The following is a 45,649-nucleotide window of genomic DNA, read 5'->3' as shown; positions in this document are numbered from 1 at the left end:
CCGACCCCGCCTGCAGCCCGTGATCCACGACGAGCGCGTCCACGACCCCGGCCTCGACCACGGCCGTGGCCGTCAACGCCAGCGAATCCGCACCGCCGGACACCCCGACAGCCACCGCGTCTCCCCGCGACACGTACCGACCCAGCCACTCCCGCACCGCGTGCCGCATCTGCAGCGCGGCACGCGTCTCGGGCAGCGTGGGACGGTCACTCACGCCTCCGATCGTTCCACGGGTGCCGCACCTCGCGTATCGCCGACGGGTCCGAGTGGCCGTCGAGGCAGGATCTGCGCGGACGACCTCGCCACAATCGATCAGCAGTGCGAGGTCGATTCCGGACGGACAGGTCCGAAGACACGACTAGCCCTGCTGACCGAACCGCCCTCGTGAATCATCCAGGCCACGAAGGGTTTCCGGCGGCATCGGCCGACCGTCGCCCTCAGCCCAGGACGCGGGTGACCCAGCGCTGCGGTTCGGAGATCTCGTCGGTGCGGGGCAGGGTTTCCGCGTCGGTCCACACCACGTTGAAGTGGTCCATGCCGACGGTGTTCACGACCTCGTCGACGAAGGCCTTGCCGCGCACGTACTGCGCGACCTTCGCGTCCATGCCCAGCAACGCGCGCAGCAGCCGCTGCACGGGGTTGGCGGGCCGCTTGCGGCGCTGATCGAAGGCCGAACGGATGCGGGCCACCGAGGGCACCACGGCGGGGCCGACGGCGTCCATGACGTGATCGGCATGCCCCTCGAGCAGGGTGCCGAGCATGAGCAGCCGGTCCAGCGCCTCGCGCTGCGGCTCGGCCTGGGTCGCGCGCAGCAGCCCGATCACCCCGCCGGCCGGATCCTCGACCCCGCGGCGACGTTCCTTCACCGCCTCCACCAGCCGCCCGAGCATGTCCGACATCGGCTCGTCGCCCGCGTCACCGAGGGTCTCGACATTGGTCTGCATGTACTCCGCGAGCCAGGGCGCCGAGGAGAACTGCACCCGGTGGGTGACCTCGTGCAGGCATACCCAGAGCCGAAAGTCGCTGGGCGACACCCCGAGTGCGCGTTCCACCGCCATGATGTTCGGCGCGACCAGCAGCAGTGTCCCGTCGGGTCCGGTGAACGGGTCGTACTGGCCGAGGATGGCCGTGGACAGGAAGGCCAGCATGGCCCCGGCCTGCAGCCCGGCGGGCTTCCCGGCGAAGCGGCCCTTGCCGTCCGGCGCCGCTCCGGTGCCGGTGAGTTCGGCCATGGAGTCGGCGGCGGCCCGGATCCAGCCTGGCCGGTCCACCACGCGCGCGGCGGGTACCACACCGTCGTCCAGCAGGCCGCTGACCTCGCGCACCGGCCCCTCGGCCTTGATCGAGGCGTGCGCGAGCTCGAGGACCGCCTGCTGGGCGGCGGCCCGCGAGGTCTTCGGCCCGGAGGGCACCAGGGCCGAACCGGTCCGGGCGGCGAGCTTCCAGTCGACGGATCCGGTGAGCCCACTCGCGGGTTTGCGGGTCAGCTCACCGGTCTCGGCGTTCACCAGTACCTGCTCTCGGCCATGGTGATCACCGGTTCCCTTGGTGTCCGAATGATTTTCGGGTCCGGTCATGTTCATCCACCCGTCAGGAGCATCCACAATTGCGCAGCGCGGCGGCGACGGCATCCAACGCGGGACGGCTCACCTCGGGTGGCCGTTCGTTCGACATGAGCGCGAAGGTCAGTACGCGCCCGTCCCGGTCCAGCACATATCCGACCAACGCACTCGCCACGGAAAGAGTTCCGGTCTTGGCCCGCACCCACCCGGCGCCGTCGTGGTCACGCACGGTGTATCGGGTGGCCAGCGAGCCGGTTCCGCCCGCCACCGGCAGGTAGTCGAGCATGGCGCCCAGCGGTGAGCCCGCGGCGTCGCTCGAGGTCGAGTTGCCCTGCGCAGCAGCCATATTCGGCAGGGCCGCGACGGTGAGAATGCGGTTCAGCAGGCGCGGCGGAATCCGGTCGTCGGTGGAGAGACCGCTGTTGTCGAGCATGGTCACCCCCGTCGTGTCGAAGCCCGCCGCCTTGAGAGTCGTCATCACCGCGGTGACCGCGCCGGTGAAGGAGGCATCGTTGCCGGTGGCCAGCGCGAGCTCGCGCCCGACCGCCTCGGCGAGCAGATTGTCCGAGTGCAGCATCATGTCCAGCAGCCTGGTGCGCAGCGGCGCGGACTGCACCGCGGCGACCTTGGTGGCCCCGGGGGCCGCGGTCCCGGCCTTCACCCGCGCGGGATCCAGGCCGAGCTCGGTGGCCAGCGCACGGCCGGTGTCCAGGGCGGGGGTGGCGGTGCGCGGCGAGTAGTCCCACAGCTGGCCCAGGCGGCCGCCGTCGATCATGACCGGCTCCATCGGCGCGATCGACCCGTCGCCGATGTCGACCGGATCCCACCCCGGCGCCATGGTCGGACCGGAGAAGGCCGAGGTGTCCACCACGACCGAATCGAACTTGCGGCCGGTGGCCTTGATCTGCGACACCAGATCCGAGAGCTTGGGGGCATCGGTGTAATAGCCCTTGCCGTCCGGCGCGGCGGTCAGCGTCGGATCGCCCGCGCCGACCAGCACCAGTTCGCTCGGCGTCGCACCGGAGACCACCTTGGTGGTGATCCGATGGTCGGCGGGCAGGCCGAGCAGCGCCGCCGAGGTGACGAGCACCTTCGCGGTCGAGGACGGGATCATCGGCTTGTCCGGATCGATGCCCCACAGGACGTTTCCGGAATCGCCGTCCGCCACCGACGCGGCGAACGCGCCCAGATCCGGGCTGCCCGCCACCGGCGTGAGCGAGGCGGTCAGACCGTTCGCGCTCGGCACGGGCGCGGTGACCGGAGCCGGAACGACCTGCGGCAGCGCCTTCACGGGTGCGGGCGGTGCGGCGATCGTCAAGCCTCCGTGCCGGAATTCCTCCGTCCACGGCTTCACCGTCAGCAGTACCGCGGCGCCCGCGACAACCACCACGACCAGTGCCGATGTCACCACGATCCAGGTTCTGCGCCGCCGCCGGGCCTCCAGGCCACCGATGTTCTGCTTGTTCCGACCTGCCACGTGCCGCTGTCTCCCTGATACCTGTGGTGGGGCTGGATCCCTGTGTGGGGTTGGCCCGGGCGTCCCTGCCCGACCCACTCCCCCGGCGTCCACACTATCCTCGTTGCGCAGTCGTTCCCCCGAACGAGCTGGCGAGTCGGCAGCCATACCGCCCACCCAAGAAGGAGATGACGTGGAGTTCGACGTCACCATCGAGATCCCCCGGGGTCAGCGCAACAAGTACGAGGTAGACCACGAGACCGGGCGAGTGCGGCTGGACCGCTACCTGTACACCCCGATGATGTACCCGGCCGACTACGGCTACATCGAGAACACCCTGGGCGGCGACGGCGATCCGCTGGACTGCATGGTGCTGCTGCCCGAGCCGGTGTTCCCGGGCGTGCTCGTCGAGGCCCGTCCGGTCGGCGTGCTCATCATGAGCGATGAGGCCGGCACCGACGAGAAGCTCGTCGCGGTCCCCAACAAGGACAAGCGCTGGGATCACATCCAGGATGTCGAGGACATTCCGGAGTTCCAGCGCAAGGAGATCGCGCACTTCTTCGAGCGCTACAAGGACCTGGAGCCGGGCAAGTGGGTCAAGGTCGACGGCTGGGAAGGCCGAGAGAAGGCCGAGACCCTGGTCGTCGAGGCGTACCAGCGCCTGAAGGATCAGGGCGGGCACTGAGTGAGTCGGTGACTCGACATCCGCACTGAGTCGGTGACTCGAGATCCGTACTGAGTCGGTGACTCGACATCCGCACTGAGTCGGTGACTCGACATCCGCACTGAGTCTGCACTGAGTCGGTGAAACGAAAGAGTGGGTGGCGCGGACATTTCCGCGCCACCCACTCTTTTCGTTATGGGGTCAGGACAGGTAGAGGTCCCAGTTGCCCGAGTAGTCCTGCTCGCACTGCCAGTAGTAGTACGGGGTGTACGCACTGTCCACGATGGCCTGGCCGGCCCCGGAACAGGCGGCCCGGCTGTAGTAGGTGCCCTCGTACACGTCGGCGGACGCGATCGCCTGGCCTCCGGCGACGACTCCCGCCGCGAGCAGTCCGGCGGCCACGATGGTCTTGATGCGCATGTGTTTCTCCTCGTCGGTGAGCGGCCCTCCCACAAGCCGCTCGGCGTTCTTCTGAAAACGACAGTAGGAGAGCGACACTCGCCGCACAGCCCACCCAGGGGTGAGGACCGGGACACCCTGTGAGGGACAAGATCACCCGCGAGGGGTGGGCTCCGGCTACCCCGAGGGGTGGCCCCCGGCTATTCCGCGGCACCGAGTCCGGCGGTGGTGCGCAGGGGCACCTCGCGCCAGAACAGCACCAGTACCAGCGCCACCAGCGTGACCGCGGAGGTGGTCAGGAACACCGTGGACAGCGACTCGGCGAAACCGGCCTGGAACGGTCGGGCCAGCACCGGATTCAGCTGCTGGATGACCGAACTGTCGCCGAGCACGCGCTGCGCGGCGGAGGTGTCGCCGCTCAGCAGGCCGTGCGCCAGCGCCTGGTCCGCCGGATTGCCGTCGGACGTCGCGTGCAGCAGCACGTTGCGGAACTCGGGGTCCTCGCCGGCCGCCACCAGCTCCGAGCGAATGTTCGGCGTGAGCCTGGTGAACAGGATCGACAGGAACACCGCCGCACCCAGCGTGCCGCCGATCTGGCGGAAGAAGGTCGCCGAGGCGGTCGAGACGCCCATGTCCTTGGGCGGCAACGCATTCTGCAGCGCCACGATGAGCGGCTGCATCAGATTGCCCAGCCCGAACCCGACGCACAGCATGAACAGCGCCACGATCGGGAACGCGGTGTCCGCGCGCAGGTAGTGCAGCAGGAACAACCCGAGTGTGATCATGGCCGCGCCGAGCACGGTGTAGACCTTGTAATGCCCGGTGCGCGAGATCAATTGGCCGGACACGATCGAGCCGATCATCATGCCCAGGACCATGGGCATCATCTGCAGACCGCCGAGCATCGGGCTCGCTCCGCGAACCGCCTGCAAATACTGCGGCAGCAGCAGGATTCCGCCGAACATACCCGCGCCCACCACGAACGAGATGATCACGCCCAGCGCGAAGGTGCGGTTCGCGAAGATCCGCAGTGGAATCAGCGCGGCATCCCCCAGGGCCGCCTCCGCCGCCACGAAACCGGCGATGCCGAGCACGGCGATGACGTAGCAGGTGATCGATCCGGCACTGCCCCAACCCCATTCGCGACCCTGCTCGGCAACGATCAACAGCGGGGTGATCCCGATAGCCAGCGCCAGCGCTCCCCAGTAATCCACGCGATCCCTGGACTTCTCCCGGGCCGGCAGATGCAGCACCCGGGTCACCACGGCCAGGGTGAACAGCCCGATCGGCACATTGACCAGGAACACCCAGCGCCAGCCGGAGATCCCGAGAATGCTGTCCTGGCCCGCGAAGAGCCCGCCGAGCACCGGCCCGACCACGCTGGAGGTGCCGAATACCGCCAGGAAGTAACCCTGATACCTGGCCCTCTCCCGCGGGCTCACGATATCGCCGACGATGGTGAGCGCCAGCGACATCAGCCCGCCCGCGCCCAACCCCTGCACGGCGCGGAAGGCCGCCAGCTCGTACATGGTCTGCGCGAAACTGCACAGCAGCGATCCGATCAGGAAGATCGAGATGGCGGCGAGGTAGAAGGGCTTGCGCCCGTACATATCCGAGAGTTTGCCGTACAGCGGCGTGGCCAGCGTGGCGGTGATCAGATACGCGGTCGTCGCCCACACCTGCAGCGCGTACCCGTCCAGATCATCGGCAATGGTGCGAATGGCCGTGGACACGATGGTCTGATCCAGCGCGGCGAGCAGAATCCCGAGCAGCAGCCCACTCAGGATCACCAGAATCTGCCGGTGCGTGAACCCGTCCTCGCCCGCCGACTCGGTCACCTCGGATGTAGCCATGGTCAACCTCCGGTCCCCCGGCCCACGATAGGCCGGTAACCGAAGCCACGCAGCCCTTTCCACGACCGATCCCGGCCACACCACCACCCGGCAACCCAACGAGACCGCCTGCACAACAGGCGGTCTCGGCCCCTGGGGAGTGGGAGTGGCTGCGGACAAGCCCCACTCCGCGCCACCTGGGGGCGAGGCCACCCCGGCTACACACCGACGGTGGCGTGACCAACCGACCGGCAATGGCAAAGCTGCCGGTCGGTCGGCATGCCAACGCGGCTGCTCGACCCCTCGTGGCAACGCGGCCCGGCGACCCAGTATGGCGACGCGGCCGGGCAACCCAGCGTGGCAACGCGGCCGGGCAACCCAGCGTGGCAACGCGGCCGGGCAACCCAGCGTGGCAACGCGGCCGGGCAACCCAGCGTGGTGTCGCGGCCGGGCAACCCAGCGTGGCGTCGCGGCCGAGCGACCCAGCACGGCAACGCAGCCGGGCAACCCAGCGTGGCAACGCAGCCGAGCGACCCAGCACGGCAACGCAGCCGAGCAACCGGCGGTAGTGACGCTGCCGGGCCACCGGCGGTGGCGACACCACTCGGCTACGGGCCGCTGACGCGAACCCCCTGCGCCCCTGGGGTTTCAGGGGCGAAGCCCCTGAGAGTGACGAGAGTTGTCATTTCCCTTCGAAGCGGGCGGCCCGCTTCTCGAATACCGCCTGGATCGCCTCGGTGAGATCGTGCGAGGGCAGGAACGCCGCGTTCCAGGTGGACACGTACCGCAGCCCGTCGGCGACCTTGCCCGCCTTCGGCTGATCCAGCACGTCCTTGATGCCCTGCACCACCAGCGGCGGGTTCTCGGCGATCTCGCGGGCCACCACGTGCGCCGCCTCGAGCACCGCGTCCTGATCGGCGTGCACGTCGTTGATCAGCCCGATCTTCTCCGCGCGGGCCGCGTCGATGTCCTTGCCGGTGTAGGCGAGTTCGCGCAGATGCCCCTCGCCGATGATGCCCGGCAGCCGGTGCAGCGAGCCGATGTCAGCGACGATGGCGACCTTCGCCTCACGCAGGCTGAACTTGGCGTCGGCGCTGGCCAGCCGGATGTCGGCGGCCGCGATCAGATCCAGCCCGCCGCCGATGCACCAGCCCGAGACGGCCGCGATGACCGGCTTGCGGCAGTCGGCCACGGCGGTGACCGAGGCCTGCATGCCGCGGATCTCGTGCAGGAAGTCGGTGCGCGGCGCGGCGAGCGCCTTGTCGGCCAGCAGCGGGCCGAAGGTGCCCGCCATGGCGGGCAGGTCCAGTCCGTAGGAGAAATGCTTGCCGGAGCCGGTGAGCACGATGGCCCGCACCTCGGGGTCGGCGTCGAGTTCGCCGAAGATGATCGGCAGCTCGCGCCAGAAGTCCGGGCCCATGGCATTGCCCTTGCCGGGGCCGGTCAGCGTCACCTGGGCGACGTGGTCCTTGCTCTCGACTGTGAAAGCCTTCCATTCAGTCATTCGTCCAGCGTATCGGTCCGCGAAACGGCCATCTCGGGCACTGTGGAACCTCGTTTCGCAGGGCTCGGCAATCGCCGAACCGACCGGTCGTGGGGCATTTCGGTCGCGGGTGTTAATCCTGTGCTAAATCTGCTGCGCCACACTGGTTTACCCAGGCCACGGCGGCGGACCATGGAGCTGTCCCGAAAAGCTCACACCAAGGTGAGGTCTGAGATGTTGATGCATCACGGAATCGGCCTCGATCGCTTCAATCACCTCTCCCGCAGGCGCGCGGTGCACGCGCTGTACGAATGCTGCTGCAATGTCAGCTGGGCGACGAAGATCGCGGACGGGCGGCCCTATCCCGGATACGCGGCGCTGTACACCGCGGCCGAGGCGGAACTGCACGCCCTATCGGCCACCGACCTGGACCGGGCCTTCGATTCCTGTGTGCACGAGCCGGTTTCGGGCCGCACCGTCGAGGAGCTGACGCGCGTCACGCGAACACGCCTGGGCGGCATGCTCGGTCCCGAAGAGGGCTATCCCGATTACTGATCCCCGGCACATCCACCGCAATCGCTCTACGCTGGTTTGCATGCGCAGGTCTCTGCCACCGGTTGCGTCCAAGGTTTCCGACACCCTCATCTCGCGCGGCCATCATGGCGTGATCATCACCCAGACCGTCCCCACCCATACCGCGATGGAAGCCGCCGAGGCGCTCGGTGTGAACGTCGGCGCGATCACGAAGTCGCTGATCTTCCTGCTCGACGACGATCCGGTCCTGCTGCTCGTGTCCGGCGCGCACCAGGTGAATCTGGACAGCACCGGCCGCCGGCTGGACGGCGTGCTCACCCGGGCTCCGGCCGATCTGGTGCGGCAGGTGACCGGACAGCCGATCGGCGGCGTCGCACCCCTCGGGCATCCCACCAATCTGCCGACCTTCATCGACAACGCGCTGGCCCGGCACCATGAACTGTGGGCGGCGGGCGGACATCCGGCCACGGTCTTTCGCACCACCTTCGGGGAACTGGTGCGCATCACCGCGGGGCTCGCCATCGATATGGATTGACTCTCCCGTCCCGGCGGATCGCGCAGGTCAGGCGAACGCGCCGGGACGTGCGGACCCCGATATCCCGCACACCCGGAATAATCGGGCGCTCGACCACGTAGGTTCGAAAGGTGAGCGATTCTCCGACGCCAGGCGCCGAGCTACACGTGCCCGACGCTGAGCTGTTTCCGAACGATGTGAGCGGCATCACCGCCCAGCAGTATCGCGGGGCCATGCGCCACTATCCGGCGGGCGTCACCGTGGTCACGCTCGACTCCGAGCACGGACCGGTGGGTTTCACCGCCACCTCGTTCGCCTCGCTCTCGGCGCAGCCGCCCCTGATCTCGTTCAATATCGCCGAGAACTCCTCCAGCATCGCGGCCGTCCTGAAGGCCGAGTCGGTGGTCGTGCACTTCCTGGGCGAGCATCAGAAGCACCTGGCGCAGCGCTTCAGCCGCACCGCCGAGGAGCGGTTCAGCGATCGATCGCTGTGGACCACCCTCGAAACCGGTGAACCCGTGCTGCACGGCACCCCGATCTGGGTACGCGCGTCCGTGCATCAGCTGATCCCGATCGGCGATCACACCCTGGTCGTCGGCCTGGTCACCCGCGTCTACGACAACACGAACGACGCGCCCGCGGCGGGCCCGCTGGTCTACTACAACGGCGTCTACCACCGCGCGGAGATCGCCGACTGATCCGGTCCGACCACCCGTCACCGTAACTTCGCCGGGTCGGGCGCGGCGGCGCTGTCCGACCTGGCGCCGCAGCGCGGATCAGCAGGCACGCCGCGTCCTTCGTACAGCAGCTTCTTGCAGAACACGGTGTCGAGCACGGCGTGGGCCCCGACAGGTGGTGATGTGAACCTGCCGTTCAGGCGGCGGACGCCGCGGTGCCGATCCCCAGTGCGGTCAGGATGGCCGCGCTCGCCTGCTCCAGCCGACCCCGCACCCGCGGATTGCGCAGCAGCTCCGCCGCACGCGAGGCGGCCAGCGCCAGCAGCACCATTTCGATTGCGGCGATGGAGGATTCGATGACACCGAGGGTGAGGGTATTGGCGAAACTCACGTGCGTGAGGAACTGCGGCAGCACCGCGAGGTAGAACAGTCCGACCTTGGGGTTGAAAACACAGGACAGCAATCCGGCAGCGAATGCCGCGCGAACCGTCGTCGACCGCTCCCGCTCCTGGATTCCGCTCGAGTCCCGCTGCCCGCCGTGCCCGCGCCGATGCGCGAGCAGCGCGCGAATTCCCAGATACACCAGGTAGATTCCGCCGATCACCTTCAGCGTGCGATACGCCGTGGCGGATTGCTCGAGCAGCGCCGCCACCCCCGCCGCGACCACCACCGCCCACACGATCCCGCCGACGGCCGAACCCATCGCGGCGGCGATGGCGGGTCGTCGTCCGGCCATCGAGAACCGCAGCACCAGAAACGAATCCGGACCAGGCGTGATCGACAGCAGGACACACAGCCCGACGAAGCTCAGCAGCAGGGAGATGCTCATCCCTACATGGCAGCGCACCGACGTCCCTCGGCGCAAGCGAAATCCCGTGTGCGCCACCGCCCCGCATAGACCCCGCGGACAGACAGGTCCACGTGCGCAATTGCGGGTTTCACCGGCAGCACGCTCGGCCCAGGTGCATCCGCTCACATCGAGCCCGCACCGAAACGACGAAGCCGCCGACCCCCCGACGAGCCGACGGCTTCACGAGCCGCGACACAGTGACCACAGCCGACCGCGATCGACACCGGCGGCCGCCCACGCACCCACCGATCCCGGCACGCGCCCAGCACCGGTAAGCCGACCACTCGACCTGAGTCGACGCGCGCTCGCCTCGAGAGCCGCGACGGGCGCTGTCGCTCGGATCCGACCGGCAGCGCCGAGAATCAGTTACTCGTAACGAATTCCGCGCCCAGCGCCTGGAACAGGTCGGTGTTGAGCGTGAACGCGCGACGCGCCTCGTCCAGCACACGCTCCAGCTCCGCGCCCTCGATCGGCAGCCGATCGAGGCTCTCGCGGTATTCGCGCTTGAACGCGGCGGGGTTGGAGATGGCCTCGAAGACGTAGAACCGCACGCCGTCGCCCTTCTTGGGCAGATCCCACAGCTTCTCGGCGGTGCCACGGATGACCTGGCCGCCGGACAGATCGCCGAGGTAGCGGGTGTAGTGGTGCACGACGTAGCCGGCGGGCCATTGCTGTGCGCATTCTTCGATGCGCTCGGCGTAGGCGGCGGTGGCGGGCAGCGGGACGAGATCCTCGCGCCAGTTCGCGCCGCCGAGGTACGCCAGATCGGCTTCGAGCGAGGCGAGGCGGTCCAGCTCGGGGCGCACGAAGGGCCCCGCGACCGGGTCCGAAGCCAGTGCGGCCGAATGCTTTTCGAGGGCCTCGTAGACGAACCAGAGCTGGCCGGTATAGCGGTAGAAGGCCTGCACGCCGAGCTGTCCGCCGAGCATGTCACGCATGAAGGTGGAGTGCTCGGCCTCGCTGTGCTGCTGCTCGGTCGCGGTGCGTACGAGCGTCGAGAACGGCGTGCCGGTGCTCGTCGATGACTCAGTCAGCATGGTGACCCTCGTTTCACTCCCGGGGCACCACTTTGGCTACCCTAACCTCACACAAACCCTACGCCCCAGCAACGATCTCGCGATTCGAACTTTGCGGCCCACCCGATCCAACTTTCGGATGATTTTCGTGGCGGGGTTGACAAGAATCCGGGCATCTGCCAATCTCGGCAATCAGGTCATGAGTACCAGCATCAAGCCCCGGCTCGCTGGTCGGCAACCCTCCTCCGCGGTGGGGTGCTCCGGGTGACGACCAGGCCGCATGCCCGAAAACGGGCGCGGCAAGCGCGGACTCTCGATCATCTGTAGTTGGTGATCGCGCGTCCCTGAAGCCGACGGGATTTCGTGATGACTGCTTTCGCCGACCAGACCTGTTCCCCCTTCGCCAAGGTCTCCGGATGTGATCTCCAGGTGCCCCTGGTCCAAGGCGGCGCCATCAGCTACGCCAACTTCGACTACGCCGCGAGCGCTCCCGCATTGCAGCAGGTCACCGACCGGATCGCGGATCTGCTGCCGTACTACGCCAGCGTGCATCGCGGCGCCGGGTACGCCTCGCGCATCTCCACCGACTGCTACGAATCGGCGCGCGGCACGGTCTCGCGCTTCGTGAACGCCGCGGACGACCAGGTCGTGGTCTTCACCCGCAACACCACCGATTCGCTGAACCTGCTCGCCGACTGCGTCCCGGGCGACACCGTCGTGCTGGACGTGGAGCACCACGCCAACTTCCTGCCGTGGGCCCGCAACGGCCGTCGCGTGGTGCCGATCGCCGACACCATCGAGGAGACCATCCAGCGGGTGGTCGCCGAGCTGTGCACCAAACCCGCTGCGCTGCTTGCGGTTACCGGAGCCTCCAATGTGACCGGTGAACTGCTGCCGCTCGAGCGCCTGGCCTGGATCGCGCACCAGTGCGGCACCCGCATCGCGGTGGACGCCGCCCAGCTGGCCCCGCATCGCCGAATCGACCTGCGCACCACCGGCATCGACTACCTGGCCTTCTCCGGGCACAAGGCGTACGCGCCGTTCGGCGCGGGCGTGCTCGTCGGCCGCCGCGACTGGCTCGACGCCGCCGAACCGCACCTGGCCGGCGGCGGTGCGGTCCGCTCGGTCACCACCGACGGCGTCGAATGGGCTCCGGCCCCGCAGCGCCACGAGGCGGGCTCACCGAACGTGCTCGGCGTCGCCGCACTCGCCGCCGCCTGCGACGCCCTGGCCGGATTCGACGAATCCACCGTGCTCGAGCACGAGCGCTACCTCACCCACCGACTGCGCTACGGCCTCAAAACCGTTCCGGGCGTGAACTTCCTGCGCATCTGGCGGGACAGCACCGACGCCGTCGGCATCGTCGCGTTCACCGTCGAGGGCTTCGAGCCCGGCCAGGTCGCGGCCTACCTCTCGGCCGAACACGGCATCGGCGTGCGCGACGGCCGCTTCTGCGCCCACCCCCTGCTCGCCCGCCTCGGCGTCGATTCCGCCCTGCGCGCCAGCATCGGCCTCGGCACCACCACCGCCGACGTCGACCGCCTGATCGACGCCGTCTCCACCCTGGTGGAAAAAGGCCCCACTTGGCAATACGCCCGTACCGAAGGCCACTGGAACCCCACCCCCGACCCCCGCCCCTTCGGTGACTCCGACCAGGGCGGAGCCCCCTGCGGGTTCTGACCCTGAGAGTTGGGCCTAAGCCACCAGGTAGCGGGTCGCCAGTTCCTCCACGAACGGGTCGTCATCCGCGACGGCGTCGAGCAGGTCGAGATCGTCCTGTACCGATACCTGTCGCGAATCGTCCTGGTCCGGATCCGGCGGCCCGTCCTCGGCCAATTGCCGCACCAGCTTCGCGCGCACCCTGTCCTTCAGTGAATCGCTCATGCCCAGAGCATGCCCCGCGCACCGGGTTTCATTCGGGCAGGCACGCCGCGACTCTCACACCGGCGCGAGCCACGTCCCCCACGGGGTATTGCGGAACACCGTGTAGACCACGAGGAACGCGAGCGTGATCCACAATGCCGAGCGCGGCAGCACCTTCGGCAGTCGCGGGATCGGCTGCCCGCGCCACCCGGTCAGAATCCAGTTGCCCCACCAGACAAGGAAACCCAGCAGCAGCGGCACCAGCAGGATATTGCTGTGGATCGCGTCGAGGATCCGGCCGTCGGTGAGATTGTGCAGGCCGCGCAGGCCACCACAGCCCGGGCACCAGTACCCGGTCAGCTCGTAGAACGGGCACAGCCCCCAGGAGCCCTCCCGATGCGGATCCCGCAGGTGCAGCAGCGCGAGCCCACCGGCCACCACCCCGCCCGTGAGCAACGGCAGACCCAGGCTCAGCCATCGAGGGCGAGCTTCGGGAGCCGTGACGGGCGCTGACCTGGTGTCCACGAGGATCAACGGTAGCGGGGCGGCAGGCAACCTGCCAGGTCGGCTCGGGGTGCTCTCCACCGCAGTGCCTTCCACCGCAGTATCTTCTACCGCAGTGTCTTCTACCGCACCGGAGCCCGCTCGACGACCGGCGCGGTGAGCACGCCCGCGAGCATGTCGATGATCTCGACCCAGGCCGAGACGTCCCCCGGGCTCACCCGGCCCGCCTCCACGGCACGTTCGTGATCGGCCAGCAGCGCGAAAAGCACTGTGGGCAGCGACCGCAACCGCCTGATCCGCAATCGAGGCGGCAGGCCGGTCAGTTCGCGTTCGAGCCGCTGCATGATCACCCGGACCGAGGTGCGCCGTTCACTGCTGAGGTTGGCGGCATCGGTGACCGAGGGATGCGTGTGGATCTGTTCGAGAAACCGGGCGTAGTGGTTGATCGCGTGCCGTTCGCCGAGTTCGAACATGGGGATCACCAGCGCTTCGAGCAGCCCGTGCACCTGTTCCTCGTCGTCCGAACCCGTCTGTTCCGCAAGCAGTTCCAGCCGCCGCACCTCGAGCGTCGCGAGGCGGTGCTCGACGACCGCCTCGATGAGCCCGTCCCGCGAGCCGAAGTGGTACTGGATGGCGGAATTGTTCCGCTGCCCAGCGGCCGCCGCGATGTCGCGCAGCGGCACCGCCTGGCCGCGCTCGGCGATCAGGCGTTCCGCGGCCAGGATGATCCGCTCCCGCGCGTCGTTCACTCCCACACCCTGCACTGTAGCCGCTCACCTGGGGTTAAAGAAGAAGTCCTTGACAGTTAAGCGTTAGTTCTTAAAGGTGGCTTGTGACTGTCGTCACGCAGAGAGAATCGATTGGCATGATCCTGGATACCTTCCGACTCGACGGCCGCGTCGCCGTCGTGACCGGAGCGGGCCGCGGCATCGGCGCCGCCACCGCGCTCGCGCTCGCCGAGGCCGGCGCGGATGTCGCCCTCGCCGCCCGCACCCCCGAACAATTGGAGGAGGTCGCCGGCAAGATCCGGGCCCTGGGCCGGCGGGCGATCACCGTGCCGTGTGATCTGTCGGACCTGTCCGCCGTGAGCGCCTTCGCGGAGACCGCGGCCGCCGAACTCGGCCGCATCGACATCGTGGTCAACAATGTCGGCGGCACCATGCCGAACACCTTCCTGACCACCACCCCCGAATTCCTCGAAGAGGCATTCCGTTTCAACGTCTCCACCGCGCACGCGCTGACCGTGGCCGCGGTCCCGCACATGCTCGAGACCGGCGGCGGCTCCGTCGTGAACATCTCCTCGATGATGGGCCGCTCCCCCGGCCGCGGCTTCCTGGCCTACGGCACCGCCAAGGCGGCGCTCGCGCACTGGACCCGCCTGGCCGCCGCCGACCTGTCCCCGAAGATCCGGGTGAACGCCATCGCCGTCGGTTCGGTACTGACCTCGGCGCTGGAAGTCGTTGCGCAGCAACCGGAAATCAAGAGCGCAATGGAGAGCGCGACTCCGCTGGGGCGGCTCGGCGAGCCCTGGGAGATCGCGGCCGCGATCGTCTACCTCAGCTCCCGCGCGGGCGGCTACGTCACCGGCAAGGTTCTGGAGGTCGACGGCGGTATCGCCGCCCCCAACCTCGATCTCCCCATTCCGGACCTGTAAACCGTTCCAGCACAGGAGTTCTCCCATGACCTATCGCGTAGTCCAGTGGAGCACCGGCAATGTCGGCCGCCGCACCCTTCGATCCATCATCGCCCGCCCCGAACTCGAACTCGTCGGCGTCTGGGTGTCCAGCGCCGAGAAGGACGGCCGGGACGCCGGTGAACTGGCCGGTCTCGACCGCGAAATCGGCGTCGCCGCGACGACGGACGCCCAGGCCCTCATCGCCCTGAAACCCGACTGCATCGTGCACACCGCCATGGCCGACGACCGGCTGATGGAGGCGGTGGAGGACCTGAAGACCTTCCTGCGCGCGGGCATCAATGTCGTCTCCAGCAGCCCCGTCTTCCTGCAGTATCCGTACGGCACCCTGCCCGAGGAGGCGATCACACCCATCGTCGAGGCCGCCGAGGCGGGCGGAGCCTCGCTGTGGGTCAACGGAATCGACCCCGGCTGGGCCAACGACTGGCTGCCGCTGCTGCTGTCCAGCGGCTCCGAGCGGATCGACGCCGTCGTCTGCTCGGAGATCATGGACTACTCCACCTACGACAATCCCAAGGTGCTGTTCGACATCATGGGCTTCGGCAGCAAGCTCGACGACCTGCCCATGCTCCTGCAGCCGGGCGTCCTCACCCTGGCGTGGGGCAGCGTCGTCCGCCAGCTCGCCGCGGCCCTGGACGTCGAACTCGACTCGGTGACAGAGCATTTCGAGCGCCTGCCCGCACTCGAGCCCCTGAAGGTCATCGACCGCACCGTGGAGACCGGCACCGCCGCGGCCCTGCGCTTCCAGGTGCAGGGCATGCGCGGCGGCCGGCCGGTCCTGAGCCTCGAACACGTCACCCGTCTGCACCCGGATCTGGCGCCCGACTGGCCGCAGCCCACCGGAAAGGGTTGCTACCGAGTGGAAATCAAGGGCGAGCCCGACTACCAGCTCGACCTGCAACTGCTCAGCAACGGCGACCACGCGCTAGCGGGGGTGATCGGAACCGCGGCCCGCCTGGTCAGCGCCGTCCCCGCCGTCGTCCAAGCCCGCACCGGCCTCCTCACCGCCACCGACCTGCCCCTCACCACCGGTCGCGGCCTGGTCTCCTGACCCCGCTCGACCCGCTGAAGCCCCTGTCCCGCACGGGGCTTCAGCAGGGTCGGACACGAGGGTGGATCCCCGGCGGAGAACGACTCCGTGGCTCACCGCCCGGTCGACCGCCACGTTCAGATCATGGCGGTCCCATATTCCTTCGATTCCGGGCAGCCCGGCCAGGTAACCCGCGATCCGATCGCTCGCCCAGCCGTGGGTCTCGTGCAGCCCGGTCGCGATCAGCCCCACGTAGCGCGGGGCCGGGGAGCGAAGTTCGACGGTGGCCGGGTCCCAGGGTGCGGTGCACGTCAGAATCGGGTGGCCGTCGAGATCGCCTGCCCGGACCAGCGTCTCGTATCGGCCGTCACCGAGCGTGTCCCGGCCGTCGCGGAGCACCCGGGACAGGTCCAGATCGGTGCCGACCGGACGATGCATCTCCTGCGCGACCAGATCCGCGAATTGTCCCGTGGTCAGCAGATATCCGCGCGCGGCCACCCCTTGCGGCCATCCCGCCCGGCCACCGGGTGCGTAGAAGGCCATTCCCCCGCCCCACACCCGTGACTCCCAGCTGAAATAGACGCATCCGGGGAGCGTCAGCGCGGCACTGCGCACCACCGGTCGCCGATCCCGAAAGCCCGGATAGGCGCGCGTGGTCCCGGTCGGCGTACCGCCCCGGGCGTAGAACCGGAAGCGCGCTTCGAGCAGGTTCGACCCGTACGCGGCGTACCAGACCAGTGACTCCGTCGAGTCCTGTCCTGCCTGGCCGGGCGGGCGATCCGTACTCACGTCGCCAATCCTCCGTGTTCGGGTGCCGGGTCGGTCACCAGTCTTCTCCGGCGAGCGGACCCTGTCAGATCAGCCCGAGTCGGCGTGTCCGGATCCGCCCGAGATGCCCGCGATCACCACACCCGGTACGGCAGAGTGGCGGCGTAGCCGTTGACGCGATCGGCCACCACGGTGAGCCGCAGATGCCAGTCACCGGCGAGGGGTACCCGGACCGGCTGGGAGACGAAGTAGTCCGGTCCCAGTTCGACGGGTTCGACTCGGCGGAAAGGTATTTCGATGGGACCGAGGGCGCCGTCGTCGCGCACCAGTCGCCCGGAGACCTCGAGCGCATCGACCGGTTCGCCCGCCGAATCACGCAGTCGCACGGTCAATTCCTGGGTGCCCGCATGGGCCCCGTCGACGGCGATCGTCGCCGCCAGCGGTCCCAGCTCGGCGGCCAGCGTCACGGCCGGATCGTACGAGTCCCGCGCCGGGGCGACACCGGTCAACAGCGCGCTGACCACCAGTACCGCCACCTGCGCCCCGAACTCCAGCCGCGCCGCGCCCACCCGCGCGGTCCTGCGGACCACCACCGCGATCCCCAGCGCCACACCCACCAGCGCAAGCTTGACCAGCAGCAGCAACCCCCACGACGTATGCCACAGCGCCGCAACCGGACTCACCGCCCGCCAGGTCTGCAACGCCCCCGACACCACCACTGCTCCGAGTGCGAGCACGGCCACCCGCCCGAACCGTGCCACCGCCTCCCCGCGTCCGTCCGTGCGCCACAACAGAATCACGACGGCCACCCCGCCGATCCACACCGCCATGGCGACGAGATGCAGCGCTACCGACACCAGCGCGATCCACCGGTACTCCCCCGCCACCGCATGCCCCGCCACCGCGGTGGACACCACGACCAGCACCGATGCGACCACCCGGAAGCTCCCCCGCCGGTCCGCACCCCATACCTGCCGCGCATCGGGAATCGTCCGCTCCGGCGCAGAACCCGGTGCGAGGACCGCGACCCGCCCCGCGGTCGTCCAACGCGATGGCTGGGCGATGGACCGCTTCGAGAGCCACAGGAGTGCCACTGCGGCAGCGGCTCGGACCAGCGCGGCGGCGCCGATCACGGAGGTGGCGGACTGCTTCCAGATCTGCGGATCGGTCCAGCCCGCGGTTCCCGCGAGGCGCGCGGGGGTGGCCGCGAAGATCAGCAGGGCGGTCACCGCGGTGAGAGCCGCACCGATTCGAGCCAGTTGAACGACCGCGCCGATGTCCGACGCCCGGCGCTGGATCGCATACACGGCCGGTGGAACTCCCACGGCCAGTGCGATTCCCAGATACCCGAGCCCGGTGAGCAGGCGGACCACCGTGTCCAAGGCCGCGATCAGCGGATCCGGCGGTGCGCCGGTGACCGAAAGATCCGGTGGCGCACCGATACCGAAGACGATGGACCCGGCCACCAGGTGACCGTCGGCCGAGAGCAGCGACCAGCCGAGCAGATACGTGCCGTCCGAGAGTCCGGCGCGCAGCGGGACCACCACGGTCCGGCCGCCGTCGATGCCGCGTACCTCACCGGTGTCGACTCGGACGCCGTCCCGATCGGCGACCGTCACCGAGTTCCGAGCGGCCGTCACCGGCTCGTCGAAGGTCATCGACACCTGTTCGGGCGCTTGTGACAGCGTCGCACCGTATCCGGGATCACTGGACACCAGCACCGCGTGCGCCGCGGCCGTTCCCGCACCACCCCACACCACGGCCAGCACGAACCCCGCCACCGCGACCACCCGGATCGCGGCCTTTCGCATGCCCCTCACAGCGACAACCCGCCCATTGCGGCCGTGAACGTCACCCGCGCGGGCAACCGACGCACCCCGGATCGATCAGCCACGATCCGCACCCCCGCCGACGACTCGGGTGCGAGCCGGGGCCGGACTCGCGGAGCCGGACCGGCGCCACCGGCCCCGACACGCTCCTGGCCACGGGACGGCACCGGAGCCGGCGCGCTCGTGTTCACTCGTTGCGGACTCGGCGCAGCCAGGGTGCACCGGCCAGCGCGAGGGCGGCGAGGGAGAGCACCAGGGCTGTTCCCGCCAGCCAGCCCGAGACAGCCGAATCATTCTTGCTTCCGGGAGTTTTCGTCTCAGCGGCGTCCTGGATGTGATCGTCCCCGTGGGAACCGCTCAATTTCAGAACCGGGGCGGGTTTGTCGGGAGTGGTGCCGTCGGCGGAGCGCTCGATCCAGGAGACGACCGTACCGTCGCTGTAGGTCTGGATGGCCGGGAAGACGAGTTCCGAGACATGGGGCAGCGGACCCACCTGGAGCTTGAACTCGCCGAATTCGCCAGGGGCGATGGCGGATCCGTCCCGGGCGGTGAAGACCACCGACGAGACGTACTCCGACACCGTGTGGCCGTGACCGTCGTCGACGGGCTTGGGCAGGGTGGAACGCTTCTGCTCGGCCTGCCAGCCCGGGACCGGTGCGGTGCGCACGGTGGCGAGCGGAGTGTCCTTCGGCAGTGTGATTTCCAGCTTCACGGTCCCGGCCGTCACCGATTCGGTCGGCACTCGCACCGTGAGCACCGTGAATCCGCCCGGCGCGGCGTCGGGAGCGCTCACGCCGACGTGCGCGGACGCGAGCCCCGAGCTCGCGGCCGACAGCACCGCCGCGGTGGCGAAGACTCCCGCCCAATGCCGGAACCCCATCACGAACCCGCCTCGATACGCGCCGAGTCCACCACCGCGACGATCCGGCCCTCGTGCGTGATCACCACGGGCCCTTCGTGTTCGGCGATCCGCGCGATGACCTCCCGCACCGGGGCGGTGGTCCCCGCCAACGGCAGCGCCGCACTCAGGTGCGCGCTCACCACGTCGTCGGCGGGCGCGCCGGCCAACCCCGCACCGGTGACGGCTCCGAGAATCTCCGAGGCCACGGTCGGCCCGGATGTGCTGCGCTGCAACACCACCGGCAGCGCGGCCGCGTCACCGAGCAGTTCCCTCGCCTCGGCGACGGTCGCGCGCGACGGCACCGTGAGCACCGCGTCGGAGGCGACGGGATCACCCAGGACGTCACCGACGGTGGGCCCCTCGACCGCACCGGTCAACGGGAATCCGAGTGATCCGAGCCATTCGTCGCTGTAGTACTTGGACAGGTAGGCGCGCCCGGAATCCGGCGCCACCACCACGACCACATCCTCGGGTCCCAGCCCACGCGCGGTCCGCAACGCCGCCGCGATCGCGGTGCCCGACGAACCGCCCAGCAGCAGCCCCTCCTCCTTGGCCAGCCGGTGCAGGACCCGGATCGACTCCACATCCGGAATCCGCTGGATCGAGTCCACCACCTCCCGGTGGTAGGAGTCCGGCCAGAGATCGGTCTCGGTCTCCGGATGCAGGATGTGCCCGACCGCCTCGATGTACCAGACCCGCCCGTCGCCGCCGCCGTACACGGAGGTCTCGGGATCGGCCCCGATGACGCGCACCGTGCCGCCGGACGCCTCCTTCAGATACTCGCCCGTCCCGGTGATGGTGCCGCCCGTGCCGACTCCGGCCACGAAATGCGTTATCCGCCCGCCGGTCTGGCTCCAGATCTCCGGTCCGGTCGTGGCGCGGTGCGCGGCCGGATTCGCGGGATTGTCGTACTGGCCCGCGAACCACGCGCCGGGAATCTCCTCGACCAGCCGCAACGCGACGCTGCGCAGATGTTCGGGATGATCCACCGGCCGCAGTCCCGGCGTCACGATGACTTCCGCGCCGTGCGCGCGCAGCAGCGCCTTCTTCTCCTGGCTCACCTTGTCCGGCACCACGACGATGGTGCGGTAACCGCGCGCGGCCGCCAGCGCGGCCAGCCCGAGTCCGGTATTGCCGGAGGTGGCCTCGACCACGGTCCCGCCGGGACGCAGTTCCCCCGACTCCTCGGCCGCGCGCAGCATGAACAGCGCGGCCCGATCCTTCACGCTGCCACCGGGATTCAGGTATTCCAGCTTCACGTACACGGTGGCGCGGATGTCGTCGACGACGCGATTGAGCCGAACCAGCGGTGTATTGCCGACGGCGTCGGCGAACGAATCGAAGACGCCGGCGGTGGACGGTGTCACGGTGGTCATGCGGCGGCCCTGCCTGTCTCGCCGAGTGCGGTGAACAACTCCCGGCGCAGTCGAAGGTATTCGGAATTGTCGTGATCACGCGGGCGCGGAAGCTTTATCGCCAAGTCCCGCACTATTTTTCCGGGGCGCGCGCTGAACACCACGACGCGATCGGCCAGACGCAGCGCCTCGTCTACATCATGGGTGACCAGCAGCGCGGTGAAGCGGTCGCGTTCCCACAGCCGCAGGATCTCGGTCTGCAGGGTGGCGCGGGTGAGCGCGTCCAGCTTGCCCAACGGCTCGTCGAGCAGGAACAGCCGGGGCCGGTTCACCAGCGCTCGCGCCAGCGCCGCGCGCTGCGCCATTCCACCGGACAGGTGCGCGGGATACGAATCCCGGAATCCGCCGAGTCCGACCAGTTCCAGAGCCTCGGTGACCTGCTCCGTCTCCGCGGCCAAGACCCCGCGCGCCTGCGAACCCAGCGCCACGTTCTGTTCGACGGTCCGCCACGGGAACAGCGTCGGATCCTGGAACATCAAGGCGCGGTGCGGATCCGGGCCGTCGATACTCGCTCCGTCAGCTCTCAGAGTGCCGCGCGAAGGCTTGTCCAGTCCGGCCAGCAGCCGCAGCAGGGTGGACTTGCCGCAGCCCGACGGTCCGAGCAGCGCGACGAACTCGCCCGGTTCCACCCGCAGCGACACGTCGGTCAGCACTCGCAGCCGGCCCAGTTCCTGCGCCCGGGTCGGCACCGGCGCGGGCCGCCCCAGTGCCCGGTCCAGCACCGTCCGCTTACGCGCACCGGCGACCGTGAACTGATGCGACACCCCGTCGATGTCGACCGCGATTCCCTGGTTCACCATCGCACCAGATCCTTCTGCCATACCAGCGCGCGATTGCGCAGCCGGAACAATCCGACGAAGAGGGCGCGGCAGATCAGGATCATGATTCCGATCGCCGCGTACATGCGCGGATACGCCGCCCAGCCCTTGGTCCACTGGATGTACCAGCCGAGCCCGTTCTTCACGCCGAGCAGTTCGGCCACCGCCAGCGCCGCCAGCGACGCACCAAGTCCCATGAACAACCCGGTGAAGATGCTGGGCAGCGCACCCGGCACCGCGACCCGCCAGATCAGGAATCGATTCGAGGCGCCCAGCGTCTGCGCCACGTCGAAGTAGTCACGCGCGACCCCCGAGATTCCGGCCCGCGTGAGCACCGCGACCGGGAACCACACCCCGAACGCCACCATGAACACGCTGCCCAGATACGTGGTCGGGAACAGGATGAACACCAGCGGCAGGATCGTCGCGGGCGGTACTGGGCCGAGGGTGAGCAGGATCGGATTCGCCCAGTACGTAACGTTTTTGGACCATCCCGTGGCGATTCCGGTGGCCAGCCCCGCCAGCGCGCCGATCACGAAACCCTGCACGAGCAGCAGCAGCGAGTGCCAGGTGCACGAGAGCAGCAGCCCGCCGTCCTCCCAGTACACCAGCAGCATCTGCTGCGGTGACGCGAAATGCGGCGGCACCAGCCAGCCGGTTTTCGCGGTGCTGAACTCCCAGAACAGCGTCCAGGCCGCGACGATGCCGAACCACGGCGTCCAGTACCGGAGCCGGATAGTCAGATTCCGGTTCCGGTAGGCGGCCGCGCTCCACGCCGTCAGCACCGAAGTCCATGCGGCGAAGAGGATTCCGACCGCGAGCGGCGAGGCCGCCTGCAGCGTGTCCGGAACCGCGAGCGTCAGCACCGCGGTCAGCGTCCACAGCGACCAGGCCAGTACGAACCCCAGTGTCGGCGGGTAGCGCGTTGCCGCACGGCCGGAAGCGCCACCGGTTTTCGCTGAAGTCTCTGCAGCCGTGGCGGATTCGACCTCCCGCACGGCGTCGTCCGATCCTGCATCGAGCGCCGCTCCTTCCGGTCCGGGTGCCGGACCGCCGGATCTTCCGTTCGTGGAGGTGGTGGTTACCATGTCAGCCCGAGATCCGCGTACACCTTGTCGGCGAGCACCCTGGCATCGGTCTTGCGATCCAGGTACCCGGTCTTCGCGAATTTCTCGATACCGGGCGTGATCTCGGGCTTGAACTTGATCGCGGACGGGTTGTAGCCGTACGTCTTCAGCGTCGACTCCACCAGCGGCAGCCCGGCCGCCACGTACTTGTTGTCGACCTCGAGCGCGGCGGTCGCCGACAGGTTCGCACCCACCCAGCGGCTGCCCTCCGCCCACGCCGTCACCAGCGCCCGCGCGGTCTCGGGATCCTCACGCAGCAGCCTGCCGTTCACCGCGGTCGCGCAGCAGAAAAGCTCGCGGTTGGCGCCCTGCTGATTGCTGGAGATCTCACGCGCCTTACCGCCGATCTGCGGAATCAGCGCGTTCGGGTCGCTGCCCGCGACGGCCACGATCTCACCGCGAGCGAGCGCGTCGCCGAGCTGATCGCCCGGGAACACCCGCCATTCGACGTCGTCACTGGGATGCAGCCCCGCGTCGAGCAGATCCAGCGAGAAGAACGACATCGCCGAATCACCGATGGCGGCAACGCCGATCGCCTTGCCCTTCAACTGCGCGACCGAATTGATCGGACTGTCCGTGGGCACGATCAACCGCAGGCAGCCCTCGTGCAGGCCCGCCGCCAGCTTGGCGTCGATCCCCTGCTCGATCGGCTTCAACCAGGAGAAGAAGATGCCCGGCGCGGCATCGAGCTTGCCCGCGCCTACCGCGTCCTTGATCTCGTCGGCGCCGGTCTTGACGACCTCCACCTTCAACCCGTGCTTGTCGAAGATCCCCTGATGCACCGCCGCGAACAGCGGCGCCTCGCACACGCCGCCACCGAACCCGATCTTCAACGCCCGGTTCACCGGTCCCGACCCGGGCGTGCGCCGAGTGGTGAGCCAGGCCGTCAGCCCGCCACCGGCCACCACCGCCGCCGCGATTCCCGCTCCCGCGAACAGCTTTCGCCGCGACAGCGTCGGAACCTCCAGGTCCGCAGGGGTTTCCAGGTCTACGAGCTCGTCATCGGCGGGATCGCTCGTTTCCTCGGCTGCGCTCGCGCCGTCGGTGGCAGCGGAGACAGGACCGGAAACCGCTTCCGGCGTGGCCTCACCGGCTGTGTTCCTCGCATCGCCCTGCCCGGTGACGTCCCCCGGCGTACCCGTGGTCTCGTTCTGATCCCGCACGTTCTCGTTGTCGCCAGCCATGCCCCGGGTCCTCTCGTGTCGGCGCACCCACACCGAAACCCGGTGCCCGGACGCCACTCTCCCCGGCCGATCCACCGGAGTGCAGGCCGTCAGAGTCGCAAAACCCGCCGCCCCCGAACAGAGTTCGATTCACAACGAACGCAAGTCGACCCGGAAAACACGAAAGCCCCCTGCGCACACGAACCATGCGCAGGGGGCGGATCGAATCAGATCATTCGCGATACACGCGGACATAGGCGTTGGTGACGGTACCGACACTCGACGGCCCGATACACGAGGACGACCCCTGCCCCGCCGGCCCGAACGATCCACCCCACGAACCCCGATACGGCCCGATCGCCATCAACGGCCAGGCATTGGGAACCCCAGCCAGCCCCCAGCACTCGACGACCACGGTGTACTCCCGTCCCGCGGGAGCATCCGTGTCGTAACAGGTAGCCGACGCGTCGATCAGCGTCCGATTGATCGTGCAATCCTGCGGCGCGGCCTCGGCCGTGCCCGCGCCGACCACGGCGGCGAAACTCAGCATCGGAAGCGCGGCGGCGACAGCTATCGTCCTCTTCATCTTCGAGATCCTCCCAAGGGTTATCCGACCGTCGATCCCGACAGTCGAGCCAGGTGAAACCTTCGAACAGAACCGCAGGCCGCCCGATCACCCGAGCCAACCCCACGATGGACCTTCACACCGAGGCCCCACAGAAACTGCGGCGCACGTATCCCACCCACCAAGTGTGATCGTCGGAACCCCGAGAATCGTTGCACAACGCAAGAAGCCCCCGTACTTGTATACGGGGGCTTCGGCTTTGGAGCCGCCTGCGAGAATCGAACTCGCGACCTTTTCATTACGAGTGAAGCGCTCTACCGACTGAGCTAAGGCGGCGTGCCTTGCGGCGTTGCCGAGTGTATCGTCTCGGGGCCCGATCGGGAAAATCGGTGGGCGGTGCGGGAGATCGGGGGGTCAGCGGGAGCGGGCGGCGATGAGGGTTGCGGCCATGGCGGCTACGGCGAAGCGGGGCTTGACGTTGGTTTCGAGGGCTTCGCGGCAGTTCAGGACGGCCTCGATGGAACGCAGCAGGCCTTCGGGGGGAACGTCGTCGACCAGTTCGCGGATCTGATCGGCCATATCGGGGTGGGTGAGGGTGACGCCGGACTTGGAGTCGGCGGTCGCCGCACCGAAGCGCACGGCCAGGGCATCGCGGTAGAGACCGGCCACATCGATGAGCGAGCGGTCGAGAGCATCGCGGCCGGTGCGGGTGGAGCGTGATTTCTGGCGCTTCTCGAGATCCTTGAGGGCTCCGGCCGAACCTCGGGTCGCTCCCGCGGCGCCCTTGCCGGTGCCACCGGCGCCCAGGGCGGTGGCCAGTTCCTCGCGTTCCTTGCCGTCGCGTTCGCCGCTGACCTGCTTGGCTTCGTCGTCGGCGGATTTCACCAGGGCGTCGGCGGCGGCGTATGCGGCGGCCGGGCGAGCGGTGGCGGCGACCAGGGACAGCGCGCGCTGGCGACGACTCCGGGCCTGCTCGTCGGTGGCCAGACGACGGGCGCGACCCACGTGTCCACCACTGACGGACGCGGCCCAGGCCGCGATCCGGGGTTCGAGACCATCGCGTTCACGCAACACCTGCGCGATGGAATCCACCGACGGCGTCGCCAGATGCACATGGCGGCAGCGAGACCGCAGGGTCACCGAGATGTCCTCGGGATCCACCGACGGCGCACACAGCAGGAAGACGGTACGAGCCGGCGGCTCTTCGACCACCTTGAGCAGGACGTTTCCGGCGGCCTCGGTGAGCCGGTCGGCGTCCTCGACCACCACGACCTGCCACCGGCCGGTGCTCGGCCGCCGCGAGGCGACCTGCACGATCTCGCGCATCTCCTTGGTGCCGATGCTCAACCCCTCGGGCACCACGCGGCGCACGTCACCGTGCGTCCCGGCCATGGTGGTGGTGCAGGCATGGCAGCGCCCGCAACCGGGCGAACCCGGGTCGGTGCACTGCAGCGCCGCCGCTAAGCACAGCGCGGCCACCGAACGTCCCGAGCCGGGAGGTCCGGTGAACAGCCAGGAATGCGTCATCGCCGAGGACGTCACCCCCGCATCGCCCCGCGCGGAGACCGCGGCAGCGGTCAGTGCCGACTCGACCACATCCTGGCCGACCAGTCGATCGAAGACACCCGCCACGTCGTACACCCTAGCGCCCGGCTCCGACAGACCCGCACGATCACCGCGCACCGGCTCGCACGGGTCACCACCGCCTCCCGGCTGACCGTGCGCCCACGTCACCTCGCACGAGTCGCCTCGCCGGATCATCTCGCGCCGTACTTCACCCGGGGACGGCCCCCGTCGATTCGGATACCAATCACGACCGCACTCGGTCAGGCCCGCTGATAGGTGGTGTTCGCCCCGTCCAGCGATTCGCGAATGATGTCGGCGTGCCCGGAATGGTGGGCGATCTCCCGCAGAATGTGCAGCAGGATGTAGCGGACCGTCATCCACTCCCGCTCCGGGCTCCACGGTGCGGTCGGCGTCGGCACCGAATCATCGAGCGTGCCGAGCTCGCGAATCAACGTCGCGGTCTGCTCGGCGACCACCTCCCAGTCGGCCAGCAAGCCCTCGATCGTCTCATCGGGGCCGAGCACGTACTCGGAATCCATTCCGGAGACATCGAATTCGGAGTTCGGGTCACGGTCGACGATGATCTGCGTCCAGTGCCGTTCGGTATTGATCACATGGTGCAGCAGCCCGCCCAGCGTGAGTTCACTGGCGGTGGTCCGCTGCCGCGCCTGCTCGTCCCCGAGTCCCCGCATGGTGATCCGGAAGATCTCCCGCTGACTGGCGAGAATCTTGATCAGCTCTTCGCGTTCGATATCGGCCATCGAAAGTCCTTCCCCAGGTGTGAGTTCGATGTCACGGTACGGCAGCGAACCGACGGGGAAACAAGATCAGGACTTGGTCGCGGAAGCCTTCTTCGCGGGAGCCTTCTTGGCAGCGGCCTTCTTGGTCGTGGCGCCGTCCGCGGTTTTGGCGGCCGCCTTCTTCGTGGCCGCCTTCTTGACGACCTTGGTGGCGGTGGCCTTCTTCGCGGCGGCCTTCTTGGCGGGAGCCTTCTTGGCGGCGGTCTTCTTCGCGACCTTCTTCACCGGACCGCGCGCCCGCCGATCGGCCAACAGCTCCGAAGCGCGCGCATCGGTGATCGACTCGACCTCGTCGCCCTTGCGCAGGCTGGCATTGGTCTCACCGTCGGTGACGTACGGACCGAAACGGCCGTCCTTGATCACCATCGGCTTCTCGGTCGCCGAATCCAGACCCAGCTCGCGCAGCGGCGGCGCGCTCGCGGACTGCCCACCGCGCCGCTTGGGCTCGGCGTAGATCTTCAGCGCGTCCTCGAGTGTGACCGTGAAGATCTGATCCTCACCGGTCAGCGACCGCGAATCGGTGCCCTTCTTCAGGTACGGGCCGTAGCGACCGTTCTGCGCGGTGATCTCGTCACCGGAGGTCGGATCCGCACCCACCACACGCGGCAGCGACAGCAGCTTGAGCGCGTCATCGAGCGTAATCGACTCCAAATCCATGGATTTGAAGAGCGAACCGGTGCGCGGCTTCGGCTTCTCCGCCTTCTTCGCGCCCTTCTTGGGCTCGGGCTCCTCGGCCGGCTCGGGCAGCACCTCGGTCACGTACGGACCGAAACGCCCTTCCTTGGCGACGATTTCGTGCCCGGACACCGGATCCACCCCGAGCGAGCGACCCTCCTGCGGTGTCGAGAAGAGCTTCTCGACCACCTCCAGGGTCAGCTCGTCCGGCGGCAGCTCGTCGGGCAGGTTCGCCCGCTGCGATACCGGATCCCCTTGCGGGTCATCGGGATTGACGATCATTCGCTCCAGATACGGCCCGAACTTGCCGACCCGGACGTTGACGTCGCGACCCTCGTCATCACTGAAAAGCTTGATGGAGTTGACTTCTCGCGCATCGATGCCGTCGAGGTTGTCACCCACCATGCGCTTGAGGCCGCCCGCGCGCGCCACCGAACCCTCGGCGGCGTTCTCACCACCGAAGTAGAAGCTGGACAACCAGTTTCCGCGCTGCTCGCGACCACCGGCGATGGCGTCGAGGTCGTCCTCCATAGCCGCGGTGAAGTCGAAGTCCACCAGGCGCCCGAAGTGCGCCTCCAGCAGGCCGATCACCGCGAACGCCACCCACGACGGCACCAGCGCGCTACCGCGCTTGTACACATAGCCGCGGTCGAGAATTGTCTTGATGATCGAGGCGTAGGTGGAAGGACGGCCGATGCCGAGCTCTTCCAGCGTCTTGATCAGCGATGCTTCGGTGAAACGCGGCGGCGGATTGGTGGTGTGCCCGTCCGGAGTCAGCTCGACCGCGGTCACGGCCTGACCTTCGGTCAGCACCGGCAGCCGCGATTCGGCGTCGTCGGACTGACCGCCCGCCTCCTCGTCGACACTCTCCACGTACGCCTTGAGGAACCCGGCGAAGGTGATGGTGCGGCCGGACGTCGAAAAGACGCACTCCTCACCGGAATTCGCGACGCCGGTGACCCGCACCGTCATCGTGGTGCCGCGCGCGTCCTGCATCTGGGATGCGACGGTGCGCTGCCAGATCAGTTCGTACAGACGGAATTCGTCGTTGTCGACCTTCGAATGCACCTGGCCCGGCGTCATGAACGTGTCACCCGAGGGACGGATCGCCTCGTGTGCTTCCTGCGCGTTCTTGACCTTGCGGGTGTACTGACGCGGCGTCGGGCTCACATACTCCGCGCCGTACAGCTGCGTGGCCTGCGCCCGAGCGGCCGTGATCGCGGTATCCGACAGCGTCGTGGAGTCGGTACGCATGTAGGTGATGTAGCCGTTTTCGTACAGTCGCTGCGCGACCCGCATCGTCCGCTCGGAGGTGAAGCGCAGCTTGCGCGCCGCCTCCTGCTGCAGAGTCGAGGTCATGAACGGCGCGTACGGCTTGCGGGTGTAGGGCTTGGACTCGACCGAGCTGACCGCGAAGTCGACCCCGTTCAGCGAATCAGCGAGCCGATGCGCGTACGCCGAATCGAGCACGGTGACGCCCGAGGCTGTCTTGAGCTGACCGTCGGACCCGAAGTCACGACCGCTGGCCACCCGCGATCCGTTGACCGCGACCAGGCGCGCACCGAAAACGCTCGGATTCGCCGATTCCTGACCGCCCGCGTCCAGTTTGGCGGCGATGTCCCAGTACTCGGCCGAGCGGAACGCCATGCGCTCGCGCTCACGCTGCACGATGACGCGGGTCGCCACGGACTGCACCCGGCCCGCCGACAGTCGCGGCATGACCTTCTTCCACAGCACCGGCGAGACTTCGTAGCCGTAGAGCCGATCGAGGATGCGCCGCGTCTCCTGCGCGTCGACCAGATCCTTGTCGAGCTCGCGCGTGTCGGCGGCCGCGGCCTGGATGGCCGCCTCGGTGATCTCGTGGAAGACCATGCGTCTGACCGGGACCTTGGGCTTCAAGGTCTCCAGCAGGTGCCACGCGATGGCTTCGCCCTCGCGGTCGGGGTCGGTGGCGAGATAGAGCTCGTCGGCGTCGGACAGCAAGCTTTTCAGCTCACCGACCTTGGCCTTCTTATCGGGGCTGACCACATAGATGGCCTCGAAATCGTTATCGACGTCGACGCCGAGACGAGCCCACTTCTCACCCTTGTATTTGGCCGGTACGTCCGCCGCGCCACGCGGTAGGTCCCGGATATGGCCCACCGACGCCTCCACCACGTAACCGCGGCCGAGGTAGGGAGCGATCTTCCGGGCCTTCGTCGGCGACTCGACGATGACGAGACGACGCACGAGGCCGCCCTGGTCGGACGCTCCCTGTGAGTTCGGCGCTGAACCGCGGTCTCGTGTTGCCACCGGCGAACACCTTTCCTCTCGATCCGCGCGGCGCCTGGTGCGCCCGATATGCGGCTGGGGCAAGCGGCTGCGATTACATATATCGCTGCCAGCAACGTTTATACCCTGTTCAATAGCCGCGGCTCGGTCACAGCGACGATGTTCCCCGGGACTGATCCTTACAAGTGACCTGCACGCAGTCACTATGGCTGACCCGAGTGTAGTGGGTCCAGATATGGGTCGTCCCCCACCGCCTGTGGCGATGGGGGACGGAACCTGTGGGTTGGCCCGCTCTAATCAGAGCGCGCGGACACCGGTGGCCTGTGGCCCCTTGGTACCCTGACCGACCTCGAACTCGACCTTCTGGTTCTCCTCGAGGGTGCGGAAACCCGAACCCTGGATCTCGGAGTAGTGGACGAAGACGTCAGCGGAGCCGTCCTCGGGCGCGATGAAGCCGAACCCCTTCTCCGCGTTGAACCACTTCACAGTTCCCTGTGCCATTCTGTTCCTTCTCTTTCCATACCGGAACGGTAGACAAGTAGGTTCATCCACCGGGTCCGTTGAGACCGCTGTACTCTGTTCCCCCTGCAGGAAAGCTATCAGTACACCGTTCGCAACATCGATCCTGCTGATGGTTTGGACTTTGGATCCGTTCCCTCGAACACAGAAGCTTGCGACCAGGAACCAGTGAACCATGTCTTCCCGCAATTCAACAGCTGAGTTACCGACAATTTGCAAAAAAGTTGATCTTGCGAATGCGCAGGTGAGGGGCATAATGCCCAAATCCGAACTTGAAGTAGGTTTGCTTCCCGATAACAGAGCGAGCATCCGGCAAACTGGCTTGGAGGCGGGTCGCTACTCTGTAGTGAAATGGCAGGTAGGGCAGCGGACATACACACATCTCGCACACCTGGCGCGTCCCGCAGCAACGGTTCGATGAATCCGGCAGACCCCTCGGCGCTCGTGCACCCCGCGGACGACAGCAGCTATGGGCGATCGTTGCTGAATCGTGTCCTACTCGGCACGGGAACTCAGGACCCCCGACTCACCCACCTCAGCGAGCTGCCGGCCCGGGTCGCCCAGGTCACGGAATGGCCCGAATGGACATCTCCCGATGTGATCGCCGCGGTCCGCGCGAACGGCGTGCACGCACCCTGGATTCATCAGAGTCAGGCCGCTGACCTGGCCGCGAGCGGTCAACACGTGGTCGTGTCCACGGGAACCGCGTCGGGCAAGTCCCTGGCCTATCAGTTGCCGATCCTCACCGCATTACAGAACGACCCTCGTGCGACAGCCCTATATATATCGCCCACCAAAGCGCTCGGAGCCGATCAGCTCCGCATGGTCAACGAGCTGACCAGCGACGATCCGCTACGCGGCATCCACCCCGCGCCCTATGACGGCGATACGCCCCCGGAGATCAGGCAGTGGGTGCGCGCGCACGGCCGCTGGGTCTTCACCAATCCGGACATGCTGCACATCGGAATGCTGAGGTCGCACGAGCGCTGGGGCCGATTGCTGCGACAGCTGCGCTACATCGTGATCGACGAATGCCACACCTACCGGGGCGTCTTCGGATCGCATGTGGCGCTGGTACTGCGGCGGCTGCGGCGAATCGCCGAGCGGTACGGGGCGAATCCCGTATTCGTACTGTGCTCGGCCACCACCGCGGACCCGGCGGCCACGGCGTCGCGACTGATCGGCGCGCCCTGCGTCGCGGTCACCGAGGACGGATCGCCGCAGGGGTCCAGAACGGTCGCACTGTGGGAGCCGCCGCTGCTCGGCGGGGGCGTGACCGGGGAAAACGGTGCGGCAGTGCGCAGATCGGCCGGGTCGGAGGCTGCCAAGGTGATGGCTGATCTGGTCTCGGAGGGCGCACGCACCCTCACCTTCGTACGGTCCCGGCGCGGCGCGGAGGCGATCGCCATGGATACGCGCAGGCTGCTGGCCGAGGTCGATACGACGCTGCCCGAACGGGTGGCCGCCTACCGGGCCGGATACCTCGCCGAGGATCGACGGGCGCTGGAGACGGCCCTGTCCGAGGGTTCCCTGGTCGGCGTGGCCACCACCAACGCGCTGGAGCTGGGCGTGGACATCGCCGGGCTCGATGCCGTCGTGGTCGCGGGATATCCGGGCACGGTGGCCTCGTTCTGGCAGCAGGCCGGGCGGGCCGGACGCCGCACGCAGGGGTCATTGGTGCTGCTCATCGCCCGTGACGACCCGCTGGACACCTACCTCGTGCATCACCCGGAAGCACTGCTCGGACGACCGCTCGAAGCCAGCATCACCGATCCGCACAATCCTTATGTATTGGGCCCGCATCTGCTCTGCGCGGCCATGGAACAGCCGCTCACCGACGCCGAGGTGCACGCGTTCGAGGCCTGGGATCTACTCTCCGACCTGGCCGGACAGGGTTTGATCCGACGGCGGCCGGGCGCCGGGCGCAACGGGACCGCCCGCTGGTTCGTCACCGCCGATACGCACCCGCACGACGCGGTGGACGTGCGCGGCGGGATCGGCACCGCGGTGGCGATCGTCGACGGCGAGACCGGGCGCATGCTGGGCACCACCGACGCCGGCCGGGCTCCGGCCACCCTGCACGAAGGTGCCGTTCACCTGCATCAAGGTGAATCCTTCGTGGTCGACGAGCTGGATCTCGAGGAGGGTGTGGCGCTGGTCCACGCCGAGACTCCGGGCTGGAACACCAGCGCCCGGGCGATCACCACGATCGAGATCGAGGAGATGACCGAGCATCGGGTGCACGGCTCGGTGACCACGGGTTTGGCGCAGGTACTGGTGACCAGGCAGGTCGTGGGCTATCTGCGGCGGCTGCCCAGCGGCGAGGTCCTGGACATGATCGCGCTGGATCTGCCCGCGCAAACACTGCCCACCCGGGCTGTCCTCTATACCGTCACACCGGGCCTGCTGGCCCGGGCCGGCATCGATCCGCGAGCGGCGGCGGGCGCGCTGCACGCGGCCGAACACGCCGCGATCGGCATGCTTCCCCTGGTCGCGACCTGCGATCGCTGGGATATCGGTGGAGTGTCGACGGCCGAGCATCCCGATACCGGACTGCCTACCGTGTTCGTCTACGACGGACACCCGGGTGGAGCGGGCTTCGCCGAGCGCGGCTTCGAGCGACTGCGCGGGTGGCTGTCGGCGACCTTGGCGGCCATCGCATCCTGCGGCTGCGCGAACGGCTGTCCGTCCTGTGTGCAGTCGCCGAAGTGCGGAAACGGCAACAACCCGCTGGACAAGGCGGGCGCGGCCCGGCTACTCACCGCGGTGCTCACAGAACTGGGCGATGGTGACGGGTGCCACACCCAACCGTGACGCGCCCGAGGCCCGAGCGACATCGGAGCTACACCCGACCAAGCGGTTGGCACCTGTGAGCTGGGAAGTACCGGGCGGCGTGTCGTACCGCCCGATCCCGGCGGTCCGACCGTGCGGCGCGAGTCGAATAAAGAGGGAAGTCATCCTGTTAACTGGAGGATTGCCCCGTTCGATAATGTCGTCAGCGCATTTACCTGTGCATTCTTTCGAATCCGACTTCCGTCGCGAATAGGAAAGCGCTCGGGATCCAAACAATTCCGCCGCTGGGATTCATCGAATATCGGTATTGATCGACCGAAGATGTGGCCTGCGCCATCGTCAATTCTAACCAACCGCTCGGTACGAGATAATGCCTCCTACCTATCCTCGACCGGTCCCGCCCGCGCCCGCGCGTGTAGCTCTCGACTACCCAGTGGACCCGGCGGCATTCGCACTCGCACAGTGACCGTCACATCCCAATCCACGGGTACGCATGTCAACACTTGCGCACCCATTCGAGATGCGATCTCTTCCGCCCGCGCGCATGCGAGTTGCGTGCCCGCGACGAGTCCGCCCGCGGCGGCGAGCGCGGCCAGGTCGGCCGCGGCCTGCGCCCGGTGACGACCCACCACGGCGACCCCGAGCTGTGCCATCAGCACCGTCACCGCGACCAGGGCCAGCAGCGCCAGACAGGCCGTCACCGTCACCCCGCCGGACTCGTCGCCACGGTGTTTCACTTCACACCTGACGCCATCGGTTCCCGCGCCGCCACCGCCGATGCGCGCAGGGTCAGCGGCAGCAGCGGGGCCCGGGCACTCACCTCGGCCAGTACCGATTCACCGTCGACCAGCAACGTCACCACGGCGTGTGGTGGCGCGACCTGCCGCGCCACCACGGTCGCCCTTTCTTCCTCGCCCCGCGCCGCCAGTCGGGCCGCCTCCCGCGCGGCATCCACACACCGCACCTGGGCCGTGGCCGCCAGCAGTGCGCCGGCACACAGCACCAACACCGCGGTGAGCGCCGCCAGCGCGATCGCCGCCTCGACGGTCGCCATGCCCCGATCCCCACCGTGGGCCGCGCCGGTCAGCGCGTCGAGGTCTGCAAGGCCTTGTCGATGATCTTGGTCAGCGCGTTGACGATGCTGTCGCCGGTGACCACCCCGTAGAGGACGGCCCCGAACGCGGCCGCCGCGATGGTCCCGATGGCGTACTCCGCGGTGCTCATCCCCGCCTCTCCCGTCGTGAGCAGCAGCCGAGTGCGCAACTCCCACCCCAGATTCCGCAGTGTCGATCCCATGGTCGCCCCTTCTCTCCTCCCGATACGGTCGCTCCGCACCGGTACGGTCCTCGGTCCTCACAGCAGTCCCTCCCCCAGCACCCGGCCCGCGAGCCCGATCACGACCGGCACTATCCCCAGGCACAGGAACGCGGGCAGGAAGCACAGTCCGAGCGGGCCGCCGATGAGCACTCCCGCCCGCTCGGCCCGGGCCGCCGCCGCATCCTCGATCTCGGTGCGCCGCTGCTGCGCCAATTCCGCCACCGCCGAGGCCAATCCGGCCCCGGATCGGGCCGACCGCCGAGCCATCCGCGCCAAAGCCCCCGCCGCCTCGTCCGTGCACCCCGCCGACGCCTGCTCCCACACCGATAACGAATCCGCCCCCAGCGCCAGCAGATCCGCCGCCCGCCGCAATACCGATCCCAACGGCTCCGGCGCCCCCGCCCCGACCGCTCCGGCCGCGGCTCCGGTCGGCAATCCCGCCCGCAGGCACGCCGCGAACAGATCGAGCGTCCCCGCGACCCCCAGCGGATCCGCCGTCTCCCGCCCGAACCGCTCCTGCCGCATCCCTTCTCGCCCCGATTCGGTCATTCGCCGCAACCGCCGCACCGCACCGACCCGCCCCGGCAAGATCAGCAGCGCCACCGCCGCCGGCACCGCCGCTCCCGAAAGTGCGCTCACCTCAGCCCCTTCTCCGAATTCCACAACCATCCACAACCCCTGCGATACCGATCACGCTCGGCTGATGCCCAGCGGTGCGAGAACGAGAGCGTCCCAGCGCATTCGGAGACGCGGAGGAGACCGCCTCAGCGCAGCACCTTCGCGGTGATCACATCTGTCCACAGCAATCCCGCACAGGTGAGCCCGGCTCCCAGCGGGAGTAGCAACCCGCCGAGCGGAGTCACGAACAGCACTCGCAGCGGCGCGGCCCCCATCATCTGACCGAGCCCGATCCCGAGCACCGGAAGCAGCGCCAGTACCGCCGCGGTGGCGTGTGCACCCGCCAGCGCCGCTCGTGTCCGATCTCGGAACCGTCTGCGCCCGAGCAGATCCGCTCGCGCCGCCGCGAGCAGTTCCGCCAGCGCCAGCCCGTGTCGCTCGGCCACCAGCCATGCCTCCGCGATCCGGGCCAGCTCCCCCGCCACCACCGCATCCGGCCGCCGCAACCCCTCGGCCCCCGACCCACCCAGTCGACTCCGAGCCGCGCTCACCGCGAACGCCCGCCCCACCTCGCCCCCGATCTCCGATGCCGCCACCTCCGCCGCCGCACTCGGATGCGCCCCCACCCGCAACTCCCCGATCACCGCCTCCAACCCCTCCGACAATCGCCCGCACTCCGCCACCCATCGCCGCTCCCGCACCACCCGGCGCCGCCGCACCCACACCGTCGCCGACACCATCGCCGCCGCCACCGCCGTTCCCACCCCCGAAACCATCGCCACGCCGACCAACGCGACTCCGCAGAGCACCCGAATCACGTTCACCCCCGGCACTTTCCGTCCCTGCCGCGCTCCGAACACCACCCTGAACCTTCGCCGCCCCGCACCCTCCGGCAACGCCACCAGCACACCCGCGACACAAACCCACACCACCCACGAATGCCCGCACGCACTCACCCGCAGCCTCCGTCCCACCCGCCGCTGTACAACTCCCCGCCCCGCGCTCCACTCCGGCAGGACGAGCATTCATCCCCAACTCTCCACAGCGCGAAGCAGTCTCGAAGACTTCCGAAGCCGGGCCGCCCTATCGGAGAATTCCGCCGCGCTCCACAGAGCCCCCCGGACCACACATCCCATACCGCGCGAACCGTAGGCCCGGAGGCTGCGCGCTCCGCCACCGAAATGGCTTGTCACACCGCTGATCCCTGTTCATGCACCACGCCTCGGAGCACCTTCGAGGACCGGGCGCCGCACTCTCCACCCGCCGCCGTGCCTGAACCTGCACCGCGCCAGGCGGGCTTCCGCGGAATTCATGCCCATCCACAGGGTCGACCGACGACCGCAGTGGCCGGCGACCCCGGTCGCCGCGTGATGCACAACCATCCACATCGACGACAGCGCAGACTCCGCCACTGCGGAAACAGCGTTCGGCGTCTGCCCGGCACGGTCGTGATGCTCGAGACCACTCCGATCCCGAACCAGCAGCCGATGCCGTACCCGGCCTTGCGCGTAGGCGAGCCTCGAAACCAACGACGGGGAATCGGTATACATCGTTGCCGGATGCGACCGCCGCACAGCAGGTTCGGAAGCGGCCGGGTGATGTGCGAGATGACCCAGGCGACGAGGCCCCGAAGTGGTGGAGTCGCGCCGGTAAAGCAGAGAGCCGCCACGTGCTGCGGCTTCCATGGACCCGAGAAGTGATCGGCAGCGCGAGATCGACGAAGCGACGGGTGACCGACGTGCTCATCGGGGACTCCTTTCATCGAGAAGGGCACGGAGGGAGTGAGCGGCCGGGGCCGCACGAGCGTCCGCGGTCCAGGCGGGGATGATGTCGACGTGGGTGGTGGATCGGGTGATCAGGCCGATTTCGCGGAGGGTTCGGTGGCCGTCGGGGTGGCGGTGGACATGGAGAATCACCTGGATGGCGGCGGCCAGCTGACTGTGGAGGGCGTCGCGGGTCATGCCGCCGAGGGCGGCCAGCGCCTCGAGGCGAGCGGGGACTTCCCGGGGAGAGTTGGCGTGGACGGTCCCGGCACCGCCGTCGTGGCCGGTGTTGAGGGCGGTGAGGAGATCGACCACCTCGGCGCCTCGAACCTCGCCCACGACTATTCGATCGGGGCGCATGCGGAGCGCTTGACGAACCAGGTCTCGCACGGTGATCTCGCCTGCGCCTTCGACATTCGGCGGACGGGCCACCAGGCGGACCACGTGCGGATGGGGCGGGGCCAGTTCGGCGGCGTCCTCCACGCAGATGATCCGCTCCGCGGGGTCGACCTTGGCGAGCAGCGCCGACAGCAGGGTAGTCTTTCCGGCGCCCGTACCTCCGACGACCAGGAAGGCGAGGCGGGCTCGGATTATGCGCTCCAGCAGGACTTTCGCGTCGGCGGAGATCGCACCCGACGCCGCGAGGACATCGAGCCCCTGGGAGGCGGGGCGCAGGATGCGCAGGGACAGACAGGTGCCGCCGTGCGCGACGGGCGACAGCACGGCGTGCAGGCGCACCCCGAACGAATTGCCCAGTGCGGCTTCGGAGCCCGAGAGCCGGCCGTCCACCCAGGGCTGAGCGTCGTCGAGGCGGCGACCCGCCGACAGCGCGAGCCGCTGCGCCAGCCTGCGAACGGCAGCTTCATCGGGGAAACACACAGGCGCACGGCACAATCCGTGACCTCGGTCCACCCACACCGCATCCGGTGCGGTGACCAATACATCGGCCACCTCCGGATCGTGCAGGAGCGGTTCGAGCAGTCCCGCACCGGTGAGTTCGGTCTGCAGCAGCCGCAGGGCTCGCAGCAGGTCCGTATCCGCCAGTACGCCACCCGCTTCCGCGCGCAGCGCCGCGGCAACCCGTCCCGGATCCGGATCCCCCGTCCCGTCCGCGAGCCGCTCACGGACCCGATTCAGCAGATCGTCGGACAGCAATCCGCTCATCGTCGGCCGCGACGCGCCCGATCGGGTAGACATGCGGCCCGAAATCTCCTCGGATACAGACTGATTCATGATTGCAGCCCAATCGGAGCCTCGCTGGCTGTGCGCCGCGTCGGGAGTGACGAGGCCGGTGCCGGTGCGCCCCGGGGATGAACAGCGTCTCGGCCGAGCGCATCCAGGACTGCCGTGGCCGCGGCATGTAGGGGGCTGCGGCGGCGGATGGTGAGTCCCCCGCGTTCGAGACGTTCGGCCAGGTAGGGCTGTGAGGTCATCGCCGCGAGCAGCGGAAGGCCGACGGCGGTGGCCAGGTCCGCCCCGCGCAGGCCACCAGGCGAGGGGCCGCGAACGATCAACTGGACGTTGGGATTTCGGGCGGTGAGATGCGCCGCCACCGATTCGGCGGCGGCCGCGGCGCGAAGCCGAGCGGGGACCACCAGCACGGCCAGGTCGGCCGATTCGAGAATGAGATCGGCGTGCGGGGAACGCTCGGTGGAGAGATCACACACGACGAGGTCACCGGCCGAACGGCCCGCCTCCACGATGGAGCGCACGGCGGAGGGCGCGAGTTCCGTTGCGGTGCATCGCCTTCCACAGGACAAGAGGCCGACACCCGCGACCGAGGGCAGCGCGTCGTGCAGTGCGGGCGCGGCCACTCGGCCGTCCTCGATGGTGAGGTCCGGCCACCGCAGGCCGGGAGTCGACTCGGCACCCAGCAGCAGATCGAGGCCACCGCCGTACGGTGCGGCATCCACCAGCAGTGTGCGGTCACGGGAGCGGGACGCGGCGGTCAGGGCGATCGCCGCGGCCATGGTCGACGCGCCCGCCCCACCGACCGCGCCGGCGACGGCGATCACCGCGCCGTGTTCCTGCCCGCGACGGTCGTGGGTGGCGAAGGCCATGATCAACGTGTCGGCCGCGGTGGGCAGCGACACCACCTGTTCCGCCCCGATCTCGGTGGCGCACTGCCAGTCGAGCAAACCCGGCTTCCCGTCGGTCACCAGGAGAATTCCGTCACGTCGGGGGTGTCCGGCGGATGCACAGCAACGAGCCGATTCGGCGTCGAGAACGACGACCGAAGCGGCGAGCCACGGGTGGCGGCCGAGCGGTGCGACGCGCTCGTCGAGGCGGCGGTCGGCCGCGGCGGCGATGCGGCGCACCTCCTCGCGCAGCCGCGAATCGGAAACCAGGGCGAGCGCCGGAGGCGAACTGATCGAGTCGGAGTTCATGCAGGTCAGCGTCCGCCGTTACGGACCGGCGAAAAAGAGCTCCTGCGGCGAGTGTGGACAACACGCGGCCTGTGGAGAACTTCGCGAATGACGATGGGTGCGTGAGCTGTCCGGAAATAGAGGACGACCCCAGCCGGGGGGGGAGGAGGCTGGGGCCGTCGGGGTTCAGCCCCGGGGGGTCGGGCTGAACACGCCTGGACTAGTCCAGGTACCGGCCATACTACACCCAAGCACCGCCAGCTTTGCAAGTCCGCCGAGCGAGTCTTTTTCCCGCCGACACGGCCCCGCTTCCGGCTGGCAAACCCGGATAAATCCACCGTGTCGCCCGCTATCGGCGAGCGAAACATATTCTTGACGCGTGACAGCCGACCGCGGACGAGTCGCCGCCTTCTTCGATCTCGACAAGACCGTGATCGCGAGGTCCAGCGCCTTCGTGTTCAGCAAGCCTTTTCTGGACCAGGGGCTGCTGAGCAGGCGCGCTGTGCTCGAAAGCAGCTACGCCCACTTTCTGTTCCTGCTTTCCGGCGCGGACCACGATCAGATGGAACGCATGCGCGAGCACCTCACCAAGATGTGCGCGGGCTGGGATGTGGGCCAGGTGCGCTCGATCGTGGCCGAGACCCTGCACGAGCTCGTCGACCCGCTCATCTATGCCGAAGCCGCGGATCTCATTGCGGACCACCGCATTCGGGGCCACGACGTGATCATCGTCTCGGCCTCCGGCGAGGAGGTGGTCGCGCCGATCGCGGCCGCGCTGGGCGCCGACCATTTCGCGGCCACCCGCATGGTCATCGAAAACAACAGGTACGCAGGCGAAGTCGAGTTCTACTGCTATGGCGACGGCAAGGTCGAAGCCATGAAAAAGATGGCCGCGCAATACGGTTACGACCTGTCGCGCTGTTACGCCTACTCCGATTCGGTCACCGATGTGCCCATGCTCAGCGCGGTCGGCCACGCGACCGCGGTGAATCCGGACCGCGCCCTGCGCCGTGAGGCGTCGGCCAAGGGCTGGCCGATCCTCACCTTCTCCAATCCGGTATCCCTGTGGGCCCGGCTGCCGGCACCCTCGACCACGACCGTCGCGGCGAGCGTGGCGGTGGGGCTGGGCGCGGTGGCGGCGGGAGCGCTCAGTTACCGGCTGCTGCGCCGCCGGCAGTAGCGCACGCCACTCCCCCGCAACGATCTCCGGCGACTTTCCGACACGCCCGAACGCGATACCTACGAAACACGCCGCATATCGAATGTTTCCCCAGCCCTTGATGTGAGGGCGGTCACAGGGTAACAATGGAGGCACGGAAGGACGGAAGGCCAAGATCGGATCGGAAGAGAAGATCCGGTTTCCCATCCCACCCTTCCCGGCACGGACACCAGGCACCCACGCGGAGCACGCCGCGACAGGGCACGAGTGTTGTGGGCCTGCGTTATCCGGGATTTCGACGGCGATAGCCTCGCAACCGATGCGGGGATGAACCTTCGAAGGCCGGAGAGTCGCCGAGGCTGAGAAACACAACCCGAACAGCACGCTTGGTAACCAGGCGATCCGTGCTCGCGGGCGGTGAAGTCGCAACAGCGGCTACGCCGCCCGCATTGATGTGCGGACCAGCCGACTCCCGGGGCTCCGCTCTCGAACCCTCGGGGGCTCCGCCCTCCCGGACTCACAGCCCCCCGAACCCGCGGCCCCCGAGCTCCGCCCGGAACCGCGCAGCGCGTCAGCCGGCAGCGGCGTCCGCGATCGAGCGGGCTTCGCGCGCACCGTCTTCCAGCGCGCCGCAGGTGTAGAGCACCCAACCGCCCACGCCGTCCACCGTGCCCATCCCGAAGGCGGCGGCCGCGTCGAGGTAGGCCTGGCGACGGCGAAGCCAGAAGACCTCGGGGACGCCGAGGCTGTGCGGATCAAGGCCGCTGGACACGGCTACCAGCCTTGACGCCGCCCGCGCGACGATTCCGTCGGCGGTGCCGAACGGCCGCAGGGCCAGGATCTCGCCGTGCACGATTGCGGCGATCACGGGCGCGGGAGCTTTGGTGGCCAGGACCGTCTGGGCGAGCAGATCGAGGCGTTCGGCGACGCCCGGGGCGCTGCGGGGGCGGCCCAGGTTTTCGGGCGCGTCGACCATATCGGCCGCGGCCAGCAGGTGCAGGCGAGCCAGCGCCTGCATCGGTGCGCGCTGCCAGACACCGACCAGGGTGGTGAGCGCGTCCCCGTCCAGGGCCTGACCGACGCGCAGGGCGCCGGCGAGGATCGGATCGCCGACATCGCCGTCGGCAGGAATATCGATGGTGCCGCCGTCGATGGCGGCGGAGGACCGGGCAGCGCGCACGGCCGCTTCGGCGGCGGTGGTGGGCCAGCCGCGCCGGTTCGTCTGGTGGCGATGCACGTCGGCGAGGGCGTCACGGGCCTTGTCGGCGGCTTCGCGGACGCCGGGCAGGTCGACGAGTGGCTGCAGCGGATCTGTCACGAAATACGAGGCTACTGCCGCGCCCACTGTGACCGAGCCCCGCCTCGAGGGTCGGTGCGCCGGACCGCACGGCCGCGAACCGACGAGCGCCGAGGCGGTGCGGTTCCGAAGGGGAATCGCACCGGCCATCGCGTCCGGTGGCCGCCCCCGCAAGCCCTGCGGCGGAGACGACGCCGGAGTCACCGGTCGCGCGGTCAGCCGACCAGCAGGTCCCGGCCGGGAATCGCCTCCAGCAGCCGCCGGGTGTACTCGGACCGCGGATTGTCGAAGACCTCGGTGGTGGTCGCGGCCTCGACGACCTTGCCCTGCTGCATGACCACGACATCGTCGGCGATCTGGCGGACCACCGCCAGGTCATGGGTGATGAACAGGTACGAGAGACCGAGATCCCCCTGGAGCTTGTTGAGCAGGCGCAGGATCTGGGCCTGGACCAGCACGTCCAGCGCCGACACCGCTTCGTCGCAGACCACCAGCTCGGGTGAGAGCGCCAGGGCCCGGGCGATGGCGACGCGCTGGCGCTGCCCGCCCGACAGCTCGTTGGGATAGCGCCGCATCATCGTGGCGGGAAGCGCGACCTTGTCGAGCAGGTCCCGCACGGCGGCCTCGCGTTCCTTCGGGGTACCGATGCCGTGCGTGCGCAGCGGTTCCTCGATGGTCCGGTAGATCGAGTACATCGGATCCAGCGACCCGTACGGATCCTGGAACACCGGCTGCACGCGCCGGCGGAAAGCGAACGCGGCCTTGCTGTTCAGCCCGGCCACCTCCCGCCCGTCGAAGGTGACCCGCCCGGAGGTGGGTGCGAGGAGTCCCAGAACCATCTGTGCCACAGTCGATTTCCCGGATCCCGACTCCCCGACTATGGCGGTGGTGGTGCCGCGCCGCAGCCGGAAGGAGACCTCGTCGACCGCGGTGAGTTCGGTCGACTTCCACGGCCTGCTGCCCCGGATGCGGAACACCTTGGTGAGATTCTCCACGACCAGCACATCGTCGGGCGCACTGCTGAATTCGGCGTCGGTCTCGGCGAGTTCGCCCGCCGCCCGCACCGCGTGCTCACGCACTTCGGCGCGGTCACGTACCGCCGAGAGCCGCCGCGAGGCCAGCGAGGGCGCGGAGTTCACCAGTTCCCGGGTGTACTCGTGTTGCGGTTCGCGCAGAATCTGCAGTGCCGGACCGGATTCCACGATCCGCCCGCGATACATCACCACCAGGTGCTCCGCGCGCTCGGCCGCCAGACCGAGGTCGTGGGTGATCAGCAGCACCGCCGCGCCGAGTTCGGTGGTGAGCCCGTCGAGGTGGTCCAGGATCTGCCGCTGCACGGTGACGTCCAGCGCGGAGGTCGGCTCGTCCGCGATCAGCAGTTTCGGCCGGCAGGACAGGCCGATGGCTATGAGCGCGCGCTGGCGCATGCCGCCGGAGAACTCGTGCGGATACTGGTTGATCCGCGGTTCGGCGTCCGGCATCCCCGCCTCGGTGAGCAGTTCCACGGCTCGATGCTTCGCGGCCTTGCCCTTGGCTACACCGTTGGCCTCCAAGGTTTCCCGGATCTGGAAGCCGATCTTCCAGACCGGGTTCAGATTCGACATCGGGTCCTGCGGAACGAAGCCGATGCCCTCGCCGCGCACCCGCACGATCTCCCGCTCCGAGGCCTTCGCGAGGTCCTGGCCGTCGAACATGATGGAGCCGGAGGTGATTCGGCCGGTGCCGGGCAGCAGTCCGATGATGGCGTGCGCCGTGGTGGATTTCCCCGATCCGGATTCACCCACGATGGCCACGGTCTGTCCCGGGTACACGGTCAGGTTCACCCCGCGTACCGCCGGGATCTGTTTCCCGTCCGCGGTGAACGCGACATTCAGATCGCGCACATCGAGCAGTGGTTCGTCCATGGTGGTCACCGCTTCCGGGCTTTGGGATCGAGGGCATCGCGCACCGCGTCGCCGAGCATGATGAAGCTGAGCACGGTGAGCGCCAGTGCCGTCGCGGGATAGAACAGGATCGCGGAGGTGCGAATCTCCTTCTGGTCCACCGAGATATCCGATCCCCACGACACGATCTCGCGGGACAGCCCGACGCCCAGATAGGACAGGGTGGCCTCGGTCACGATGAACACGCCCAGCGAGATGGTGCTGACCACGATGAGCGGCCCGGTCGAGTTGGGCAGCACATGCCGGATCAGGGTCCGAAATCTGGACACCCCCAATGCCTTTGCCGCCGTGACGTATTCACTGCTCTTGGACTGGATCACCGCACTGCGGGCGATCCGCGCGGCCTGCGGCCAGCTGAAGGACGCCAGGGTGAGCATGACCGTCCACACCGTGCGAGTGGTGAGCAGCTGCATCATCACGATGGCGGCGAGCATGAGCGGCAGCGCGTAGAACACCTCCGCGATCCGCGACACCACCGAGTCCAGCAGCCCGCCGTAGTACCCGGTGACGGCCCCGAGCGTGCCGCCGATCAGGACGAACAGCAGGGTCGCCCCGATACCGGTGACCACCGACGCCCGTGCGCCGTAGACGGTGCGCGCGTAGATGTCGCAGCCCTGTTTGTCGAAGCCGAAGATGTGGTCGCGGCTCGGCGGCTTCATGCTGAAATCGCCGCTGCAGTACCGCGGATCCTGGCTGGTGAACAGCTCCGGCCAGGCGGCGACGAGCAGCACGAACACGATCAGCAGCGCCGCGATGACGAAGATCGGGTTGCGGCGCAGTTGTTTTCCGGCATCACGCCAGACGCTGGTCGGCGGTGCGGAGTCGTCGAGGCCGGCCCCGCCGACCTCGATATCCTCCGGCGGAGCGACGAAATGATCCTGCCCGGAACGGGTTCGGGCGTCGATCTCGCCCTCGAGCAACGACGGCGGCGACGTCTCGGGTTCAGGCATAGCGAATCCTCGGGTCGAGTGCGGCGTACAGCAGATCGACGATCAGGTTGGAGATCAGCAGGATCACGATCAGGATGGTCACGAAGGCCACCACCGTGGGCGGTTCACCGCGCACGATCGCCTGATAGAGCGTCCCGCCGACGCCCGGGATATTGAAGATGCCCTCGGTGACCACGGCGCCGCCCATCAGGTAGCCCAGATCGGTGCCGAGGAAGGTGACCACGGGAATCATCGAGTTGCGCAGAATGTGCACCACGATCACCCGCCGCCGGCTCAGCCCCTTGGCGGTCGCGGTCCGCACGAAGTCGGCGGTCATGTTCTCCGCCACCGAGTTCCGGGTCAGCCGCAGGACGTAGGCGAACGACAGCGAGCCCAGGACGAAGGCGGGCACGAGCAGATCGGTGAAGCTCGCCTTGCCACCGACGGTCACCGGCGCGATTCCCCATTTGATGCCGAGCAGGAACTGCGCCAGGAAGCCGAGAACGAAGATCGGCACCGCGATGATGACCAGGCTCAGCACCAGCATCGTGGAGTCGAACAGTTTGCCTTTGCGCAGCCCGGCGATCAGCCCGAAGATCACGCCGAACACACCCTCGATGAACACGGCCATGATGGCGAGCCGGAAGGTGATCGGGAAGGCGCGCACGAGTTCGTCCCGGACCGGGCGTCCGGAGAACGAGCTCCCGAAGTCCAGGGTGACAACGCCTTTGAGGTACTGCAGGTATTGCACGAAGAACGGCTGATCCAGGTGATAGCGCGCCCGCAGGTTCGCTTCCACCGCCGGGGTCAGCTGGCGATCACCGGCGAGCGCCTGGATCGGATCACCCGGGATCAGGAAGACCATCGCGTAGATGAGCAGCGTCGCCCCGAGAAAGACGGGGATCATCTGGAGCAACCGCCGCACGACGTACCAAGCCATGTTCCACTCCATCGACCGAAGGAGGCGGTT

General features: G+C 68.4%; 41 protein-coding genes, 1 tRNA gene, 1 pseudogene and 1 riboswitch. Of the genes and pseudogenes, 9 read left to right on the top strand and 34 right to left on the bottom strand.

Features of this window, described 5'->3' with window-relative positions; all coding sequences use genetic code 11:
* The 3 genes and pseudogenes from NJ1_RS35515 to dacB form a co-directional block, all read right to left on the bottom strand.
* A pseudogene (locus NJ1_RS35515) lies at nucleotides 1-169 on the bottom strand (tRNA lysidine(34) synthetase TilS); the annotation flags it as partial.
* A gap of 268 nt (nucleotides 170-437) precedes the next feature.
* Nucleotides 438-1,577, bottom strand: coding sequence for a zinc-dependent metalloprotease (locus NJ1_RS35510; protein ID WP_084479196.1), 1,140 nt, complete (start codon nucleotides 1,575-1,577; stop codon nucleotides 438-440).
* Nucleotides 1,578-1,590: 13 nt separating this feature from the next.
* A complete protein-coding gene (dacB, locus tag NJ1_RS35505) occupies nucleotides 1,591-3,039 on the bottom strand; it encodes a D-alanyl-D-alanine carboxypeptidase/D-alanyl-D-alanine endopeptidase (RefSeq protein ID WP_245717725.1) in 1,449 nt (482 codons plus the stop codon).
* A gap of 172 nt (nucleotides 3,040-3,211) precedes the next feature.
* Here dacB and ppa point away from each other — a divergent pair, with 172 nt between their 5' ends.
* Entirely contained in the window at nucleotides 3,212-3,703 is a 492-nt protein-coding gene (gene ppa, locus NJ1_RS35500) for an inorganic diphosphatase (RefSeq protein ID WP_067703952.1), read from the top strand.
* A gap of 180 nt (nucleotides 3,704-3,883) precedes the next feature.
* On the opposite strand, the gene NJ1_RS35495 is transcribed toward ppa, so the two are convergent.
* From NJ1_RS35495 to NJ1_RS35485, 3 genes are all read right to left on the bottom strand, one after another.
* Nucleotides 3,884-4,102: a hypothetical protein gene (locus NJ1_RS35495; RefSeq protein WP_067703984.1), complete on the bottom strand. Its 219-nt coding sequence runs from the start codon at nucleotides 4,100-4,102 to the stop codon at nucleotides 3,884-3,886.
* 179 nt (nucleotides 4,103-4,281) lie between these two features.
* Nucleotides 4,282-5,934, bottom strand: coding sequence for an MDR family MFS transporter (locus NJ1_RS35490; RefSeq protein WP_067703981.1), 1,653 nt, complete (start codon nucleotides 5,932-5,934; stop codon nucleotides 4,282-4,284).
* Between the two features lie 661 nt (nucleotides 5,935-6,595).
* Nucleotides 6,596-7,417: a crotonase/enoyl-CoA hydratase family protein gene (locus NJ1_RS35485; RefSeq protein WP_067703949.1), complete on the bottom strand. Its 822-nt coding sequence runs from the start codon at nucleotides 7,415-7,417 to the stop codon at nucleotides 6,596-6,598.
* A 213-nt stretch (nucleotides 7,418-7,630) separates the two neighbouring features.
* Here NJ1_RS35485 and NJ1_RS35480 point away from each other — a divergent pair, with 213 nt between their 5' ends.
* The 3 genes from NJ1_RS35480 to NJ1_RS35470 all read left to right on the top strand — a co-directional run bounded on the left by NJ1_RS35480 (nucleotide 7,631) and on the right by NJ1_RS35470 (nucleotide 9,142).
* A complete protein-coding gene (locus NJ1_RS35480) occupies nucleotides 7,631-7,951 on the top strand; it encodes a 2-oxo-4-hydroxy-4-carboxy-5-ureidoimidazoline decarboxylase (protein WP_067703946.1) in 321 nt (106 codons plus the stop codon).
* A gap of 40 nt (nucleotides 7,952-7,991) precedes the next feature.
* Nucleotides 7,992-8,465 (top strand): YbaK/EbsC family protein, encoded by a 474-nt coding sequence (locus tag NJ1_RS35475; protein ID WP_067703943.1) that lies wholly within the window; start codon nucleotides 7,992-7,994, stop codon nucleotides 8,463-8,465.
* Between the two features lie 212 nt (nucleotides 8,466-8,677).
* On the top strand, nucleotides 8,678-9,142 hold the full coding sequence (locus NJ1_RS35470; protein ID WP_084479195.1) for a flavin reductase family protein: 465 nt from the start codon (nucleotides 8,678-8,680) through the stop codon (nucleotides 9,140-9,142).
* Nucleotides 9,143-9,317: 175 nt separating this feature from the next.
* Here NJ1_RS35470 and NJ1_RS35465 read toward each other — a convergent pair whose 3' ends face one another.
* Nucleotides 9,318-9,950: a LysE family translocator gene (locus NJ1_RS35465; RefSeq protein WP_067703937.1), complete on the bottom strand. Its 633-nt coding sequence runs from the start codon at nucleotides 9,948-9,950 to the stop codon at nucleotides 9,318-9,320.
* Between the two features lie 383 nt (nucleotides 9,951-10,333).
* Nucleotides 10,334-11,008, bottom strand: coding sequence for a biliverdin-producing heme oxygenase (locus NJ1_RS35460; protein WP_067703934.1), 675 nt, complete (start codon nucleotides 11,006-11,008; stop codon nucleotides 10,334-10,336).
* 174 nt (nucleotides 11,009-11,182) lie between these two features.
* Nucleotides 11,183-11,299, top strand: a riboswitch (SAM riboswitch).
* A 54-nt stretch (nucleotides 11,300-11,353) separates the two neighbouring features.
* Here NJ1_RS35460 and NJ1_RS35455 point away from each other — a divergent pair.
* Nucleotides 11,354-12,667: an aminotransferase class V-fold PLP-dependent enzyme gene (locus tag NJ1_RS35455; RefSeq protein WP_067703931.1), complete on the top strand. Its 1,314-nt coding sequence runs from the start codon at nucleotides 11,354-11,356 to the stop codon at nucleotides 12,665-12,667.
* Between the two features lie 15 nt (nucleotides 12,668-12,682).
* On the opposite strand, the gene NJ1_RS35450 is transcribed toward NJ1_RS35455, so the two are convergent.
* The 3 genes from NJ1_RS35450 to NJ1_RS35440 form a co-directional block, all read right to left on the bottom strand.
* Nucleotides 12,683-12,871 (bottom strand): hypothetical protein, encoded by a 189-nt coding sequence (locus NJ1_RS35450; protein WP_067703929.1) that lies wholly within the window; start codon nucleotides 12,869-12,871, stop codon nucleotides 12,683-12,685.
* Between the two features lie 54 nt (nucleotides 12,872-12,925).
* Nucleotides 12,926-13,375, bottom strand: coding sequence for a DUF2752 domain-containing protein (locus NJ1_RS35445; protein WP_067703978.1), 450 nt, complete (start codon nucleotides 13,373-13,375; stop codon nucleotides 12,926-12,928).
* 101 nt (nucleotides 13,376-13,476) lie between these two features.
* Nucleotides 13,477-14,109, bottom strand: coding sequence for a TetR/AcrR family transcriptional regulator (locus NJ1_RS35440; RefSeq protein ID WP_169813248.1), 633 nt, complete (start codon nucleotides 14,107-14,109; stop codon nucleotides 13,477-13,479).
* A 110-nt stretch (nucleotides 14,110-14,219) separates the two neighbouring features.
* Between NJ1_RS35440 and NJ1_RS35435 the strand changes: the two genes are divergently transcribed.
* Complete coding sequence (locus tag NJ1_RS35435) at nucleotides 14,220-15,008, top strand: SDR family oxidoreductase (protein ID WP_067703925.1); 789 nt, start codon at nucleotides 14,220-14,222, stop codon at nucleotides 15,006-15,008.
* Between the two features lie 25 nt (nucleotides 15,009-15,033).
* Nucleotides 15,034-16,098, top strand: coding sequence for an NAD(P)H-dependent amine dehydrogenase family protein (locus NJ1_RS35430; protein ID WP_067703921.1), 1,065 nt, complete (start codon nucleotides 15,034-15,036; stop codon nucleotides 16,096-16,098).
* Between the two features lie 881 nt (nucleotides 16,099-16,979).
* On the opposite strand, the gene NJ1_RS35425 is transcribed toward NJ1_RS35430, so the two are convergent.
* From NJ1_RS35425 to NJ1_RS35370, 12 genes are all read right to left on the bottom strand, one after another.
* Nucleotides 16,980-18,656 (bottom strand): copper resistance CopC/CopD family protein, encoded by a 1,677-nt coding sequence (locus tag NJ1_RS35425; protein ID WP_067703918.1) that lies wholly within the window; start codon nucleotides 18,654-18,656, stop codon nucleotides 16,980-16,982.
* Nucleotides 18,657-18,861: 205 nt separating this feature from the next.
* Entirely contained in the window at nucleotides 18,862-19,554 is a 693-nt protein-coding gene (locus tag NJ1_RS35420; RefSeq protein WP_067703915.1) for a YcnI family protein, read from the bottom strand.
* Entirely contained in the window at nucleotides 19,554-20,951 is a 1,398-nt protein-coding gene (locus tag NJ1_RS35415) for a pyridoxal-phosphate dependent enzyme (protein WP_067703912.1), read from the bottom strand. The genes NJ1_RS35420 and NJ1_RS35415 overlap by 1 nt, the downstream gene beginning before the upstream one ends.
* Nucleotides 20,948-21,790, bottom strand: coding sequence for an ABC transporter ATP-binding protein (locus NJ1_RS35410; RefSeq protein WP_084479192.1), 843 nt, complete (start codon nucleotides 21,788-21,790; stop codon nucleotides 20,948-20,950). The genes NJ1_RS35415 and NJ1_RS35410 overlap by 4 nt, the downstream gene beginning before the upstream one ends.
* Entirely contained in the window at nucleotides 21,784-22,806 is a 1,023-nt protein-coding gene (locus tag NJ1_RS35405; protein ID WP_169813247.1) for an ABC transporter permease, read from the bottom strand. Before NJ1_RS35405 ends, NJ1_RS35410 begins: the two co-directional genes overlap by 7 nt.
* 83 nt (nucleotides 22,807-22,889) lie before the next feature.
* Nucleotides 22,890-24,119, bottom strand: coding sequence for an ABC transporter substrate-binding protein (locus NJ1_RS35400; protein WP_084479190.1), 1,230 nt, complete (start codon nucleotides 24,117-24,119; stop codon nucleotides 22,890-22,892).
* A gap of 211 nt (nucleotides 24,120-24,330) precedes the next feature.
* Nucleotides 24,331-24,684 carry a hypothetical protein gene (locus tag NJ1_RS35395; RefSeq protein ID WP_245717724.1) on the bottom strand — a complete coding sequence of 118 codons (354 nt, stop codon included), beginning with the start codon at nucleotides 24,682-24,684 and terminating at the stop codon, nucleotides 24,331-24,333.
* A gap of 239 nt (nucleotides 24,685-24,923) precedes the next feature.
* A tRNA-Thr gene (locus NJ1_RS35390) sits at nucleotides 24,924-24,999 on the bottom strand.
* Nucleotides 25,000-25,077: 78 nt separating this feature from the next.
* Nucleotides 25,078-26,295, bottom strand: a complete 1,218-nt coding sequence (locus tag NJ1_RS35385) for a DNA polymerase III subunit delta' (protein ID WP_067703964.1) — start codon at nucleotides 26,293-26,295, stop codon at nucleotides 25,078-25,080.
* 194 nt (nucleotides 26,296-26,489) lie between these two features.
* Nucleotides 26,490-26,990 (bottom strand): DinB family protein, encoded by a 501-nt coding sequence (locus tag NJ1_RS35380; protein WP_067703907.1) that lies wholly within the window; start codon nucleotides 26,988-26,990, stop codon nucleotides 26,490-26,492.
* Between the two features lie 66 nt (nucleotides 26,991-27,056).
* On the bottom strand, nucleotides 27,057-29,996 hold the full coding sequence (topA, locus tag NJ1_RS35375; protein ID WP_067703904.1) for a type I DNA topoisomerase: 2,940 nt from the start codon (nucleotides 29,994-29,996) through the stop codon (nucleotides 27,057-27,059).
* Between the two features lie 276 nt (nucleotides 29,997-30,272).
* The gene (locus tag NJ1_RS35370; protein ID WP_029925108.1) at nucleotides 30,273-30,476 is read right to left on the bottom strand and encodes a cold-shock protein; all 204 of its coding nucleotides are present in this window, start codon (nucleotides 30,474-30,476) and stop codon (nucleotides 30,273-30,275) included.
* Between the two features lie 435 nt (nucleotides 30,477-30,911).
* On the opposite strand from NJ1_RS35370, the gene NJ1_RS35365 reads away from it, so the two are divergent.
* Complete coding sequence (locus NJ1_RS35365) at nucleotides 30,912-33,308, top strand: DEAD/DEAH box helicase (protein ID WP_067703901.1); 2,397 nt, start codon at nucleotides 30,912-30,914, stop codon at nucleotides 33,306-33,308.
* Between the two features lie 356 nt (nucleotides 33,309-33,664).
* Here NJ1_RS35365 and NJ1_RS35360 read toward each other — a convergent pair whose 3' ends face one another.
* The 7 genes from NJ1_RS35360 to ssd all read right to left on the bottom strand — a co-directional run bounded on the left by NJ1_RS35360 (nucleotide 33,665) and on the right by ssd (nucleotide 39,372).
* The gene (locus NJ1_RS35360) at nucleotides 33,665-34,024 is read right to left on the bottom strand and encodes an Rv3654c family TadE-like protein (protein ID WP_067703898.1); all 360 of its coding nucleotides are present in this window, start codon (nucleotides 34,022-34,024) and stop codon (nucleotides 33,665-33,667) included.
* Nucleotides 34,021-34,341, bottom strand: a complete 321-nt coding sequence (locus NJ1_RS35355) for a TadE family type IV pilus minor pilin (RefSeq protein ID WP_067703895.1) — start codon at nucleotides 34,339-34,341, stop codon at nucleotides 34,021-34,023. The genes NJ1_RS35360 and NJ1_RS35355 overlap by 4 nt, the downstream gene beginning before the upstream one ends.
* Before the next feature lie 29 nt (nucleotides 34,342-34,370).
* Nucleotides 34,371-34,583, bottom strand: a complete 213-nt coding sequence (locus NJ1_RS35350; RefSeq protein ID WP_067703893.1) for a DUF4244 domain-containing protein — start codon at nucleotides 34,581-34,583, stop codon at nucleotides 34,371-34,373.
* Between the two features lie 57 nt (nucleotides 34,584-34,640).
* A complete protein-coding gene (locus NJ1_RS35345) occupies nucleotides 34,641-35,243 on the bottom strand; it encodes a type II secretion system F family protein (RefSeq protein ID WP_245717723.1) in 603 nt (200 codons plus the stop codon).
* A 125-nt stretch (nucleotides 35,244-35,368) separates the two neighbouring features.
* The gene (locus NJ1_RS35340) at nucleotides 35,369-36,046 is read right to left on the bottom strand and encodes a type II secretion system F family protein (protein WP_422615806.1); all 678 of its coding nucleotides are present in this window, start codon (nucleotides 36,044-36,046) and stop codon (nucleotides 35,369-35,371) included.
* 918 nt (nucleotides 36,047-36,964) lie between these two features.
* On the bottom strand, nucleotides 36,965-38,149 hold the full coding sequence (locus NJ1_RS35335) for a TadA family conjugal transfer-associated ATPase (protein ID WP_067703885.1): 1,185 nt from the start codon (nucleotides 38,147-38,149) through the stop codon (nucleotides 36,965-36,967).
* Between the two features lie 65 nt (nucleotides 38,150-38,214).
* Entirely contained in the window at nucleotides 38,215-39,372 is a 1,158-nt protein-coding gene (gene ssd, locus NJ1_RS35330) for a septum site-determining protein Ssd (RefSeq protein WP_067703882.1), read from the bottom strand.
* A gap of 358 nt (nucleotides 39,373-39,730) precedes the next feature.
* Between ssd and NJ1_RS35325 the strand changes: the two genes are divergently transcribed.
* The gene (locus NJ1_RS35325) at nucleotides 39,731-40,531 is read left to right on the top strand and encodes an HAD family hydrolase (RefSeq protein ID WP_067703880.1); all 801 of its coding nucleotides are present in this window, start codon (nucleotides 39,731-39,733) and stop codon (nucleotides 40,529-40,531) included.
* A gap of 550 nt (nucleotides 40,532-41,081) precedes the next feature.
* Here NJ1_RS35325 and NJ1_RS35320 read toward each other — a convergent pair.
* From NJ1_RS35320 to NJ1_RS35305, 4 genes are all read right to left on the bottom strand, one after another.
* Entirely contained in the window at nucleotides 41,082-41,828 is a 747-nt protein-coding gene (locus NJ1_RS35320) for a Fic family protein (protein ID WP_067703961.1), read from the bottom strand.
* Between the two features lie 194 nt (nucleotides 41,829-42,022).
* Entirely contained in the window at nucleotides 42,023-43,711 is a 1,689-nt protein-coding gene (locus NJ1_RS35315; protein WP_067703958.1) for an ABC transporter ATP-binding protein, read from the bottom strand.
* A gap of 5 nt (nucleotides 43,712-43,716) precedes the next feature.
* Entirely contained in the window at nucleotides 43,717-44,700 is a 984-nt protein-coding gene (locus NJ1_RS35310; protein ID WP_067703877.1) for an ABC transporter permease, read from the bottom strand.
* Nucleotides 44,693-45,619, bottom strand: a complete 927-nt coding sequence (locus NJ1_RS35305; protein WP_067703955.1) for an ABC transporter permease — start codon at nucleotides 45,617-45,619, stop codon at nucleotides 44,693-44,695. The genes NJ1_RS35310 and NJ1_RS35305 overlap by 8 nt, the downstream gene beginning before the upstream one ends.
* Nucleotides 45,620-45,649 lie beyond the last annotated feature (30 nt).

Source organism: Nocardia jejuensis NBRC 103114, from assembly GCF_001613145.1.
Taxonomy (GTDB): Bacteria; Actinomycetota; Actinomycetes; order Mycobacteriales; family Mycobacteriaceae; genus Nocardia; species Nocardia jejuensis.
Note: the sequence above shows the minus strand (reverse complement) of the source record. Positions and strands in the feature narration are given on the sequence as shown.

What these genes read in the sequence shown, in the direction of transcription:
- NJ1_RS35355 (WP_067703895.1), bottom strand. Translation starts at nt 34,341, where the DNA reads ATGGCGACCGTCGAGGCGGCGATCGCGCTGGCGGCGCTCACCGCGGTG.
- NJ1_RS35510 (WP_084479196.1), bottom strand. Translation starts at nt 1,577, where the DNA reads ATGACCGGACCCGAAAATCATTCGGACACCAAGGGAACCGGTGATCAC.
- NJ1_RS35425 (WP_067703918.1), bottom strand. Translation starts at nt 18,656, where the DNA reads ATGCGAAAGGCCGCGATCCGGGTGGTCGCGGTGGCGGGGTTCGTGCTG.
- NJ1_RS35400 (WP_084479190.1), bottom strand. Translation starts at nt 24,119, where the DNA reads ATGGCTGGCGACAACGAGAACGTGCGGGATCAGAACGAGACCACGGGT.
- NJ1_RS35310 (WP_067703877.1), bottom strand. Translation starts at nt 44,700, where the DNA reads ATGCCTGAACCCGAGACGTCGCCGCCGTCGTTGCTCGAGGGCGAGATC.
- NJ1_RS35365 (WP_067703901.1), top strand. Translation starts at nt 30,912, where the DNA reads ATGAATCCGGCAGACCCCTCGGCGCTCGTGCACCCCGCGGACGACAGC.
- NJ1_RS35450 (WP_067703929.1), bottom strand. Translation starts at nt 12,871, where the DNA reads ATGAGCGATTCACTGAAGGACAGGGTGCGCGCGAAGCTGGTGCGGCAA.
- NJ1_RS35495 (WP_067703984.1), bottom strand. Translation starts at nt 4,102, where the DNA reads ATGCGCATCAAGACCATCGTGGCCGCCGGACTGCTCGCGGCGGGAGTC.
- NJ1_RS35470 (WP_084479195.1), top strand. Translation starts at nt 8,678, where the DNA reads ATGCGCCACTATCCGGCGGGCGTCACCGTGGTCACGCTCGACTCCGAG.
- NJ1_RS35430 (WP_067703921.1), top strand. Translation starts at nt 15,034, where the DNA reads ATGACCTATCGCGTAGTCCAGTGGAGCACCGGCAATGTCGGCCGCCGC.
- NJ1_RS35490 (WP_067703981.1), bottom strand. Translation starts at nt 5,934, where the DNA reads ATGGCTACATCCGAGGTGACCGAGTCGGCGGGCGAGGACGGGTTCACG.
- NJ1_RS35420 (WP_067703915.1), bottom strand. Translation starts at nt 19,554, where the DNA reads ATGGGGTTCCGGCATTGGGCGGGAGTCTTCGCCACCGCGGCGGTGCTG.
- NJ1_RS35485 (WP_067703949.1), bottom strand. Translation starts at nt 7,417, where the DNA reads ATGACTGAATGGAAGGCTTTCACAGTCGAGAGCAAGGACCACGTCGCC.
- NJ1_RS35415 (WP_067703912.1), bottom strand. Translation starts at nt 20,951, where the DNA reads ATGACCACCGTGACACCGTCCACCGCCGGCGTCTTCGATTCGTTCGCC.
- NJ1_RS35380 (WP_067703907.1), bottom strand. Translation starts at nt 26,990, where the DNA reads ATGGCCGATATCGAACGCGAAGAGCTGATCAAGATTCTCGCCAGTCAG.
- NJ1_RS35315 (WP_067703958.1), bottom strand. Translation starts at nt 43,711, where the DNA reads ATGGACGAACCACTGCTCGATGTGCGCGATCTGAATGTCGCGTTCACC.
- NJ1_RS35460 (WP_067703934.1), bottom strand. Translation starts at nt 11,008, where the DNA reads ATGCTGACTGAGTCATCGACGAGCACCGGCACGCCGTTCTCGACGCTC.
- NJ1_RS35410 (WP_084479192.1), bottom strand. Translation starts at nt 21,790, where the DNA reads ATGGTGAACCAGGGAATCGCGGTCGACATCGACGGGGTGTCGCATCAG.
- NJ1_RS35395 (WP_245717724.1), bottom strand. Translation starts at nt 24,684, where the DNA reads ATGAAGAGGACGATAGCTGTCGCCGCCGCGCTTCCGATGCTGAGTTTC.
- NJ1_RS35370 (WP_029925108.1), bottom strand. Translation starts at nt 30,476, where the DNA reads ATGGCACAGGGAACTGTGAAGTGGTTCAACGCGGAGAAGGGGTTCGGC.
- NJ1_RS35475 (WP_067703943.1), top strand. Translation starts at nt 7,992, where the DNA reads ATGCGCAGGTCTCTGCCACCGGTTGCGTCCAAGGTTTCCGACACCCTC.
- NJ1_RS35335 (WP_067703885.1), bottom strand. Translation starts at nt 38,149, where the DNA reads ATGAGCGGATTGCTGTCCGACGATCTGCTGAATCGGGTCCGTGAGCGG.
- NJ1_RS35435 (WP_067703925.1), top strand. Translation starts at nt 14,220, where the DNA reads ATGATCCTGGATACCTTCCGACTCGACGGCCGCGTCGCCGTCGTGACC.
- NJ1_RS35305 (WP_067703955.1), bottom strand. Translation starts at nt 45,619, where the DNA reads ATGGCTTGGTACGTCGTGCGGCGGTTGCTCCAGATGATCCCCGTCTTT.
- ssd (WP_067703882.1), bottom strand. Translation starts at nt 39,372, where the DNA reads ATGAACTCCGACTCGATCAGTTCGCCTCCGGCGCTCGCCCTGGTTTCC.
- NJ1_RS35480 (WP_067703946.1), top strand. Translation starts at nt 7,631, where the DNA reads ATGTTGATGCATCACGGAATCGGCCTCGATCGCTTCAATCACCTCTCC.
- NJ1_RS35465 (WP_067703937.1), bottom strand. Translation starts at nt 9,950, where the DNA reads ATGAGCATCTCCCTGCTGCTGAGCTTCGTCGGGCTGTGTGTCCTGCTG.
- NJ1_RS35350 (WP_067703893.1), bottom strand. Translation starts at nt 34,583, where the DNA reads ATGGGATCGACACTGCGGAATCTGGGGTGGGAGTTGCGCACTCGGCTG.
- NJ1_RS35455 (WP_067703931.1), top strand. Translation starts at nt 11,354, where the DNA reads ATGACTGCTTTCGCCGACCAGACCTGTTCCCCCTTCGCCAAGGTCTCC.